The 47,186-nt window shown below is 44.4% G+C and carries 36 protein-coding genes, 1 tRNA gene and 6 pseudogenes; 21 read left to right on the top strand and 22 right to left on the bottom strand.

Features of this window, described 5'->3' with window-relative positions:
- The 8 genes from QZ379_RS03235 to QZ379_RS03200 form a co-directional block, all read left to right on the top strand.
- On the top strand, window positions 1-674 hold a 674-nt coding region (locus tag QZ379_RS03235), incomplete at its 5' end, for a tyrosine-type recombinase/integrase (RefSeq protein ID WP_291558322.1).
- 133 nt (window positions 675-807) lie between these two features.
- Window positions 808-1,878: an HNH endonuclease domain-containing protein gene (locus QZ379_RS03230; protein ID WP_291558320.1), complete on the top strand. Its 1,071-nt coding sequence runs from the start codon at window positions 808-810 to the stop codon at window positions 1,876-1,878.
- A gap of 4 nt (window positions 1,879-1,882) precedes the next feature.
- Entirely contained in the window at window positions 1,883-2,980 is a 1,098-nt protein-coding gene (locus QZ379_RS03225) for a bifunctional class I SAM-dependent methyltransferase/HIT family protein (protein ID WP_291558318.1), read from the top strand.
- 49 nt (window positions 2,981-3,029) lie between these two features.
- The gene (locus tag QZ379_RS03220; protein ID WP_291558317.1) at window positions 3,030-3,833 is read left to right on the top strand and encodes a patatin-like phospholipase family protein; all 804 of its coding nucleotides are present in this window, start codon (window positions 3,030-3,032) and stop codon (window positions 3,831-3,833) included.
- 87 nt (window positions 3,834-3,920) lie between these two features.
- Window positions 3,921-4,793: an aldose 1-epimerase family protein gene (locus QZ379_RS03215; RefSeq protein ID WP_291558315.1), complete on the top strand. Its 873-nt coding sequence runs from the start codon at window positions 3,921-3,923 to the stop codon at window positions 4,791-4,793.
- Between the two features lie 7 nt (window positions 4,794-4,800).
- Window positions 4,801-6,009, top strand: coding sequence for an exonuclease SbcCD subunit D (locus tag QZ379_RS03210; RefSeq protein WP_291558313.1), 1,209 nt, complete (start codon window positions 4,801-4,803; stop codon window positions 6,007-6,009).
- The gene (locus QZ379_RS03205; RefSeq protein ID WP_291558311.1) at window positions 5,996-9,397 is read left to right on the top strand and encodes an AAA family ATPase; all 3,402 of its coding nucleotides are present in this window, start codon (window positions 5,996-5,998) and stop codon (window positions 9,395-9,397) included. The genes QZ379_RS03210 and QZ379_RS03205 overlap by 14 nt, the downstream gene beginning before the upstream one ends.
- 42 nt (window positions 9,398-9,439) lie before the next feature.
- Window positions 9,440-10,474, top strand: a complete 1,035-nt coding sequence (locus QZ379_RS03200; protein ID WP_291558309.1) for an alcohol dehydrogenase — start codon at window positions 9,440-9,442, stop codon at window positions 10,472-10,474.
- A gap of 5 nt (window positions 10,475-10,479) precedes the next feature.
- On the opposite strand, the pseudogene QZ379_RS03195 reads toward QZ379_RS03200, so the two are convergent.
- From QZ379_RS03195 to QZ379_RS03160, 8 genes and pseudogenes are all read right to left on the bottom strand, one after another.
- A pseudogene (locus QZ379_RS03195) lies at window positions 10,480-11,607 on the bottom strand (MFS transporter); the annotation flags it as partial.
- A 1-nt stretch (window position 11,608) separates the two neighbouring features.
- Window positions 11,609-11,917: pseudogene (locus tag QZ379_RS03190) on the bottom strand (biotin/lipoyl-binding protein); the annotation flags it as partial.
- 39 nt (window positions 11,918-11,956) lie between these two features.
- A pseudogene (locus QZ379_RS03185) lies at window positions 11,957-12,508 on the bottom strand (TolC family protein); the annotation flags it as partial.
- Window positions 12,501-12,665 (bottom strand): annotated as a pseudogene (locus QZ379_RS03180) (MarR family transcriptional regulator); the annotation flags it as partial. The pseudogenes QZ379_RS03185 and QZ379_RS03180, both read right to left, overlap by 8 nt.
- A gap of 132 nt (window positions 12,666-12,797) precedes the next feature.
- A complete protein-coding gene (locus QZ379_RS03175) occupies window positions 12,798-13,445 on the bottom strand; it encodes a DUF1847 domain-containing protein (RefSeq protein ID WP_291558306.1) in 648 nt (215 codons plus the stop codon).
- A gap of 218 nt (window positions 13,446-13,663) precedes the next feature.
- Window positions 13,664-15,805 carry a Tex family protein gene (locus QZ379_RS03170; RefSeq protein WP_291558304.1) on the bottom strand — a complete coding sequence of 714 codons (2,142 nt, stop codon included), beginning with the start codon at window positions 15,803-15,805 and terminating at the stop codon, window positions 13,664-13,666.
- 25 nt (window positions 15,806-15,830) lie between these two features.
- Window positions 15,831-17,072 (bottom strand): GTP-binding protein, encoded by a 1,242-nt coding sequence (locus tag QZ379_RS03165; RefSeq protein ID WP_291558302.1) that lies wholly within the window; start codon window positions 17,070-17,072, stop codon window positions 15,831-15,833.
- On the bottom strand, window positions 17,065-18,729 hold the full coding sequence (locus QZ379_RS03160; RefSeq protein ID WP_291558300.1) for an AMP-binding protein: 1,665 nt from the start codon (window positions 18,727-18,729) through the stop codon (window positions 17,065-17,067). The genes QZ379_RS03165 and QZ379_RS03160 overlap by 8 nt, the downstream gene beginning before the upstream one ends.
- A 225-nt stretch (window positions 18,730-18,954) precedes the next feature.
- Between QZ379_RS03160 and QZ379_RS03155 the strand changes: the two genes are divergently transcribed.
- From QZ379_RS03155 to QZ379_RS03145, 3 genes are read left to right on the top strand one after another with little or no spacing between them, the layout of a single operon-like run.
- Window positions 18,955-19,260, top strand: a complete 306-nt coding sequence (locus QZ379_RS03155; RefSeq protein WP_291558298.1) for a DUF4286 family protein — start codon at window positions 18,955-18,957, stop codon at window positions 19,258-19,260.
- Entirely contained in the window at window positions 19,257-19,832 is a 576-nt protein-coding gene (gene ruvC, locus QZ379_RS03150; protein ID WP_291558296.1) for a crossover junction endodeoxyribonuclease RuvC, read from the top strand. Before QZ379_RS03155 ends, ruvC begins: the two co-directional genes overlap by 4 nt.
- A 21-nt stretch (window positions 19,833-19,853) precedes the next feature.
- Entirely contained in the window at window positions 19,854-21,299 is a 1,446-nt protein-coding gene (locus QZ379_RS03145) for an ATP-binding cassette domain-containing protein (protein WP_291558294.1), read from the top strand.
- Here the strand turns inward: QZ379_RS03145 and QZ379_RS03140 are convergent.
- Window positions 21,296-22,459, bottom strand: a complete 1,164-nt coding sequence (locus QZ379_RS03140) for a dicarboxylate/amino acid:cation symporter (RefSeq protein WP_291558324.1) — start codon at window positions 22,457-22,459, stop codon at window positions 21,296-21,298. The genes QZ379_RS03145 and QZ379_RS03140 overlap by 4 nt on opposite strands.
- A gap of 121 nt (window positions 22,460-22,580) precedes the next feature.
- Here QZ379_RS03140 and QZ379_RS03135 point away from each other — a divergent pair, with 121 nt between their 5' ends.
- From QZ379_RS03135 to QZ379_RS03105, 7 genes and pseudogenes are all read left to right on the top strand, one after another.
- A complete protein-coding gene (locus QZ379_RS03135; RefSeq protein WP_291558292.1) occupies window positions 22,581-24,248 on the top strand; it encodes a formate--tetrahydrofolate ligase in 1,668 nt (555 codons plus the stop codon).
- Window positions 24,249-24,414: 166 nt separating this feature from the next.
- Complete coding sequence (locus QZ379_RS03130) at window positions 24,415-25,695, top strand: TolC family protein (RefSeq protein ID WP_291558290.1); 1,281 nt, start codon at window positions 24,415-24,417, stop codon at window positions 25,693-25,695.
- 87 nt (window positions 25,696-25,782) lie between these two features.
- Complete coding sequence (locus tag QZ379_RS03125) at window positions 25,783-26,673, top strand: HlyD family efflux transporter periplasmic adaptor subunit (protein WP_291558287.1); 891 nt, start codon at window positions 25,783-25,785, stop codon at window positions 26,671-26,673.
- Between the two features lie 29 nt (window positions 26,674-26,702).
- A complete protein-coding gene (locus tag QZ379_RS03120; protein WP_291558284.1) occupies window positions 26,703-27,617 on the top strand; it encodes an ABC transporter ATP-binding protein in 915 nt (304 codons plus the stop codon).
- Between the two features lie 5 nt (window positions 27,618-27,622).
- Window positions 27,623-28,360 (top strand): annotated as a pseudogene (locus QZ379_RS03115) (ABC transporter ATP-binding protein); the annotation flags it as partial.
- A gap of 5 nt (window positions 28,361-28,365) precedes the next feature.
- Window positions 28,366-29,472 carry an ABC transporter permease gene (locus tag QZ379_RS03110; RefSeq protein ID WP_291558281.1) on the top strand — a complete coding sequence of 369 codons (1,107 nt, stop codon included), beginning with the start codon at window positions 28,366-28,368 and terminating at the stop codon, window positions 29,470-29,472.
- A gap of 7 nt (window positions 29,473-29,479) precedes the next feature.
- Complete coding sequence (locus tag QZ379_RS03105; protein WP_291558278.1) at window positions 29,480-30,601, top strand: ABC transporter permease; 1,122 nt, start codon at window positions 29,480-29,482, stop codon at window positions 30,599-30,601.
- A 25-nt stretch (window positions 30,602-30,626) separates the two neighbouring features.
- On the opposite strand, the pseudogene QZ379_RS03100 reads toward QZ379_RS03105, so the two are convergent.
- From QZ379_RS03100 to QZ379_RS03080, 5 genes and pseudogenes are all read right to left on the bottom strand, one after another.
- Window positions 30,627-30,803 (bottom strand): annotated as a pseudogene (locus QZ379_RS03100) (transcriptional regulator); the annotation flags it as partial.
- A 132-nt stretch (window positions 30,804-30,935) separates the two neighbouring features.
- On the bottom strand, window positions 30,936-33,785 hold the full coding sequence (gcvP, locus tag QZ379_RS03095; protein ID WP_291558272.1) for an aminomethyl-transferring glycine dehydrogenase: 2,850 nt from the start codon (window positions 33,783-33,785) through the stop codon (window positions 30,936-30,938).
- Window positions 33,786-33,812: 27 nt separating this feature from the next.
- Complete coding sequence (locus QZ379_RS03090; protein ID WP_291558270.1) at window positions 33,813-34,451, bottom strand: MBL fold metallo-hydrolase; 639 nt, start codon at window positions 34,449-34,451, stop codon at window positions 33,813-33,815.
- Window positions 34,452-34,455: 4 nt separating this feature from the next.
- Window positions 34,456-35,082: a 16S rRNA (guanine(527)-N(7))-methyltransferase RsmG gene (gene rsmG, locus QZ379_RS03085; protein WP_291558267.1), complete on the bottom strand. Its 627-nt coding sequence runs from the start codon at window positions 35,080-35,082 to the stop codon at window positions 34,456-34,458.
- Window positions 35,083-35,118: 36 nt separating this feature from the next.
- Entirely contained in the window at window positions 35,119-35,973 is an 855-nt protein-coding gene (locus QZ379_RS03080) for a DUF3298 and DUF4163 domain-containing protein (RefSeq protein WP_291558264.1), read from the bottom strand.
- 172 nt (window positions 35,974-36,145) lie between these two features.
- On the opposite strand from QZ379_RS03080, the gene lipB reads away from it, so the two are divergent.
- Window positions 36,146-36,796: a lipoyl(octanoyl) transferase LipB gene (gene lipB, locus QZ379_RS03075; RefSeq protein WP_291558259.1), complete on the top strand. Its 651-nt coding sequence runs from the start codon at window positions 36,146-36,148 to the stop codon at window positions 36,794-36,796.
- Between the two features lie 199 nt (window positions 36,797-36,995).
- Window positions 36,996-37,068, top strand: a tRNA-Lys gene (locus QZ379_RS03070).
- Between the two features lie 158 nt (window positions 37,069-37,226).
- On the opposite strand, the gene ric is transcribed toward QZ379_RS03070, so the two are convergent.
- Entirely contained in the window at window positions 37,227-37,946 is a 720-nt protein-coding gene (gene ric, locus QZ379_RS03065; RefSeq protein ID WP_291558256.1) for an iron-sulfur cluster repair di-iron protein, read from the bottom strand.
- A 688-nt stretch (window positions 37,947-38,634) separates the two neighbouring features.
- On the opposite strand from ric, the gene QZ379_RS03060 reads away from it, so the two are divergent.
- Window positions 38,635-39,891: an ATP-binding protein gene (locus QZ379_RS03060; protein ID WP_291558253.1), complete on the top strand. Its 1,257-nt coding sequence runs from the start codon at window positions 38,635-38,637 to the stop codon at window positions 39,889-39,891.
- A gap of 211 nt (window positions 39,892-40,102) precedes the next feature.
- Here the strand turns inward: QZ379_RS03060 and QZ379_RS03055 are convergent, their stop codons facing one another.
- The 7 genes from QZ379_RS03055 to QZ379_RS03025 all read right to left on the bottom strand — a co-directional run bounded on the left by QZ379_RS03055 (window position 40,103) and on the right by QZ379_RS03025 (window position 46,821).
- A complete protein-coding gene (locus QZ379_RS03055) occupies window positions 40,103-41,455 on the bottom strand; it encodes a leucine-rich repeat protein (RefSeq protein WP_291558250.1) in 1,353 nt (450 codons plus the stop codon).
- A 14-nt stretch (window positions 41,456-41,469) separates the two neighbouring features.
- Window positions 41,470-42,366, bottom strand: coding sequence for a fimbrillin family protein (locus tag QZ379_RS03050; RefSeq protein ID WP_291558247.1), 897 nt, complete (start codon window positions 42,364-42,366; stop codon window positions 41,470-41,472).
- Between the two features lie 88 nt (window positions 42,367-42,454).
- Window positions 42,455-43,393 (bottom strand): fimbrillin family protein, encoded by a 939-nt coding sequence (locus QZ379_RS03045; RefSeq protein ID WP_291558245.1) that lies wholly within the window; start codon window positions 43,391-43,393, stop codon window positions 42,455-42,457.
- A gap of 22 nt (window positions 43,394-43,415) precedes the next feature.
- Window positions 43,416-44,309, bottom strand: coding sequence for a fimbrillin family protein (locus QZ379_RS03040; RefSeq protein ID WP_291558242.1), 894 nt, complete (start codon window positions 44,307-44,309; stop codon window positions 43,416-43,418).
- 25 nt (window positions 44,310-44,334) lie between these two features.
- Entirely contained in the window at window positions 44,335-45,228 is an 894-nt protein-coding gene (locus QZ379_RS03035) for a FimB/Mfa2 family fimbrial subunit (RefSeq protein WP_291558240.1), read from the bottom strand.
- Between the two features lie 21 nt (window positions 45,229-45,249).
- Window positions 45,250-46,479 carry an OmpA family protein gene (locus tag QZ379_RS03030; protein WP_291558238.1) on the bottom strand — a complete coding sequence of 410 codons (1,230 nt, stop codon included), beginning with the start codon at window positions 46,477-46,479 and terminating at the stop codon, window positions 45,250-45,252.
- A 96-nt stretch (window positions 46,480-46,575) separates the two neighbouring features.
- On the bottom strand, window positions 46,576-46,821 hold the full coding sequence (locus QZ379_RS03025; protein WP_291558236.1) for a hypothetical protein: 246 nt from the start codon (window positions 46,819-46,821) through the stop codon (window positions 46,576-46,578).
- Window positions 46,822-47,186 lie beyond the last annotated feature (365 nt).

Here is a 47,186-nt window from a genome sequence, read left to right as displayed (position 1 = left end):
AGGCAAACGCCCAACTTCTTGATTTTCAATCAAAGTCCAATTTAGAGCGAGTTAAAGCTATTAACAAATATCTTGAATATATGGGTAAGCAAAAACTTCGCCTTAAATCTATTAAGGTGCAACAACGTTCTTATTTGGAAAATGTAATTACTAATGCAGATTATCAGTTCTTAAAGAAAAAACTGAAAATGGAAGATAATCTAACATGGTATTTTGTTGTTCGTTTTTTGGCTGCTACCGGTGCAAGAGTGAGTGAACTCATTCAATTGAAGGTAGAGCATATTTATTTGGGGTATTATGATATTTATACTAAAGGTGGTAAGATTAGGAGGATATATATTCCTAAATTACTTAAACAAGAAGCCGTAGTTTGGTTGGAGGAACAAAAAAGAAGTTCTGGTTATATTTTTTTGAATAGATTTGGAGAAAGAATAACTACCCGTGGTATATCTCAGCAGCTTAAGAATTATGCCAATAAATATGGTATGAATGAAAAAGTTGTTTATCCTCATTCTTTCAGACATCGGTTCGCAAAAAACTTTTTGGAGAAGTTTAATGATATATCTTTACTTGCCGACCTAATGGGGCATGAGAGTATTGAGACAACTCGTATTTACTTGAGGAGAAGTAGCAGTGAACAACAGGCTATAATTGATAAGATTATTACTTGGTAAGGTATTGATAGCAGATTAGACCTGAAATGATTATAGGTCTGGTCTGCTATTGATTTAATAACATACGGATTATAGTTTAAAATAATAACATTTTTTTATAAGTTTGCATTTGTAATATTATTAATAAAAAATCATGTACATCAAAGAACATAACATACTATCCACCAACCGAATAGGAAAAATATTCGATAGTACATCAGCCACATACAAATATTTCTGGTTTCTGTCAATTATGCAGATTCATGCAAAGACAGAGAACTTAAATATAAACGTATGGGATATTGTTACGCGAATGGTTGCCAATGCATGGTATCCGATACATTATTTCAAATTGTCATTTGGAAAATCAGATTCATTATATGGGATTGTAAATCAACTTCATAAGGAAATTAATATTCCTATTGATGCAGGAGTGGAATCAGTTGTAGAAAGTATAAACTCGTATAATGAGAGTCCTTTTGTTAAGAAACTGTTACGCACGCTTACATCGTATGTGCCTTACAAATTCTTGAGTCCATGGCTTGGTTCATCAACTGATAGAGAAATAGTGAGACGTTCACAGATGTTAGAGAATGATTGTCTGTATTCCATTCATAAAGAAGGGACAGATTTTTATATCAATATCAATCCAAAATGGAATGATTTCCTGCACAGGCATTACAATGTGCTGATGGATTTTGCTTACTGGAATCTTACTTTATTTCTTCAGGCAAGAAATCCGAATGTTCCTGCTATACCAAATAAGTTGATTAGACCTGAGATTAGAAATAGTCTGACTGCACAACATCATTATTGGAATGATATAATAAGGCTTTCGGGGCCTGTGAGCTGTATTTATACAGGACGGGAGTTGTATATAAATGAATATGAACTTGACCATTTTATACCGTGGAGCTTTGTTTCGCATGATTTGCTTTGGAATCTGATTCCTGCTGATGGGAGTATTAATTCATCGAAAAGCAACCGGTTGCCGGATTTGAATATATATCTTCCTAAATTGGCTTCAATGCAATTACACGGACTTAAAACCTTTATAAAATTAGATAAGAAATCGAAAATACTTGAAGATTTTATCTCGTTGGGTTATACTGCAAATGAATTGGTAAATATGAGTGACGTGGAATTTCTTAATATCTTTGAGCGTACGTTTACTCCTATGAATCAGATAGCTTTAAATATGGGATTTGAAACCTGGAAATACTGATATTATGGAAAAAATAAATCATCCTTATTTGACGGCAATCAGACGAACAAGTTTGTCTGTGCCGACTCGTTTTCTGAAGGAACATAACTTGCTGAACGGAAGAATTTTAGACTTCGGTTGTGGCTACGGTTTTGATACAGATGAGTTACATAAACAGGGATATGATATCACTGGATATGATTATTATTACAGGCCAGACTATCCAGAGGGGAAGTTTGATACCATAATCTGTAATTATGTGCTCAATGTGCTTGAACCGTATGCGCAGGCAGAGGTGATGATGAATGTAACAAATTTGCTTGAACCTAACGGGACTGCTTATTTTGCAGTGAGAAGGGATATTAAGGAAGAGGGATTCAGACTGCATGCTATCCATAGGCAATATACTTATCAGTGTAACGTAAGGTTGCCGTTCAAGAGTCTGGAATGTAATTCAAGTTATGAATTATATCAGTATAATCATTTTAATAAGTTGCCAAGAACGGTAGAAAATGGATGTCCGTTCTGTAGGCTGTCAAGGCGTGTTGAAATAATATGCGAAACAGCTACTTGTGTGGCATTTTATGATGGCTATCCTGTATCTCCGGGGCATGCTCTTATTATCCCTAAAAGACATGTTGCTTCATATTTCGATTTGACTAACCATGAAAGGGAAGCAATGAATGTTATGCTTCAGTATGTCAGACAGAAAATAGATGAAAGGTTTCATCCTGACGGCTACAATATAGGAATAAATGTGAATGAGGCTGCCGGTCAGTCTGTATTTCATGTGCATATGCACGTTATTCCAAGATATAAGGGGGATGTGCCTAACCCTAAAGGTGGGGTAAGGGGTGTTATACCGAACAAGCAGAATTATAATGCTGCTCCATTGAAAAATGAAACTATAGAAGTGCCGAAGCCTGAAAAGAAGAAAGCCTATACTGTGGAACAGAAAAGAAGCGAACACGGAAATGCTTATGTTCCATGGGATGATGAAGCAGACAGACTGCTTTGCCGTATGTATGACGAGGGTAAAAGCATCAGTCTGCTTTCTGATATATTTGAACGTACACAGGGCGCAATAAGAAGTCGCCTCAAGAAATTGGGAAAAATAGAATAATCTTCCAACGATTTTTTTACCTTTGTAGAATCTAATAACACCGAACAACATGGAAAATCAAATAATCAAGAAAGAGAAAAACGATATAGAGAAACACTATCCTTATGACATAGGGTTGGCATTCAGCGGTGGTGGAGCAAAGGGATTTGCCCATCTCGGAGCTTTGCAGGCACTGGAAGAGAAGGGTATAAGGCCGGATATAATAGCCGGAACGAGTGCGGGAGCCATAGTAGGGGCTTTCTATGCTTGCGGATTTAAGCCTAAGGAGATTCTGGAGATGTTTATGAAGCATGACGTAAAGGATTTTCTAAGCTTTACTTTGCCTAAAGAGTCTTTCCTTAAGTATGACGGATTCAGGAAATTTATGGAGAAAACATTCCCGGTAAAGAGACTTGAGGAATTGAAAATACCGCTATATACAGTGGCTGCTGATTTTGATAATGGACTGTGTAAGGTATTTACCGAGGGTGAACTTGTTCCAAGGGTGTTGGCTTCGTGTACAATACCTATTGTGTTCAAACCTATAAAGATAGACGGGGTGAGATATGTGGACGGAGGACTGTTTAAGAATTTCCCGGTCTCTCCGATACGTGGCTTGTGTCGTAAGGTTATAGGGGTGAATGTTTCTCCAAAAATGGTGGAGGAATATGAGGACAACGTCCTGCATGTGGCTGTACGTTCTTATCAGTTTATGTTCAAGCAGAATGCTGTTGAGGATTCAAAATTGTGTGACTTGCTGCTGGAGGTGGACTCGATAGATGAAGTCAGTACCTTTGACCTGAAAAATGCTTACAAGATATATGAACAGGGCTATGTACAGATGGTAGAACTGCTGGAGAAGAATAATAATTAAAAATTAAGAATTAATGGTTCTTGGTTGTTGGAAACTTTATGAATGGAACTAAAAACCAATAACTCAAAAACTTAAAAACTCATACACATGGAAAAATTATCGAACAGCGAACTGCAGATAATGGTGTCGGCCGATGGTGCCGAACTTTGCAGCTTACAGTGTAACGGAAAGGAGTATTTGTGGCAGGCTGACCCTGCTTACTGGAACAGACATTCGCCGGTACTTTTCCCTATTGTGGGAAGGGTGTGGGACAATACATACAGATGCTGCGGTGAGACTTATCTGCTCGGACAGCATGGTTTCGCACGCGATATGAAGTTTCAGCTTGTGAGTCTGAAGGATGACGAGGTGTGGTACAGGCTGACGGACAATGAGGAAACTCACAAGAAATATCCTTACAGTTTCTGTCTTGAGATAGGCTACAGAATTGAACAGAAGAAGATTCATGTGAGGTGGAGGGTGAAGAACACCGGCAAGGGGGATATGTATTTCCAGATTGGAGCGCATCCGGCTTTCTATTTTCCGGGATATGATGCTGACACTAAGGAACGCGGTTTCTTCGGATTCGACAGAAAAGAGGGGCTGGAATATATCCTGATTGGCGACAAGGGGTGTGCGAATACTGACGTGCGCTATCCTCTGGAATTGAAGGACGGACTTTTGCCTATGGATACTTCTACTTTCGATGGTGATGCATTGATATTGGAAAACGGACAGGTGGGTGAGGTGGCTCTCTATGACAACTCGCGCAAGGCTGTGCTCCGTCTGCTGTTCGATGCGCCTGTGGTGGGACTGTGGTCGCCTCCGGGAAAGAATGCTCCGTTTGTATGCATTGAGCCGTGGTACGGACGTTGCGACAGAATGAATTTTGAAGGAGAATATAAGGATAAGGACTGGATTCAGTATCTGCCGGAGAATGGTACGTTCGATGGCGGATATGTGATTGAAATAATGGAATAGGGATTTTATGAAGATTATACACACCAGCGACTGGCATTTGGGACATACTTTATATGAACATGACAGGACGGTGGAGCATGAGGCTTTCCTGAAGCAGCTCAGGGATATTGTGGAGGAGGAAAGGCCGGATGCTCTTCTTGTCTGTGGGGATATCTATGACCGTACGAATCCTTCTACTTCGGTGCAGAAGATGTATTACAAGGCTCTGTTAGGTATGCATTCGGTATGCGCGGAGATGGCTGTTGTGGTGACAGCCGGAAACCATGACAGCAAGGCGATGTTGGAGCTGGGACGCGAACTGTGGCTCATGGCAGGGGTGAGGGTTATCGGTCAGTTGGAGAAGAAGGACGGAACGGTAGACCTGGACAGGCATATCATCGGTATAAAGGATGACGGTGGGGTGACTAAGGGGTATGTGGTGGCTGTGCCTCACATATTCGACCAGAATTATCCGCTGATGGACGAGGACTGTCCGAAAGACAAGCGCAGGTGTGAGTTCTTCAAGGCCTTGCAGGAGAGGGTGAAGGATATAAATACGGACGGACTGCCGGTGGTGATGATGGCGCATATGACGGTGGCGAACTGCAACTTTGAGGGGCAGGAGGCGGACACTGTGGGAGGTATAGGCGAGGTGTCGCAGGAGGAGCTTGGAACGGGATATGACTATATCGCATTGGGGCACATACATTATCCGCAGACTCTGAAAGGGAGAGATGGTGTGGCAAGATATTCGGGCTCGCCTGTTCCTGTCAGCTTTGACGAGAATTATCCGCACTCGGTTTCTGTCGTGACTGTGGAGAGGGGACGCGAACCGGAAATAAGGGAAATCAGAATAAAGAATGTGCGTCCTATGCTGACTGTACCTGCTGTGCCTTCCGCGTTTCAGGAGGCTCTGGACGGGCTTTCGGCTATTGGGGATGAAGAGGAGTGTTATGTAAGGCTTAATATTCTTCTTCGGGAACCTATGCCGGCCGATTATATGGAGAAGATAGCCGGGGCACTGGAAGGGAAGCGTGCGGCGTACTGCTACTGCAAGATTACCAGGCCGGAGGTGGAGGCTGTGGCGGATGCTACGGCTGTGACTTATGACGAGTTCAGGGAGCTTACACCTATTGATGTGGCACAGAGATTCTATAGGGCGAGATTCGGCGAGGATATGCCGGAACGTATGTCGGAAATGATTGGGGAGGCTGTGAAGAGGTATGAAACTTATTAAACTTATAATAGAGAATATCGCGTCGATAGAGTCGGCAGAGATTGATTTTGACAGGGGATCGTTAGGCGATGCCTCTGTCTTTCTTATCACGGGTGATACGGGGGCGGGAAAGTCTACGATTTTAGACTCTATCTGCCTTGCTTTGTATAACACTACTCCGAGGCTGAATATGGCTTCTGGTACGAAATCGAACTTCGGAACGGATAATATAACTGCCCGAAATACTTCCAACCTGCTCAGGCATGGGGCACGTCAGGCTTCGGCTGTGCTCCGGTTTACGGGTACGGACGGATTGGAGTATGAGGCGGTATGGCAGGTGAGGAGGAACAGGAACAATAAGCTTACCTCGCCGGAACAGACTCTGACATGGGGCGATGTGACACTCCGGAATGCTGATGCGGTGAAGAGGATTACTGAAGTAGCTGTAGGGCTGGACTTTGAGCAGTTCTGCCGTACTACGATGTTGGCGCAGGGACAGTTCACTCAGTTTCTGAAAAGTAAGGATGACGAGAAATCGGAAATCTTAGAGAAACTGACAGGTACGGGTATCTACTCTGAGATAGGAAAGAAGATAGAGGAGATAAAGAAGGAGAAAGAGGCGGAATATGTGGCTCAGAAGAGTCTGACGGCAGGAATTGTTCTTCTGAAACAGGAGGAAAGGGACGCTCTCAGAGAGAAATTGGAGGCTTCGGCAGAGAAGAAAAAGGCTCTGGATGCGGAGGCTGTGCGTCTGGATTCTTGCATCAGATGGATTGAAGGAAAGACGAGGATAGACAAGGAACTGTCTGTGGCGGAAAGTGCTGTAAGGGACTGTGAGGCGGTAATAAATTCTGACAGCTTCAGGGATGAGGCAAGGCTTATATCTGAAATGGACAGGACTGAACCGGCAAGAAACAGCGTAAGGATGCTGAAGGATGCGGAACGAAGGATTTCTGAACTTGACAATGAGACGGAAGGACTGAAGCTAAGATATATAGATTTATGTAAAGGCAGAAACGGCCTGAAGGACTGGATAGACAGGAAGAATGAGTATATAGTTTCCTTAAACAGGAATATGGAGTCGGAAGCGGCGAACGTGTCTATGTATGCCAATGCGCAGAAGATTGAGGCTTTGCTGAACTCGGCTTCGGAGGCTTCGCAAAGGATTCTCGGTAACAGGAAGGAAGCGAAAGGGATTGCCGACAGGATGCCTGCCTTGGAGAAAGCTTGTACGGAAGCGGCCGGAACTTTAGAGGTGGCTGTAAGGGCTGTAGGCCTTAAAGAGGAGGAATATGAGAAGGCGGACTCTGCACTGAAGATGCTTAAACCGGATGAGGTGAGTGGCGAGGTGCACAGACTGAATGCGGAGAAGGACGCTCTGAATGTTCTTTCGGGCTACATCGCTGAACTGAAGAACGGGAATGCATCATTGCAGCGTATAGACAGGGAGATTGATGTTCTGAAAGTGGAGCATAGGAAGCGTGAGGAGGAATATTCGGCGTTTACGGCAAAACAGGAGGAAATAGCAAGGAGATATAATGATGCCAAAAGGGCTTATGACAGTGTGGAACTGTCGATGAAGGAATGGACCGTGAATCTGAGGGCAAAACTTTCAGTGGGTGATGTGTGTCCGGTGTGCGGACAGAGGATTGAGAGTCTTGTGTCCGACGAGGAGTGCAGCGAAAGGCTGAAACCGCTTGAACAGATGGTGACGGCACTGGATAAGGAGCTGCGGGAAACGGTATCGCTGTGCAATGGAACGGCAATGATAGTTGAGAAACTGAAGAAGGATTTGGCTGTAAGAGAGGTCGAGAGGACTGCAGCGGGTGATGGAGTGAGGATGATGGCAGACAGGGTGAGGAACGAGTGCGGACGTATGGCTGTGGCTTATGGTGATGGTGATGCGGTGGAAACGGAACTTGTGGAAACCGGGGTGGAGAAGAGGAAGGAACAGATGTCTGCAAGGATGGGCGAACTGCAGGAAATCCAGAAAAAGATAAATGAAGGTAATAGGGCTTTGTCCGAACTGGCGCGTAATCTCTCTCTGCTGAGAAAGGAGCAGGACAGGGCCGGAAAGGTATCGGAAAAGGCTAAGGAAGAGCTTTCGTCTGCACGGAAGGAGATGGAGAGGATAAACTCTATTGTGGATATGGACGGAAAGACTATGGAGAAGGCTTTGGACGATGCAGGAACGATGATTAACATTGAGGGATGGAGGAAGAAATGGGAGGATGATGCAGGGGTATTGGTAGCAGCGGTAACCGAAGGGGCTGCAAGTTATTATGCCTGGGAAAAGGAATTGGCACTGACGGAAAAGCATCTTTCGAAGGCTATGCCGGCATTGGAGAATGTGGAAAAAATACTTACAGCGGTATCGGCGCAGTGGCCTGAATGGGGTGCAGTGAAGGTAACGGAGGCTGTTCCTACAGAGGGGCTTAAAGATATGTGCGACTCTTTTGACAGGACTGTAAGGGCTTTGGGTGCATCGCTGTCTGCCGAACGCGAAAAGGCAGGAAAGGCTAAGGCGGATATCGAATCGTTTCTTTCTGCCGAGAAGGATATCGATATGCAGCGTCTGGAGTATCTGACATCCGTGACGGGGCTGAAGGATATCAGGGAAATGCACGAGAAGAAGATATCGGATGCGAAGAGTGCGGCCGGTATATTGGATGCGAAAAAGAAGGAACTGGAGGGGCATATGGCTGCTCGTCCGGCATCGCTTGCTGATGGTGATGAGGCTGAGAGTCTGAAGATTTCCCTTGATGAGCAGCGAAAGGCTACCGATGAACTGTTGGCAGAGATGGGACGCATAGACCAGCAGCTCAGGACTGATGCCGCGAATGCGGAGCGTTTCAAGGCTGAGAAAAACAGGGAAGAGGAACTGATGAAAACGTTTACTGAATGCGAAACACTGAACAAACTTTTCGGTGGGGGCGACGGAAAGATTTTCAGAAGGATAGCCCAGAGCTTCATCCTGAGTGACTTGCTGCACAGGGCAAACGGATATCTCGGACGACTGAACAAAAGATACAGGTTGGACTGTGAGCCGGGAACGCTGACCATACGCATGATGGATATGTATCAGAATGATGCGCATGGGCCGGTGGATATTCTGTCGGGCGGTGAGGGCTTCCTGGTTTCGCTGTCGTTGGCGCTGGCTCTGTCGTCGCTGAACAGGAGGAACCTTTCTGTAGATACGCTGTTTATAGACGAGGGGTTCGGTACACTGAGCAGCGAGGTTCTGAATACGGTGATGGATATGCTGGAGAAGCTGCAGAGCATGAACGGCAAGCGTGTGGGTATAATAAGTCACGTGGAAGGACTGAAGGAGAGAATAGCCGTACAGGTGAAAGTCAGACGTATAGACCAGACACGCAGTACGGTGGAGGTAGTGGATAGCAGGATTTAAAATGTGTTACTGTCAATAATTATTACTGAAAGGAGAATAAACATGAAAGCATATACTTATATATCAAAAGGCAGGTTTGAAATGTGGGAAAAACCTGTGCCGCAAATTGTCAGTCCGAAGGATGCCATAGTACGTGTGACACTGGGCAGTATCTGTACGAGCGATCTGCATATAAAGCATGGCAGTGTGCCGCGTGCTGTTCCGGGTATAACTGTAGGGCACGAGATGGTGGGAGTGGTAGAGAAAACCGGAAGTGCCATTACGAATGTGAAACCGGGCGACCGTGTGACGGTAAATGTGGAGACTTATTGCGGAGAATGTTTCTTCTGTAAAAACGGGTATGTAAATAACTGTGAGAACCCTGACGGAGGCTGGGCTTTGGGATGCCGCATAGACGGCGGACAGGCTGAGTATGTGCGTGTGCCTCATGCCGATATGGGGCTGAACAGGATACCGGACAATGTTACCGACGAGCAGGCCCTTTTCGTGGGCGACATACTTGCCACGGGGTATTGGGCAGCACGTATCTCGGAAATAAAGAGTGACGACACTGTGCTTATAATAGGTGCAGGACCTACGGGTATATGTACGCTGATATGCACGATGCTTAAAAATCCGAAGAGAATAATAGTGTGTGAGAAATCGGACGAGAGGATAGCTTTCGTAAAGAGGCATTATCCGGGTGTATTGGTGGTAAAGCCGGAAGACTGTATGAAATTTGTAAAGGATAATTCCGCTCATGGAGGTGCCGACGTGGTACTGGAAGTGGCGGGAGCGGAAGATACCTTCCGACTGGCATGGGAATGTGCCCGTCCAAATGCGATAGTTACTGTAGTGGCTCTTTATGACAAGCCGCAGGTGCTTCCTCTGCCTGACATGTACGGAAAAAACCTTACATTCAAGACCGGAGGAGTGGACGGATGCGACTGTGAGGAGATACTCCGCCTTATTTCGGAAGGGAAGATTGATACTACACCTCTCATTACGCATCGTTTCTCTCTGAGCGAGATAGAAGAGGCTTACCGTATCTTCGAAAACCGTCTGGACGGAGTGATAAAAGTGGCGGTGACTGAATAGCCTTTTTATACCATATCCTCGCCTGTATGGATTACAGGTACACGTACTGTCTTATGGAAAGGAATAAAGCGTGAGACTATGGCTATTACGAGCGTTATGAAGAACAGCCATCCGAGCATATGTTTCAGTGCCAAAAGTGTGGCCTGCTGTTGCAATATGCTGTTCATGGTGTTTGTCGCCAGTTGTGTAGCCTCGTTTATGCCATATCCGTGTTGCAGGTTTTCAGTGAGTGCAGAGGTATATCGTGATGCCGACAGAGGGTCGGTAAGGGTGATATTCTCCGACAGCTGCACCATGTATTCCTGTTGCAGGCGGTAGAGTACATTGCTGTAGAATGCGGATGCCATGACCGGAGTCAGTGCCGAACGGAACGTAATCAGGAAGAAGGCGTTCGACAGCAGATATTTAGGCGGCAAGTCCTCTACGGCAAAGAGGGCGAATGCTATTATAAGTGTAAGCATCCCCAGCCCGCGCATGAACAGTGGGAAGAACAGCATTTCGCATGTGCTGTCTGGCGAGACGGTGAAATACATGGAACCGAAGAAAAAGGCAAAACATGCCATTCCTCCGGCTATGAGGAACCTGAAACGCCATCTCTGCCAGCGGAACCACCAGAAACATATTATGGCGCCTACTATGTATCCCGGCAGAAGCCATATGTAAAGCGTATAACTGTGGGTATTGTCCACCTTAAGTATGGTGGTGAGATAGCTCGTGAGGAGGGTGGTGGATGTACTGAAAAACATTATCAGCATCATGTAGAAATATCCCAGTATGGCTTTCCACTGGAACAGCGGTTTCAGACTTACATACGGCTTTGAGGAATGAAACTGCTCCCAGATGAAAAGTGCCAGCAGCAGCGGACCGATGACGATATAGGTACATATCCGTGAAGATGCCATCCAGTCCAGAGTCTTTCCGTAGGTGATGACGTATATCAGCATAAGGATGCTGGTAGCTATAATCATCATCTCACGCAGATGAAGCTCGCTCAGATGTACCGGTTTTGAGGGACGGTCATGGCGCAGGAAGATTATCACGGAAAGAATATCCACAAGCAGCAGAATCATCATGAAATAATACATATACTTCCAGTCATAATGGTATGCCAGCAGTGCGGTGACTACCATTGACGGCACGTGCCTCTTCCTGTCGGATTAGGTATTCGTTGTTGTCGAGTATCACGAGAGTGTCACCCTCCTTGACGTACTGGTGTTCCTTGAAACGTATTTCGCTTATATAGCCCGATACACGCACGTTTACCGGTGCGATATACTGGTCAACGAATGCATCGTTCGTTATCTCGTAGTTTATGTATCTCCAGAAATAGTTTATTGTCCACAGAAGTCCTGATGCCGCTATCATGAGGCATACGGTATTGAGTATTATGTTGCGGCGTTTCTGCCTTCTCAGACGCTGGTATTTTTTATAAAGTGCAGACATGATTCAATGTATGATTGTTGTATTGTTCGTATTCGTATCTTATAGGTTTCCTATGCTTCTTTGCAGTTCGTAGTAGGTGTAAATCACCCGTGTACGTGCCGTAGTGAGCTGCAGCTCGGCGTTCAGACGCAGGTTGTCGGCATCGAGCAGGTCGGTAAGTATGGCAAGCTGGTTGAGATAGTGGTTGTTCATTACCCTGTAGTTCTCCTCTGCCTGCCTTACTGACAGTTTCAGTGCCTCCACACGGTCTATAGCCTCGTGATGTTTCAGCAGTGCGGCTTTTACGCTTGTTCGTATGTTCTGTTTCTGCTGTTCTTCGGCATTCCGGCTAAGTATTATGCCCTGTTTAGCCTCGTTCATGCGGTGACGGTATTTGTATAGCGACGACAGCGAGTAGCTCAATGACAGCCCGATGTTCCGGTTGTTGTTATACATGTCGGCCATTGTCCTTAAGACTGGTCTTGCCAGTGTGTTCGACGCTGTGAGTGATAATTGCGGCATTTTCTCGGCTTTCACCATCCTGACATTGTTCTGTGCCAGTTCAGTCTGTTTTTGCAGCATAAGCATGTAAGGTTCCGACATGAATGCCCTGTTCGCTCCAGAGGCAACTCATTATCTGCAGCATCTCGAATGTTATTCCCGCATTTGATTCTCTCAGAAGTTTCTGCATGGCCTGGCGCGATGCCATACGTGTGCGGATTAACTGCAGGATGCATGCCCTTGACGTAATCTTTTCGTCTTGATTCATCGGACTAAGTTTTTGCATTTGCGCCGCAAAATTAATTCTTTTTCCCGGATTAGTCAAATGTTTGACTAATTTTACATCACTATGCGTTTCGGGACATTCTGTTTCGTGTATCGTTTTCCGGCGGAAAGAAGGTTATTCCTTCTTCCCGTTCTGGAAAAACTTTTTCTTGTAGTATGAGTTTGCCGTGTATAGAGCTGCCGCAGGATTGTTACCTGTCACACGGTCTTTTGTTACGAGTGTAGTGACGTAAGCGTCGGAGTATTTGTAGAACAGGCTGTCGTGTCCCACACACAGACCTATCACTACGTTAAGGTCTGTTTGAGCCTTGTTCAGCAGGCGTGCCTGCATTATTGGGTTACACATTGCCGGACCTATGTTTTCACATTCTGCCGGTATTCCCATCGATGATTTGGCCTTTCCTTCCACCTTACATATAACGGAATAGACTTCAAAATCGTTTGCACGCAGGATTTTGGCGAATATACGTGCCTCGTTTATCAGTCCTATGCAATTGGCTATACCTATCCGCTTTGCGTTTATTTTACGTGCGAACTCCATTATTTCCTGTACTCTGGTCCACTGGCAGTAACCCTCGTATTCCACTTCGGCACTGGCAATCATTATCTGCCTGTTGTTGACTTCGTCATATCTTTCGAGTGCCCACTGACGGTCTTCGTCAGTCAGTGCCGTAGTAAGGCAGAAATCCGGGTATGTACGGTCTTTGAATTTGCAGTTCTGCGTTCCGCAGTCCACGCATGTGTGTATTGTTTCGTTTTCCATACTGTAAAGTCTGTTTTTGTCAAGTCGGATGCAAAGATACTATTTTATATATTTCGTTCGTCCAGGCGGCTTTTTTAAAATGCTTCGTCGTTTGGATTAAAGAAACGAAGAATTTTAAATTAAATGACGAAGCGTTCAGAAATAACTGTTTCCGGATATAAAAATTCCCCCCGTGTATCTATTGCAATGTACACGGGGGAATTTCTGTATATAAATGTTTATGCTTTACTGAGTCCTTTCATCGTAAGCTGTACACGCTTCCTCTCATGGTCTATACCCATTACTTTTACGCGTACGTGCTGGTGTATGCTGACCACTGTGGTAGGGTCGCTCACGAACTTGTCGGCAAGCTGGGAGATGTGTACAAGGCCGTTCTCCTTTATACCTATATCCACGAAACAGCCAAAGTTAGTAATGTTCGTCACTATGCCCGGCAGTTCCATTCCTTCGCGGAGGTCGTCAAGTGTTTTTACATCCTTGTCGAACTCGAACACCTGGATTTGCTGTCGAGGGTCTCTTCCCGGTTTGTCCAGTTCCTTCATGATGTCGTTCAGGGTAGGGAGGCCTACGGTATCTGTAACGTATTTCTTTATGTCGATTTTAGCTCTCAGCTCCTTGTCCTTTATCAGGTCGGCAACGGTGCATTTCATGTCCTTTGCCATCTTCTCCACTATGGCGTAGCTTTCAGGATGCACGGCAGAATTGTCAAGCGGATTGTCTGCTCCCGGTATTCTAAGGAATCCGGCGCACTGCTCAAATGCTTTGGCACCCATACGGGGAACTTTCAGAAGCTCTTTTCGTGATGCGAAAGGTCCGTTCTCTGTTCTGTAGTCCACAATATTCTGAGCCAGTGAAGGACCAAGTCCGGACACGTATGTAAGCAGATGCTTGCTCGCCGTATTCAGGTTTACTCCGACAAGGTTTACGCAACTCTCTACTGTACGGTCGAGCGACTCCTTTAGCTTAGTCTGGTCAACGTCGTGCTGATACTGTCCTACACCGATTGATTTGGCGTCAATCTTTACAAGCTCTGCCAACGGGTCCATCAGACGGCGGCCTATAGATACAGCTCCACGCACAGTTACGTCGTAATCGGGGAATTCTTCGCGTGCGGTTTTCGATGCCGAATAGATGGAAGCACCGTCTTCGCTCACCACGAACACCTGTACTTCACGGTCGTATCTTTGTGACGTTACGAAACGTTCTGTCTCACGGCTTGCTGTTCCGTTCCCTATGGCGATTGCCTCTATCTTATATTGTTCAACGAGTTTCACAATCTTTCTTGCTGCCAGTGCCTCTTCCGATTTAGGCGGATGAGGATATATTGCTTCGTTATGGAGCAATGTTCCCTGAGCATCCAGACATACCACCTTACAGCCGGTTCTGAATCCCGGGTCGATACCCATCACACGTTTCTGTCCCAATGGTGGAGCCAGAAGCAACTGGCGCAGGTTCTCCGCAAATACACGGATGGCCTCTTCATCTGCTTTCTCTTTGCTGATGGCTGAGAACTCAGTTTCTATAGCCGGTTTAAGCAGACGTTTGTAAGCATCCTTTACCGCTTCGGCCACTTGCGCAGAACATTCTCCGTTGCCTCTTACGAACTGACGTTCGAGTCTGTCGGTACATTCATCGTCTTCCTCCGGTGAGATTGTTACCTTAAGGATTCCTTCGGCTTCGCCACGGCGGATTGCCAGCAGACGGTGTGACGTGCAGCGTTTCAGCGGCTCGCTGAAATCGAAATAGTCGCGATACTTTGCAGCATCCTCTTCTTTCTCTTTGCCTTTCACCACTTTGGCTGTGATGATGGCCTGACGTGTAAATATATTTCTTATCTGGTTTCTTGCTCTTTCGTCTTCGTTCACCTGTTCGGCGATGATGTCGCGTGCACCTTTCAGTGCGTCTTCCTCGTCCTTTACCTCACCCTTTACGAACTGAGCAGCCTTTGCCATAAGGTTGTTTTCGCGCTGCATCATCAGGATGATTGCAAGCGGTTCAAGTCCTTTCTGACGTGCAGCCTCGGCTCTCGTCTTTCTCTTTGGCTTGAAAGGGAGATAGATGTCCTCCAGTTCTGTAGAGCCCCAGCAGTTGTCAATCCTGTTCTTCAGTTCGGCAGTCATCTTGCCCTGTTCCTCTATGGTGGAAATGATGGTTTCCTTGCGTTTTGCAAGTTCGCACAGTTTCTCGTATCTGTCGTTTATTTCGCTTATCTGCACCTCGTTCATACCTCCTGTAGCCTCTTTTCTGTATCGGCTGATGAACGGTATGGTTGCTCCGCCCTGAAGAAGTTTCAGAGTGTTTTCCACCCTGTGCTCCTGTAGTTTCATGGCAGAGGCTATCATCTTGCTGAATTGTTCCATGTGATGTGTGGATATTAGTTTAAGTTTATTCTTTCACAAGGCATGCGTCAAGCTCTTTGATGAGCTGTTCCTTGTCCATATTTTTCCCTATGAATACTATTTTCTGCATTCTGTCGCCGTACTTTTCGTCCCAGTCCCTCATCAGTCCGGGTTCCTGTTCCATCAGTCTTTTGATGTCGGCTTCCGGCAGAGTGGCATACCACAGTCCGGCTTCGGAAATCTGTTTCTGCTTGCCTGCCTGTTCAAAGAGGTACGACATTTCCGGCTGGTCGCTGAAGTAGCATACACCTTTGGCACGTATCACGTTCTTAGGCCATCTTGACGAAATGAAGTAGTCGAAACGGTTCATGTCGAATGCGGCACGTCTGAAGTACAGAAGTGTGCTTATGCCGTATTCCTCTGTTTCGCCCCCTTCGTGGTGATGGTGGTGCCCACATGAACATTCTCCGTCATGGTGGTGATGATGACCGCAGTGGCATTCCTCATCGTGATGGTGGTGATGGCAATGACTGTCTGTATCTTCTTCCGTTACATGCTTGCCAAGCTCCTGTACCCATCCTGCTGATGCTGCTACATGTTCGTATCTGAACATCGAAGTTGAAATTATTCTGTCGAGGTCGATATCTGCATAGTCGCATTCTATAATCTCTGCCGTCGGCTGAAGTGTCTTTACAATACGATGTATGGTTTCAAGCTCCTCAGGGCTTACTTCAGAGGCTTTATTCAGTAAAACTATATTACAGAATTCTATCTGATGTATAAGAAGATTCTCTATGTCGTCCTCAGCGAGATTCTTGTCTGTAAGACTTTCGGCACAGCAGAACTCGTCCTTCATGCGGAGTGCGTCAACCACTGTTACCACAGAGTCAAGGCGTGTGATGCCATACTTGGTGTATGCTCCGCCTAACTGTGGGATAGAACATATGGTATTTGCAATGGATTCCGGCTCGCAGATACCGCTTGCCTCTATAACAATATAGTCGAATTTCTCTGTTTTGAGGATTCCGAGAATCTGTTCTATCAGGTCAGTTCTCAGAGTGCAGCAGATACATCCGTTCTGCAGGGCCACAAGGCTGTCGTCGTTCATATCTACAACTCCCTGACGCTGTATGAGTTCGGCATCTATGTTTACTTCGCCTATATCGTTTACTATGACAGCAAACCTGATACCTTTTTTATTTGAAAGAATTCTGTTGACTAATGTGGTCTTGCCGCTTCCCAGATATCCTGTAAGCAGCAGTACAGGTATTTCTTTAATTTTATCCATCTATATTCTGATATAAGAATCTCTTGATGCTTTTCTTGGCAGTCTTTTCAAATTCTTCAGGATATAGCTTGACTTTTGAAATCTGCGAGAATGCAGGAAGAGTTTTGTTAAGTTCTATTCTGTTTTGCTCTATGGCTTCTTCCAGTTGTGATAACGACAGTCCGTGTGCAAAAGCGTCATCGCTGTCAGGATATACCAGTGCGACAAGTTTCTCACCTTTCAGTATGATAAGCGATTCATTGACGTATGCCATATTGTTCAGCTTGGCCTCTATCTCCTCTGGGTAAATGTTCTGTCCGGTAGACGTAAGGAGCATATTCTTGCATCTTCCTTTTATATATATGTTGCCTTTTGCATCCTTGATAGCCATGTCACCTGTATGCAGCCATCCGTTGTGGTCGATTGTCTGCGAAGTAGCTTCTTCGTTTTTGTAATATCCCAACATAACATTTGCTCCACGGCAAACAAGCTCACCGGGAATGGCTCCAGGATTGTCGGACAGCACTTTTGTTTCCATATTGGCCACAGTCTTTCCGCATGACTGGTACTCAATTTCATCCCATCTGCTATGACAGATGAGGGGTGCGCATTCTGTCATACCGTATGCTATCGTGTAAGGAAAATTTATCTTTCTTAGGAATGCTTCTACATCGGCGTTGAACGGTGCTCCACCAATGACTATTTCGATGAAGTTGCCTCCAAATACTTCCATAGCCTGATGTCGTATCTGTTCCTTTATCTTGTCGCTTATGATAGGAAGGTCCAGAAGAATCTTGCCGAGAGTATTGTCTACCTTCGGAAGTATATTCTTTTTGATAATTTTTTCTACGATTAGAGGTACACATGCTATTATCCTCGGACGAATCTCTGCAAACGATTCTGCTATGATTTTCGGACTCGGCATACGTGTGAGGGACCAGATATGTGCTCCTACGGTGATACCATAAAGGAAGTCGAACACAAGACCGAATATGTGTCCCAGTGGAAGCATTGAAACTATTCTGTCGCCCGATTTCAGTCCAACCTTATTATGGATATGATAAATGTTTGAGGTGATGGCTCTGTATGGCAACATAACTCCCTTAGAATAGCCTGTTGTACCGGATGTGTAGTTTATGATTGCCAGTTCTTCGGGATTTTCTCTCCTGTATGACACCTGTTCTGCTCTGAAACGGCATGGATATTTCTTTCCGAATTCTTCATTAAGATGTTCTCTTGCGTAGGTAAGTTTCTCTGAGCGTGAAACGACAAGGTCGAAGTTTTTAAGTTCGATTATACCTTCTATGTCAGGCATGGATGCTTCGTTCAGGTTCTCCCATATCTGGTCGCCGGCGAACAGCATTCTTGATTCAGAGTGATTTACTATATGGTGAATGTTGTCCGGCTTGAATTCATGAAGTATAGGTACGGCTACTCCGCCATATGTAATAATGGCTAAGAAAACTGCCGTCCAGTTGGCACTGTTACGTCCGCAGATAGCTATTTTATCTCCAGACTTGATTCCTGCATGCTGGAGCAGAATGTGCATTTTCTCGATTTTTCTTGCTACATCCTTGTATTGGAGCGTCACTCCCTTGTAGTCTGTCAGTGCGTTCCCGTCCCAGTTTTGTTTTATGCTTTTCTCTATTAATTCTATAAAGCTGTTGTCTAATTCCATATCAAATATGTACGCATTTCGCGATAATGTGTGCAAAAATAGTTAAAGTTGATTTAACGTCAGCATAGTATGTTTATTTATTTTTAATGTTTCCGTAAATTCTGTATAAATTCTTATCTTTCTCCTAAGATAGGCTGCACCTCTGAATTAAAAGTTGAAAACCATGTTTTCACTTTGTACTTCTCTCGGTTTGCACTATATTTGCACCAATAAATATTACATATTATGCTTATTTACAATACTACTTTTCATGTTGAGATGAATGATGCCAGAAATTTCGTTATCTGGCTGAACGAGTGTTATATTCCTGAAGCTGAGAAGACAGGGGAGTTACGCAATCCGCGTATCCTGCGTATTCTGAGTCATAAAGAGCAGGACAGTGAGTGTTTCTCGCTCCAGTGGGAGGTTGAAGACAGTGCTACGCTTCACAGCTGGCATACCAAGTGCGGTGCCCGTCTGAATGAGGAGATGACAAAGATTTTCAAGGATAAGATAATAGGTTTTCCTACTTTGATGGAGGTAATAAAGTGATTCAGCCTGTTAAGGAAAAGATAATTCTTGGTATTGACCCCGGAACAAACATTATGGGATATGGTGTCATAAAGGTTGTGGGCACCAAAGCCGAGGTTGTTACTCTTGGCGTGATAGACATGCGTAAGTTTACCGACCCGTATCTGAAACTCAAGCATATCTACGAGCGTGTGCAGGGAGTGATAAACTCATATCTGCCGGACGAGCTTGCCATTGAGGCTCCGTTTTTCGGAAAGAACGTACAGTCCATGCTGAAGTTAGGCAGGGCGCAGGGTGTGGCTATCGTGGCGGCTCTGTGCCGCGACATACCTGTTACTGAATATGCTCCGCTGAAGATTAAGATGGCCATTACCGGTAACGGTCAGGCAAGCAAGGAACAGGTAGCGGATATGCTGCGACGTATGCTTAAAATCAGAAAAGAAGATATCGGACCGTTTATGGATGCCACAGACGCCTTGGGAGCTGCATATTGTCATTATCTGCAGATGGGACGTCCGGAAACCCATAAGGCTTATTCGGGGTGGAAAGATTTTATTGCCAAGAATCCTGATAAGGTGGTGAAGAAAATCTAACAACCAACAACTATAATTACAATGCAACAACGAGTTATTTCAGTATCAAATGGCGTTACCCGTCATCCTCTGTACAGGATGGGTAAGCCGGTGGATTTCTGCCTGAATGCCGGTGAGCAATTAGCTGTGGTAGGTCCAAACGGTGGAGGTAAAAGTATTCTTATAGATATTATAACAGGTAAATATCCTCTGCTGATGAATGAGGTGGAATACGATTTCTCACCTTCAAGTTCAAATCTTGTATCGGACAATCTCAGATACATCACTTTCCGCGATTCGTATGGTGATGCTGATGGCAGCTATTACTATCAGCAGAGATGGAACTCTCAGGATATGGAGAATATTCCTGTGGTGGGCGATCTTCTTCCACAGTGTAAGGACGAACACCTGAAAGAAAGTCTTTATACTCTGTTCAGAATAGAAGAAATGCTGCAGAAACCAATCATACTTCTTTCCAGCGGTGAGTTGAGGAAATTCCAGCTTACAAAGACTTTACTCTCAGGACCGAGAGTCCTCATCATGGACAATCCTTTTATCGGACTTGATGCCGGTACGCGCGATTTGCTGAAGTCGCTTTTGGCTGAGCTTATCAAGGTGATAGGGCTTCAGGTTATCCTTGTACTTTCCAAATCGGACGATATTCCGGACTTCATCACTCATGTGATAACGGTTGAGAATATGATATGTGGTGAGAAACTTCCACGTTCCGAGTATCAGGGTGTCTGTGTTCCGGAAAAGATGCTTTCCGACGAAAAGCGTCAGGCCATAATCGATATGCCTTACAAGGACAATTTGTATAAGGCAGCCAATGTAGTTAAACTGAATAAGGTAAGTATCCGCTATGGCGAAAGAACTATTCTCCGTGAACTTGACTGGACAGTGAAGTGTGGGGAGAAATGGGCCTTGAGCGGTGAAAACGGTGCCGGTAAATCAACACTTCTGAGTCTGGTTTGTGCAGACAATCCACAGAGCTATGCCTGCGACATCACTCTGTTCGACCGCAAGCGAGGCAGTGGCGAGAGTATTTGGGAAATCAAGAAACATATCGGCTACGTCAGCCCTGAGATGCATAGAGCCTATCTGAAGAATATTCCTGCCATAGACATTGTGGCAAGCGGACTGCACGATTCCATAGGACTCTATAAGCGTCCGAAGGAAGAGGATAGGGAAGTGTGTCTGTTCTGGATGGATATATTCGGAGTGAAGCAGTTGGCAGACAGGAGTTTCCTTCAGTTGTCAAGCGGTGAGCAGCGACTTGTACTTCTGGCACGTGCTTTCGTGAAAGACCCTGAGCTTCTGATACTCGATGAGCCGCTTCACGGACTTGACCTGTACAACCGTCGTCTGGTGAAGGATGTGATAGAAACATTCTGCCACCGAAACGACAAAACCATGATTATGGTTACCCATTATAAGGAAGAACTTCCTGCCTGCATCACCGATTCATTGTATCTGGTCAGGAATTAAGCTTTCTTCCTGAACCAGCGGTCTATAATAACTGCCAGCGCACCGTCGCCTGTAACATTGCATGCCGTGCCGAAGCTGTCCATGGCGATATAAAGTGCTATCATCAGTGCTTGGGCGTTATCATCGAATCCGAGCATTGATGACAGTATTCCCAAAGATGCCATAATAGCTCCGCCGGGCACTCCCGGAGCGGCAACCATGGTTATTCCCAACATAAAGATAAATCCCGACATCATTCTGAAATCGTATGGTATGCCTTGCATCATCATCAGTGCGAGGGCACATGCCACAATCTTCATCGTACTTCCCGAAAGGTGTATCGTAGCGCATAGAGGAATGACGAATCCTGCGGTATCTTCATTCACTCCATTCTTTACAGTCTGTTTCAGTGTGACAGGAATAGTGGCTGCCGATGATTGTGTACCAAGGGCTGTGAAATATGCCGGCATCATATTCGCAAGCATTCTGAACGGATTCTTTCCTGCAATAACTCCTGCTATTACATACTGGAAAATCAGCAGAAGAATGTGAAGGATGAAGATTATTCCTATAATCTTGATGAATACACTCAGCACATGGAAAACCTGGCCTGAATGCGTCATATTGAAGAATATACCGAAGATATATATAGGCAGCAGTGGGAGGATAACCTTCTGGATGGTCTTTACGATAATCTCCTTGAAATCCACAAAAGCATTTTTCAGATAGCTGGTATTAAGGTTTGCCATTCCTAATCCAAGGGTGAAAGCCATAATCAGTGCGGTCATCACGTTAAGCGGTTCGGGAATGTCTATCGTAAAGAAGGGTATCACTCCGTTTGCCTCACTGATTTCCGAGAGCGGAATATCCCTTGTTATCAGCATCGGGAAGAAAGTCTCACCCACAGCGTATGAAATAAACCCGGAGAAAAGTGTTGCTCCGTAAGCCAACAGGGCTGTCACGGCAAGCATCTTTCCTGCTCCCTTGCCGATATCCGCAATGGCGGGAGCCACGAGTCCCACTATTATGAGAGGTATGATAAATGCTAAGAATTCGCTGAACAGTCCGTTGAACGTAACGAATATTCTTACAGGCAGGGCAGGTGATATGATACCAGCTCCGATACCTAACACTATGGCTATTATAATCTGAGTAAGTAGTCCTGGTCTTTTCAGTTTCATTTTCTCTGTGCGGCGTACATCTTTATTGCTAAATTCCATAAATAGTGTATATTACTTTGTTGTTTCATTCACAAATATATAGTTTTTTTTCTTACCTTTGCAAACATATAAAAATAAGAATATGAAATCAGATATAGAAATCGCACGCAGTATTGAGTTAACCAAAATCAAACAGGTTGCAGCAAATTTCGGTATGCCATTGGAACACGTCACACATTACGGACGTTATATGGCTAAAGTATCAGAAGAAATCATCGACGAAGAGAAAGTAAAGAACAGTAATCTTATTCTTGTAACCGCCATTACTCCTACAAAGGCAGGTATCGGTAAGACTACAGTATCTATCGGTCTTGCATTGGGACTTAACAAAATAGGCAAGAAAGCTGTCTGTGCCTTGCGTGAGCCGTCGCTCGGACCATGTTTCGGCATGAAGGGTGGTGCAGCCGGAGGTGGTTATGCACAGGTTCTTCCTATGGAGAAAATCAATCTTCATTTCACTGGCGACTTCCACGCCATCACTTCTGCACATAACATGATAGCAGCACTCCTCGACAACTATATGTATCAGAACCAGGACAACGGTTTTGCCATGAAGGAAGTGTTGTGGAACAGAGTACTCGACGTAAACGACCGCGGATTGAGATATATCATTACAGGACTTGGCGGTAAGTCGAACGGTATCACACGCGAATCAAGTTTCGATATCACTCCTGCATCGGAAATCATGGCTATCCTCTGTCTTGCGAAGGATGAGGCTGACCTTCGCCGCAGAATAGAGAATATTCTCCTTGGCTTTACTATCGACAACAAGCCTTTCACAGTGAAAGATCTTGGAGTGGCAGGTGCCATAACAGTATTGCTGAAGGATGCTCTTTCTCCAAACCTCGTTCAGACTACAGAGGCTACTCCGGCATTCGTACACGGAGGTCCGTTCGCCAATATCGCACATGGATGCAACTCTGTTCTTGCTACCAAGCTTGCAATGACTTTCGGTGACTATGTAATCACAGAAGCCGGATTCGGTGCCGACCTCGGAGCAGAGAAATTCTATGACATCAAGTGCCGCAAGGCAGGTCTGCAGCCTAAGCTTACAGTTATTGTTGCTACAGCTCGGGGACTGAAGATGCACGGTGGAGTGGAACTTGAGAAAATCAAGGAACCTAATATGGAAGGTTTGCGCGAAGGCGTTAAGAACCTCGACAAGCATATCGAAAACCTCCAGTCATTCGGACAGACTGTAGTTGTTGCTTTCAACCGCTATGCTAATGATACAGACGAAGAAATCGCTTTCGTTCGTCAGCACTGCGAGGAAATGGGAGTAGGATTTGCTGTTAACAATGCATTTACAGAAGGTGGTGCAGGTGCTGTTGAACTTGCAAATCTTGTGGTAGATACGATAGAGAAGAAACCGTCTGCTCCTCTTTCATTTGCTTACGATGAGGAAGACTCAGTAGAGATGAAAGTTACTAAAGTGGCATGCGAACTTTACGGCGCAAAACAGGTATTGTTCGGACCTGCTGCAAGAAAGAAACTCAAGATGATAGAAAAACTCGGATTCAGTCATTTCCCAATCTGTATCGCCAAGACACAGTATTCGTTCTCTACAGACCCGAAACTGTATGGAGTAGCATCAGGATTCAACTTTACAGTACGCGATATAGTAATCAATGCCGGAGCTGAGATGTTGGTAATCGTAGCCGGCGAAATGATGCGTATGCCTGGATTGCCTAAGGAACCACAGGCTCTGCATATTGATATCGTGAACGGTGAAATAGAAGGATTGTCATAATTTTGAAGTTAAAGAAGTTAAAGAATTTATAGAAGTTAAGTAGTCTGCCATGGATGTTATGTCTGTGGCAGATTTTTTTTTGTATCCGAAAAAATAAGGTTGCATATCTTGTTAAACTTAAAATAAAGTGATAATTTTAAGACACTAATTAATATTATGTTATAGAATGAAAAGACTATGTACTACCGCCATTGCAGTTGCCATATCTGCATTGTGCTTCGGACAGACGAGTATAACCATTGAGGAGTGCTACAGCAAGGCCAGGGAGAATTATCCTTTAATCAGAAAGCTTGGTCTGGTAGAGAAGACAAAAGAATATAACATCGACAATCTCAACAAGGGCTATCTTCCACAATTGATGTTCTCCTCAAAGGCCACATATCAGTCCGATGTAACGAAGATTCCTATCGACCTTGAGGCTATGGGTTTTAAGGGAGTTGAGATTCCGCATCTCAGCCGGGACCAGTACGGCATATCGCTTGACCTTAATCAGACTATCTGGGACGGTGGGGCAATAAAATCGTCGAAAGAGACGGTGAAATCATCTTCCGAAGTGGAAAAGAGGAATATTGAGGTCAGCCTCTATGCTGTGAATGAAAGGATTAACCAGATATATTTCGGTATTCTGCTTGCTGATGCCCAGATAGAGCAGAACAGGCTGCTGAAAAAAATCCTTACAGACAACTATGCTCAGGTGGAGTCGTATGTGAAAAACGGAATTGCCAATCAGTCCGACTTGGATGCCATCAGGGTGGACATGATTAAGGCGGAACAGAACGAAATAGATTTTGTGACAGCAAGGAAGACCTATATCGCTATCCTTGCCAGACTGACTGGTATGGAGATAGATGGGGAAACAAAATTGGTGAAACCTTTGCCGGAAAGTCCAACGCAGAGCGATGCTTTAGGACGACCGGAAATGAGCCTGTTCGATGCGCAGGTGATGAAGTACAGAAGCGATTATAACCGTATCAATTCAGGGCTGTATCCGTGTTTGAGCCTTTTCGCCACAGGAGGATATGGCAAGCCGGGATTTGATATGTTCGAAAATAAGTTTGCGCCATACTACATGGCCGGAATAAAGCTGAACTGGAATATAGGCAATTTCTATTCTCTGAAAGGCCGGAGAAAACTGATACGAAACAATATTGATATGGTGGAAAATCAGCGTGAACTCTTTCTTTTCAATACGGATATAGACAAGACTCAGAAAGAACTTGCCATAGACAAATACATGAATCAGATAAAGTATGATGACGAGATTATCCGCCTGAAGACTTCCATCAGAAAAGCGTCCGAGGCAAAGATTGCCAATGGAACCATATCCGGCACCGACCTTATGCGTGATATCAATTCTGAACATTCAGCCGTACAGACTAAGATTCTGCACGAGATACAGCTTCTGCTTGCCATATATGATTTCAAGTATGTGATGAACGACTTTTAAATACCATTTAAACACCATTTAAATACCGTTTAAAAGCCTTTTAAAACACCTTGCAAAAACTTTTCAAAACATAAAAAACAGGGAAATATGAGAAACTTTCTTTCTATTATATCAGCAATGACTCTACTGACAGCATGTTCGGGTAGCGACAGTAAGTACGATGCTTCAGGAGTATTCGAAGTTACAGAAGTAATGGTATCGGCAAGAGTAGCCGGTGAGATTATGGACCTTGACATAGACGAGGGTGCAGAAGTTACAGTGGGGAAGCCTGTGGGATATATCGATACCGTACAGCTTTATCTTCAGAGGCTCCAGCTTGAGGCTAACGTGAAGGCGGCAGAAAGCCGTATATGCGATGTGGATAAGCAGACAGCGGCCATACGCCAGCAGTTAGACACACAGAAAAAGGAGCAGACCCGATTCGAAAATCTTGTAAAAGCCAATGCCGGAAACCGCAAGCAGTTGGACGATATCACTGCTGCCATCAATCTCTTGGAGAAGCAGTTAGATGCACAAACAGAAACATTGCGAAACGGTAATGCCAATGCCAAGGCTCAGGCAGAAGCCTTAAAGGCTCAGATAGCACTTACGAACGATATGATAAGCAAAAGCACTATCGCATCACCTGTGGACGGAACTGTTATGGCCAAATATGTAGAAAAAGGAGAACTTGCCGTGCAGGGACGTACTTTGTTCAAGGTGGCAAATATCAACGATATATATCTGAAAGCCTATATCACTTCCGGACAGATTACGGGTCTTAAAATAGGTCAGGAAGTAAAGGTTTTTGCCGACAGCGGAGACTCTGGCAGAAAGGAATATCGCGGAGTAATCTCATGGATTTCAGACAAGGCAGAGTTTACTCCGAAGACCATTCAGACACGCGATGAACGTGCCAACCTTGTATATGCCGTAAAGATTAAGGTACAGAACGACGGATATATTAAACGCGGAATGTATGGCGAGGTGAGTTTTTAATTCTTAATTATTAATTTTTAATTCAACAAATGCCCTCAGTATCAGTATCCCGATTATCAAAATCATATACCTCAATCAAGGCTCTTGACAATGTCAGCTTTGAAGTTCAGAAAGGCGAACTGTTCGGTATCATAGGTCCGGACGGAGCAGGGAAGACTACACTCTTCCGACTCCTCACCACACTGATATTGCCGGATGGCGGCAGTGCAGTGGTGGAAGACTTTGATGTAGTGAAAGACTATGCGTCCGTGCGGCGTATAATAGGGTATATGCCCGGAAAATTCTCGCTGTATCAGGACTTGACCGTAGAGGAAAACCTGAACTTTTTTGCTACGGTATTCAATACAACTGTAAAGGAAAATTACCATCTGATAGAAGATATATATAAGCATATCGAACCGTTCAAGACTCGCCGTGCCGGAAAATTATCGGGAGGTATGAAGCAAAAACTGGCACTTAGCTGTGCCCTTATTCATAAACCGAAAGTTCTTTTCCTTGACGAGCCTACTACCGGGGTGGATCCCGTATCAAGAAAGGAGTTTTGGGAAATGCTTCTGAGACTGAAAAGCCAGGGGATAACCATCATAGTGTCCACTCCGTATATGGATGAAGCCGGGCTTTGCGACAGGATAGCACTGATGCAGAACGGAAAGTTCCTCCGTATAGACTCACCTGAGAATATCATAGCATCCTATCCGCAAAAGCTATGGTCTGTCACAGCCGACAATATGCACGGACTGCTGAACGACCTGCGTTCCTGTCCGTATGTAAAATCATCATTCTCATTCGGAGCAAGCTGTCATGTCACTATGGTTGAAAGTGCTACTGCCGCTATGCCTGACGAATATCTGATTAATAAGGGATACGGAAATATTGATATTACAGAGATTAAGCCTACAGTGGAAGACTGTTTCATGTTGATGTTAAAGGAGGATGAGCAATGAAAGAAGAATACGTTATACAGGCCGAGAACCTGACCAAGAGGTTTGGCGATTTTACGGCTGTTGATCATATTACATTCAACGTAAGGAAAGGAGAAATCTTCGGTTTCCTTGGTGCCAACGGAGCCGGAAAGACTACAGCCATGCGAATGCTTTGCGGACTGAGCCGTCCGACGGAGGGTAAAGGAACAGTGGCAGGTTTCGATATAGAGCGTGAACCCGAAAAGGTAAAGCGCAATATCGGCTATATGAGTCAGAAATTCTCTTTGTACGAAGACTTGAAAGTGTGGGAAAATCTACGCCTATACGGAGGCATCTATGGAATGAATGACAGAGAAATAGCCGAAAAGACTGATGCAGTTCTCCGCAGTATAGATATGGAATCAGAGCGCGACACGATGGTGTGCGACCTTCCTTTGGGCTGGAAACAGAAACTTGCATTTGCCGTATCCACTTTCCATAATCCCAAGATAGTATTTCTTGACGAGCCGACAGGTGGGGTAGATCCTATCACCCGCCGCCGTTTCTGGGAACAGATATACGGTGCGGCGTCAAGCGGTATCACGGTGTTTGTCACCACTCACTATATGGATGAGGCTGAATACTGCGACCGCGTCTCCATTATGGTGGACGGCAGGATAAAGGCGCTGGACAGTCCTATGGTGCTGCGTAACAAATTTGGCGTGTCGGATATGGACGAAGTATTCCGCATGTTGGCACGCGAAGCTACACGAAAAGGAGATTGACAGTTATGAAACAGTATATTACATTTGTCCGAAAGGAGTTCCTTCATATATTCCGCGATTCCAGAACCATGCTCATCCTCTTAGGTATGCCCATGGTGCAGATGCTTCTGTTTGGTTTTGCCATTACCACCGAAGTGAGAAACACCAAGGTTGCAGTGTTCGACCCTTCGCAAAGCATGGAAACCAGAGCCATAAAGGAGCGTTTCGATGCCGGCGAGTATTTCACTATAGCCGAAGAAATCCGCGATGTATCGCGTATAAACGATGTATTCAAGTATGGTGAGATAGGCCTCGTCATGGTGTTCAGCGATGACTTTGAGAATGAACTCCATCAGGGAGGCGATGCCGCCGTGCAGCTTATTACCGACGGTACGGAGCCGAATCAGGCGTCAATGATAACAGGTTATGCATCAAATATCCTCGCACAGAGCATGCAGGAACTGTCCGAAGGTAGCAGTGCCCCGTGCCGTATAATACCCGAAATAAGGATGCTGTACAACCCACAGGCAGAGAGCGCATACAACTTCGTTCCCGGAGTAATGGGAATGATACTTATGCTTATTTGTGCCATGATGACCTCAATAGCCATAGTGCGCGAAAAGGAGAACGGCACAATGGAGATTCTCCTTGTCTCACCTATGAAACCGATATATATCATTCTTTCGAAAGTAACACCATATTTCACATTGTCTATGGTAAACCTTATAACCATACTACTGCTTTCGGTATATGTGCTCGGAGTACCTATTGCCGGCAGTCTGTCTCTACTGTTTTTCGTATCGGTGATATTCATCTTCCTTGCATTGTCGCTCGGACTGCTTATCTCCAACGTGGTTAATACCCAGGTGGCAGCCATGCTCGTATCAGGAATGGGACTTATGATGCCCGTCATGCTCCTTTCCGGTCTGATATTCCCGGTAGAAAGTATGCCACTTCCGCTACAGTGTCTTTCCGCCATAGTTCCCGCAAGATGGTATGTCGATGCCATCAGAAAGATAATGATTCAGGGAGCAGAGATACAGTTTGTCATGAAAGAGATAGGAATACTGCTTTTTGTCACAGTGGCCTTAGTGGCACTGAGTCTGAAAACATTCAAGAACCGCTTAAACTGAAACGTCTATGCTGAAATATTTGTTGGAAAAAGAATTCAAGCAGATAATGAGGAACAAATTCATTCCCAAGATGATAATAGCCATGCCTCTTTTCATGATGCTTATCATGCCCTGGGCTGCAAATCAGGAAGTGACTAATATCCGCCTGACTGTGGTTGATAACGACCATAGCGTGACATCAGACGAACTGGTGCGCAAGGTAGTTTCGTCAGGATATTTTATCTTCCAGTCAGTGGCGGACGGTAGCGAAAAAGCACTGAAGGATGTTGATGCAGGAAAGGCAGATATAATACTCGACATTCCGGACGGGTTCGAGAAAAATCTACAGACAGAGAGAGTTTCCGGTGTTATGATTTCGTCCAATTCCGTAAACGGAACTAAAGGAATTCTGGGCAGCAGCTATCTTTCTACTATAGTCAATGATTTTGCAGCATCGCTGTCTGAGGAAATGATGATGTCGCAACCTACAGCACTAAGTTCCGTGGGAAAGTCATTCAGGATTATGCCCCAATACAAGTTCAATCCGCATCTTGACTATAAGGTATTCATGGTTCCTGCCATAATGGTGATGCTCCTTACCATGATAACCGGATTTCTCCCTGCATTCAATATTGTGGGCGAGAAGGAGGCCGGTACAATAGAGCAGATAAACGTGACTCCTACGAGCCGTATGCAGTTCATACTTGCCAAGCTGATACCTTACTGGTGCATAGGTCTTATAGTCTTTACCCTCTGTATGCTGTTGGCTGTGTTTGTGTATTCGCTTATACCTGTTGGCAGTCTTCTGACGATATATCTCTTTGCTGTGGTATATATCGTTGCCGTATCAGGTATGGGACTTGTAGTGTCCAATTATTCGGACACCATGCAGCAGGCCATGTTCGTGATGTTCTTCTTCATAATGATATTCCTGCTTATGAGCGGACTTCTCACACCTGTTGCCAGTATGCCGGACTGGGCACAGTATATAACAATATTCAATCCGTTGAAATATTTTATCAGCGTCATGCGTATGGTATATCTCAAAGGCAGCGGTTTTGCCGAACTTGTTCCGTATTTCCTATCCCTGTGTGTCTTTGCTTTGGTGTTTAATGCATGGGCTATATTGGGGTATAGGAAGAGGAGTTGAATGGTGTAACAGTATCAAATACCTATGTTGGTGTTCCCAGTGCAAAATGCTCTTCCGAATAGTCTGCGACAAGGTTGGAAAGCAATTCCAATTCTATACTGTTAGGATCATCCAGAGGGGTTTCATCTGTGACCAGCGGAAGTAATTCCTCAACTCTTTTTATAGCCCAGTCGTATTGAGCTTTTGTCTCTATCTTTGTCATTGCTTTTGATTAATCGGTAACCGCCGATTCGGTTTAATTCTAATATTCAAAATTTAATTCTACAATACGGAATTATAATAAAAACCACCACGCGTGGGATACCAAGTGTGGTGGTTTTTAAGGTCTTTTTATTTATTCAAATGTTCCATACCGTGTTGGCAACAGCTTGCGGTCACCTAATGTATTGTCAATTCTTGCCACATTAATCCAGAACTTGTTCTGTCTTACGCTTTCCAGCGGATAAACAGCCTTGGCGCGTGTGTAAGGATGATCCCATTCTCCCTCTACCACCTCGTATTCCGGATGAGGTGCGTTCTTCAGAACATTGTCTTCGGCAGATGCGGTTCCGTTCTTCACTTCCTCTATCTCGTTCCAGATACTCAGCATGGTGTTTACAAAGTTGTTCAGCTCGGCAAGGCTTTCACTTTCTGTCGGCTCAATCATCAGAGTGCCGTGAACAGGGAATGAAAGGGTAGGAGCATGATAACCGTAGTCCATCAGACGCTTGGAGATATCATTCTCGTCGATACCGCTTTCCTCATGCAGCCTTCTGCAATCGAGAATCATTTCGTGTCCCACAAAACCGTTCTTTCCTCTATATACTATTCCGTATGTGTCGTTCAGACACGCAGCCAGATAGTTGGCATTAAGTATGGCAGCCTTTGTTGCGTTTTCCAGACCTTCGGCACCCATCATGCAGATATATGCATATGTGATAGGCAGTATTCCGGCACTGCCATACGGAGCTGCCGAAACCTCGTTCAGAGCATTATCGGTTGATGCATGTCCCGGAAGGAAAGGCACAAGATGTGATTTCACGCATACAGGACCAACACCAGGACCGCCACCACCGTGAGGGCTGGCAAATGTCTTGTGCAGATTCAGATGACATACGTCCGCACCTATAGTTCCCGGATTGGTAAGTCCCACCTGGGCATTCATATTCGCACCGTCCATGTAAACCTGTGCACCGCAGTTATGTATGATGTTGCAGATTTCCACTATATCTGTTTCAAAGATTCCGTGAGTGGAAGGATAAGTAATCATCAGTGCAGCCAGACGGTCCTTGTTTTCCTCTGCCTTGCGTTTCAGGTCGTCCACATCCACATTGCCATGCTCGTCGCACGCACAAGTCACAGTGGTAAATCCGGCCTGAACAGCCGATGCCGGGTTAGTTCCGTGAGCCGATGCAGGAATGAGAATGATGTCCCTGTTTCCTTCACCGATGCTGTTCAGATAGGCGGCAATTATGCGCAGACCGGTATATTCACCTGCAGCACCTGAGTTAGGTTGCAGAGTCACACCGTCCATACCAGTAATAAGAGCCAACTGTTCCGACAGATTTGTTATCAGCTCCATGTAACCTTCAGTCTGGTCAGCCGGAGCAAGAGGATGCATGTTCATCCATCCGGCGTTGCTTAGAGGCAACATTTCGGAAGCCGCATTCAGTTTCATTGTACAGGAGCCGAGTGAAATCATGGAATGAGCCAGAGAAATATCCTTACGTTCAAGACGCTTGATATACCTCATCATCTCCGTTTCTGTATGATACTTGCAGAACACCTCATGAGTGAGATACGCACTCTGGCGCTTCATATCCTTTTTGATAACCGAGCCTTCAGGAATTTCAGCCGTTTCAGTGAAAGGCTTTTCGGCAGCGATGGTAAATATGCTTAACAGAAGATTAGCTTCGGCCACAGATGTAGTTTCGTCTACACTCAGTCCGACATCGCCATTGTCAAAATATCTCAGATTGACACCCTTGCCGACAGATATAGTCTTTATTTCGTCAGTCTTCACATGCTCAGGCATCTGTAGTCTGAGAGTGTCGAAATATACCGCATTCTTCTGTACATAACCTAATTTTGACAACTGTTTAGCCAGCCAAGCCGTAGTGCTGTGAATGCCGGAAGCAATACTCTTGATACCTTCCTGACCGTGATAAACGGCATAGAATCCGGCCATGGTAGCCAACAGAGCCTGAGCGGTACAGATGTTCGATGTAGCCTTTTCGCGCTTGATATGCTGTTCGCGAGTCTGCAATGCCATACGGTAGCACAGATGACCGTATTTGTCTTTCGACAGTCCTATGATACGTCCCGGCATATTTCTCTTATATTCGTCCCTTGTGGCAAAATAGGCAGCCGACGGACCTCCGTAGAACATAGGAATACCCAGCCTCTGAGTACTGCCGAACACTATGTCGGCGCCCCATTCTCCCGGCGGAACCAGCAGAGCCAGCGACATGATGTCAGCATCCACAGCCACCTTGCATTCGGCCTGATGAGCCTTCTCGGTGAACTCCCTGTAATCCTCCGCGCTACCGCTGTTGTTAGGATATTGCAGGATGTAGCCGAATACATCCGGAGTAAACTCAAACTCCTTGTATGAGCCTGTCTTTACGTTGATACCCTGAGGAATAGCCCTTGTCATGATAACAGCAAGGTTCTGAGGGAAAATCTCCTCATCCACGAACAGGGTACAAGCCCCTTCCTTCTGCTGCTTGCGGCTTCTCAGTGCAAACATCATTGTGGCAGCCTCGGCAGCGGCAGTAGCCTCGTCCAATAGAGAACAGTTGGATATCGGCATGGCCGTGAGGTCGCATACGGCAGTCTGGAAGTTGATAAGAGCCTCAAGTCGTCCCTGGGATATTTCAGCCTGATAAGGTGTGTACGAAGTGTACCACACCGGATTTTCGAATACATTTCTCTGTATTACGGCAGGAGTGGCAGTGTCGTACCATCCCTGACCGATATACGATTTGAATCTTGTGTTTTTCGCTGCCATCCGGCTTATATGTTCGGCAAAATCGTGTTCGCTCATAGCCGGTTTCAGCGGCAGTCTCTCCTTAAGTCTTATTTCAGACGGGATGGTCTTTTCTATCAGCTCATCCAAAGACTTTACTCCAATTTTCTTGAGCATTACAGGAATATCCTGTTCCGAGATACCGATATGACGGTCGGAAAATGAGAAACTTTTCATGGTTATATTAGTTTAAGTTTGTGAGTTTTATCTGAAAAACGGATTATTCATCTTTTCGTTCCCTATCGTAGTAGGCTCACTGTGTCCTGTATAGACTTTTGTTTCGTCAGGCAGGGTGAACAGGCGGTTGCTTATGCTGTCTATCAACTGTCGGTAATTGCCTCCGTCAAGGTCTGTTCTTCCTATACTGCCTCTGAACAGAACGTCACCACAGAACAGACAGCCGTCCTTTTCGTTATAGTAGACAAGGCTTCCCGGCGAGTGTCCCGGAGCCTGTATCACCTTCAGTACTGTGTTTCCGAAGCGGACTTCGTCACCGTCTGCCAATTTCTTTCCGAGGGCAGGAACATCCTCGTTCATCGCAATTCCGAACATACGGCAGTAGTCCTTAATCTTAGGAATAAGGAATTCATCGTCGGCCGAAGCCTCAGATACCACGCCGTAAGTCCTGCATACGAAAGCATTGCCGAACACGTGATCCGGATGCAGATGAGTGTTGAGCAGATGCTTCACGGTAAGTCCGTTTCTTTCGATATATTGTTTCAGCATCTCCTGTTCATCCTCGTAATAACATCCGGCATCTATGATAACCGCCTCGTTGGTTTCGTCCGAAAGCACATAAGTGTTTACCGGGAACATATTGAATTCAAAGCACTTGATAGTCATAAAATCATTTGTTTATAGTTACATAAACCACCTTCTTGGTCTCAAAGAATTCCTCTTCGAAATAATCTTTCAGGTCATACATCACAGTCTGGTGTTTCACCGGCATAACCTCGTTCTGAAGTTCGCCGCCCTTCAGGCAGATAAGTCCGTTAGGCAAAGCATTGTGCTGCTCCTTCTTGATATTCTTTCTGATGATTTTCAGAAGGTCTGTAAGAGGCATAACGGCACGGCTCACGACGAAGTCGAACAACTGTTTCTCTTCCTCAGCCCTGCAGTGGCGCGTAGTAACGTTCTTCAGTCCTATGGCTGAGGCAATTTCAGTAGCCACCTTGACTTTCTTTCCGATGCTGTCCACCAGGTGGAAATGAGTGTCCGGAAACATGATAGCCAAAGGAATGCCCGGGAAACCGCCACCCGTTCCGAGGTCCATAATCTCAGTACCCGGCCGGAAATTAATCACCTTGGCGATACCCAAAGAATGAAGCACATGGTGTTCGTACAGGTTTGTAATGTCTTTTCTGGAAATCACGTTGATTTTGCTGTTCCAGTCAGTGTATAAATCGTATAAAGCCATGAACTGCTCTTTCTGCGTGTCTGTCAGTTCCGGAAAGTATTTCTGTATAATCTCCATTTATTGAGTTAATAATTAAGAATTAAAAAATAAGAGCTATTCCCTGTTCAGCATCGTTTCAATCTCGGCGTAAGGTACGTCGATGATGAATTCACCCATTGAGTACGGAGCAATGTCATATCTGTTGTACAGGAACGAAACCCTGTCCTCGAGCAGCAGGAAGTTGTCCGGTATATAAAGGTCCACATCAAGCAGAGCGCCGTTCTCTTTCAGTCCCTCTATCGAGGTGATGGTGTCTGTTTCCAGTCTTTGGTTCACCTCGTCTATCAGATGTTTCATTATCAGACCGACAATCTCTTTCTCCTTGTCCTTTCTGAATACCACGTCCTTGGTCAGCACCTTGCCCGATTTAGCCAGCAGGTTGGCCCATTTGATGGTAGTGTTAGGATGAGCCCCTCCCGTATCCTTGAAAGTAGACACAGAGAAGTTCCAGATGCTGTCATTGTTGAGCGACAGTTCCGAAGTAATCTCATACTCATAGTTATACCATGCCGGTATGTCTTCCGGCTTTATACCGTTATGGAGGTCGGCCTCATAGAATTTTATCAGCTTCTCCCTGTATTCTTTGGTATATTTGTTCACTACGGCAGGGATAGCCTCCTGCGGACCCATGTTGCTGTATGTATCACCGAATGCGATGCTCTGAATCCTTGAGTTGATGATGGCGGAAATAGAATCCTTTTCGTCGCCGGCTTCGAGGTACATGTAATCTACAGAAACCTTGCATTTGGGCGAAGCTTCATCTCCTGCCTTCAGGGCAACCAATGTATCTGCCTGTATGCTTGACACCTTGGCCGGTTTTACAGACTGTGTCTCCCGGCAGGACTGCAGCGAAAAACACGCTACGGCTCCACATGCCAAGGCTGTATTAAGAATCGTCTTTTTATTCATAATCTGTTTTTGTGATAGTTCTTATTATCACAAATATAATGAAAGTTCTTGAAAGAGTTAATCTGATGTTTACATTTTAATAGTTTTTTACTGTATCAGCTATGCTTTGCACCATACTTCTTGCAATATTAAGATAAAACCCATATTTTTGTTATGAGTAAAATCTAAAATCATGAAAATAGAAGACTGGAAATACATACCATATTCCGAAGCCTGGAGCAGGCAGACGGAAATATTCAACTCTGTAATAGAAGCACGCAAAGAGGGGCAGCCGTACGAAAACCGTATAATCTTCTGCACCCATCCTCACGTATATACCATAGGAAAGCACGGCAATCAGGAAAACATGCTGATAAGCGGTGAGATGCTTTCGCGCATAGGAGCAGAAGTGTTCCGTATCGACCGTGGAGGCGACATCACCTACCATGGCCCCGGACAGTTAGTCTGTTATCCTATAATCTGTCTGGAAGATTTCAAGCTCGGACTGAAAAGCTATCTCCACCTGTTGGAAGAGGCAGTGATACGCACCTGTTCGCATTACGGAATAAAGTCCGGCAGGGTGGACGGAGCTACAGGAGTATGGATAGACATAGGCACACCGCGCGAGAGGAAGATATGTGCAATGGGAGTACGGAGCAGCCATTTCGTGACAATGCACGGTCTGGCGCTGAACGTGAATACCGACCTGAAATACTTCGGCTGTATCAATCCGTGCGGCTTTACCGACAAGGGAGTGACCTCGATAGAGAATGAAACAGGAACACAGGTTCCGATGGACGAAGTGCGCCGTATATTGACCGATGAACTTCTGAAACTGCTCTGAAAAGCATATAAGCCGTTAATTTTTTGTTAAAACGACAACATCCCTTTTATGTATGTTTATCTGCTGATAATGTGCACGTTGTACGCCCTGCAAGTATATGTCGCGGGAATAAAAGGATAAAAAACGGATAAAATTGTGCATAAAAAGTTTTGTAAATTCAAATAAAAGTTCTACATTTGCACCCGCAATCGAAAATGATGCACTCTTAGCTCAGTTGGTAGAGCAACTGACTCTTAATCAGTGGGTCCAGGGTTCGAATCCCTGAGAGTGTACTTGCACTGACGGTTTTTTGGATTGGGGAATCCATTGGCCGGAAAAAACGAATAAAGAGTCCTTTAAATCGTGAAGATTTGAGGGACTTTTTTTGTTTGTGTATCTGCAAAAAAAATAAGGGATGCCGAAACACCCCTTTCTGAAAATCCATTCCGGATTATCCGAACATTCTTTGTTCAAGTTCCAGGCTTTTCGGGAACATGATATTATTCTCGATATGTATATGCTCGAACAGCGCATTTACGAACTTCTCCAGTTCCGCCATCATGAGTCGGTAGGTATTACATCCGTCCTGCGGCACCTCAAAACCGTTGGTAATCTCCTTGATATGCAGATATCTGTTACCTTCAGCCTCGTGCTCCATGTTCATTACCCTTATAGGGTTTGCTATCGACCCGCAGTGCATAGGCTCGATGCTTACGCTCCTTTCCGAAGCGTCGAAAAGTTCAAGCAGATACGGGAACAGTACGTTTTCCTCTTTCTGCAGATGGTTCTCCAAGTCTTCAAGCGAAACACTGACCAAATCGTACAGCTCGTTCAGTTCAGGATGTCTTTCTCCGTGAGCGTTTCTCACCTTTTCTATCAGTCCCAGAAGTACCGGACCATTGTTTCTGATGCCTCTGTGATGAATCTTTAGTACATAGTCGATAAGCAGGTCGATAGGCCGGGAGGCAAACGGAATACCGCCCTCCGAAGCTGTATTGTTGCTGTTTATAGCGTTTATAACAGTGTCCACGTCTACATTCGCACTCTTGCAAGCCTCGTCCAATGCAACCTGCCCGTGGCAGCAGAAATCTATTCCAAACTTATAGAACACACTTGCCGTAGAAAATCTTTCGGCTACGATATCTCCAACATTTCTCTTTCTTAAATCCATATTACTTAATGTTTAATTGTTCGCTGCAAAGGTAATGGTAATAAACCTGGCAGACCGTAACATTTGTTACGTGGCGGCATAATATAGGTTAATTCGTATTCGCCGGGCGACAGTTGTCATTTTGACATAATGTAAATCCCGTCTTCCGAGAATGGCTGTTTTGCGTGCTATGATGCAGCCGGAGCCGAAAATCTGATTTATGGGGATTTGTGTATTGATAAAATGATATTGATGGGCGGTTGGACTGTCTTATGCGTAAGCTGAATAAATGGATACTGTAAACATATTTGTGATTATGCGTTCTTTTGATGCCTTTATGATAGTTGTAAGTGCTTCCGCTCTGTAGGCGAAATAGAATGAAATCTGCCTGTTTTGTAATGAATTTTCAACGGATTTGCAATCCGTTTGAAAACGCTTCGACGTTTCACTAAAAACGTCGAAGCGTTTTGGTTGAAATTCCTTGTCGTTTTCTTCCGGCTGTCTTGAAGATTCGGTAAAGATGCGTGCGGCAAGAGAATCCACACTCGGCTGAAGACTGTTGATAAGAGAAAGGTAGTTCTGTTTGTTGATTTTATTCGGTAACAGCGAATAGAATTATGACATTTTATTCGCTGCTACCGAATAAAAAGAGCCTTTAAATTTTGTAGTATCAAATAAAATTCGTACTTTTATCCCCAAAGGTAAGTATATGGAAAAGGAATTGTTTCGAACGATAATAGCTGAGAGCCAAGAATATATAGGTCGTATTCATTTGGTACAGCGTCCTCTATATTTAGAGGAATATGGCAATTATGTGTTTGTAGGAGTAAGACAAGCAGGAAAATCCTATTTGCTATACCAGAGAATACAGCAATTGCTGACAAATGGAGTTGATATAGAAGACATCGTGTATGTCAACTTTGACGATGAACGTTTGCAAGGAATGTCGGTTGCAGACTTCGATTTCATATTGCAAGCCTATCATAGCATGTATGAAGGTCAGCCCATCTTCTTCTTTGATGAGATACAGAATGTTGAAGGGTGGGCGAACTTTGCACGCCGTCTAGCCAACCAAAAATATCGTGTCTATATAACTGGCAGTAATGCCAAAATGCTGAGTCGTGACATAGAGACTGTGTTGGGAGGAAGATACCTGGGCATCAGCGTGTTTCCATATAGCTTTTCTGAATATCTGAAAGCTGTTGGAGTCTTGCTTTCAAAGAATTGGCAATATGGCCGAAAAGCAAATGAACTGCAGCGCCATTTCCGAACTTACTTTGATTGGGGTGGTTTCCCTGAGCTTGTACATTTTCAAGAAAAGAGAATATGGCTCAACAGCTTATATAATCGTATTTTCTTTAATGACCTGGTGGTTCGGCACAAAATAAAGAACGAGGATGCCTTACGCCTTTGTGTAAGAAGATTGGCAGAAAGCGTGAAACAGCCATGCTCCTTGAATCGTTTGAGCAATCTGATAAAAGCAACCGGTACTCCATGTAGCCCATCAACAGTAATGGAGTATGTTCGCTATCTGCAAGAATCATGCTTGTTGATTTCTATTGACAATTATGTTTCCAAGTTCGTGGAGAAAGAAACAATTAAAAAACATTATTTTGTAGATAATGGGCTGCTGCATCTCTTCATCAACAATCCGAACACCTCTCTGCTGGAGAACCTTTGCGCAATTACATTATACAAGAAATACGCCAAGGGCTTATACTATTATAATAAAAACATAGAGGTTGATTTCTATGTGCCGGATGAGGGGCTGGCTGTTCAGGCGAGCTATCAGATGAGCGATGGGGAAACCATAGAGCGAGAAGTGAAAGCATTAGTAGCCTTGCATGGTTTGCATCCTCTGAAGAGAGCTATGATAATCACCTATGAGGATGAAGGGGAGATTGTGCGTGATGGACTCAGAATAGAAATAAAACCTGCATGGAAATGGGTATTGGAAGGTTTGTAGAATATAAAGAAACAAGACACGATGAAGGGTCTATACGCCCACCTATCATCGTGGCATATAGACCCTTGTCGTTTCCCGTGAAGTGCGGGTGAATATGTTTGCTGGACACCTTATACTCCTGCCCAGCTTAGGAGTTTAATAATCGTTTGCACAAGTGATTAAGGATAAAGAAAAACTATACTGTAACAGTATTTACTAATGTATATTATCATCACCAACTCTTTACTGAGTTAAATTGATAGCCGAGGAATATACCATTATCAAAGTCTGGGGCAAAGTAATTTTCACCCGTAGGCTTCCAAATATATTGATTGCTATTCTCGTCAAACTCACCTTTCATGACTTCCTGATTTTTGGGCAAATACAAATCTATATATTGGGCCCAATTGTCATCATCAAAAATACCACCTCCGGAATTTGCTTCTCCTCGCACATCCGTGAGTTCTCCCAAAGTTACTTTTTCCAACATGATAAATCCTGCAAATGCACGTTCATCTATAGTAGAAACATTCGGAGCACAAATTTCTTCCAAATACACACAGCGGGATAAGGCATTCATTCCAATTTTTGTCACATCAGGCAAAAAAATAGACTTTAAAGCCTTTAATTCTTTCAAACCATCTGCAGGAATTTCCTTGCATCCTATTAGAGTGAGGTCTATAGTGGCATCTTGCACATTCTTAAAAGCTTCACGGATAGCCTTAAACTCATTAGCGCCAGCATCAGAAGCGAGGTTTAGTCTTATAGCAGTCTTGCTATTTGCTACTTCTTGCTTGATAGCTGACTTTATTTCTTCTGCACTATTTGCCGAAATGACAGTAGCATCCAGTGCATAACTCTTAGCATTTTCTGTTTCTTTCGAGAATTTATAAGTTTTCAAAGTTGCTTCTCTATATTTCACTGTTACTTCGGAATTATTTTCAAAAGTACCATATAAACAGGCATTGCCCTTTCCATCAGATGTAAGTGTATAATTTCCTTCCTGTTCCATATCGCTGCTGCCCGCAGGAGTGAAATATTCGGTATCAACTGTTATTTGCTTATTTGGCATAGTTGCGATGCGCAAGCGGGAATAGTTGCGTGTTGCCTCGGCAAATTTTACGGTTATAGCCTGACCATTAGGGGTGATATTGGCTTTTCCCTCGATATATTCATCCGTTCCTGCAACCTTGCCTTCTTTCAAAACTAATTTGCCGGCTTCCCATTTGTAATTAGGGGCATAATATACATGAGGAAAGGTTGGCACTTCGTCTTCTTTATAAGACAACTCGCCACTTGTCAATTCCCAGCTACTGCCATTATATGTAAAAGCAGCATACTTAGTCCCTAAAGTCTTACTGGTCATCTCCAGAAGCAACTCATCTCCTTCTGCCCATGAAGTCTTGCCTTCATCAGGTGTACCAATAGCACGAGTCTGTGAATCTCCGAATGCCGGAAATTCACCAACAACCAACTGTACGTTGCTTTTGCCTGTTGTTGCGGTTGTTTCTTCTATATCACTTGTGCATGACGCCATTACTATAGTAACGACTGCCAGCATGATGTATTGAAATATCTTTTTCATATTTTTTCCTCCAATTATTTGAGTTCATCTTCGTTTGTCCAACCAGTCATATTATCTATGCTGATTCTGGTCAGTTCCACTTTGTCTTTTCCTACATCGAGTTTGTAGGTGTAGCGATGGCCCTCTTGAAACTCCGTATTTGACTTCATTTTTGCATGGAAGTTTTGGTCGCCTATCTTGAATTTCACGAAAATCTCGCCAGCTTTGTAGGAACCAGGGATAACGATTGCAGAAAACATACCATCGTCATGCTTACAGGCTTGTACCCAATCAGGATTACCTGAAGGTGTATTCATTACAAATTTTCCCTGGTCTTGGTCTCTAAAAAATCTAACACTGTTGTTTTTTGAATACACTTGTGGTTCACTAATATCCATATTAGGATAATCCGCAGTACCAACATGATATACTATCGTGACCAGCGACATGCGATGCTTCATAGGAATGTCTACATAATAGGACAAAGGAATATCGTACCAATATCCAGTTATGAGATCAGCGTTTTTCAATTTACCTTCGCTGCTTTGGTCTGTTTGTAAATCATACTGTAGATTATTTATCCCAAAATCCATGTCAGATGGATATACAGCCAAAATTGTATGTTGTTCGTATTCATTTAACCAACGAAAACTTCCTGTACGAGACCATTCTGCTCCATTATAAGAAAGAACAGCCGTACTACCAGGATCATAATCAGTAAATATACTTACTTTCAGCTTATCTTTATCCTCCCAATTGTTATCGTCTCCCAATGTATTGACACGAGTCTGCATACCTCCAACAGAGAAAGTGGCATTGATTTCCTGCCCTTTCAGCGTAGGAGCCATATCTTCATTTTGCGTACAAGCAGTAAAGCCCATAGCCATAAGGCCCATTACTGCATAGGAAATTCTTTGTTTTATCGTCTTCATAATCTTCAGTTTTTTATTGTTAGTGAGTTAGTGAGCGGTCAAGCTCACTAACCCTGTATTCCCTATTTCAGTACCTTATTTATCAGAATTATTCTATTTCTGCATCTAAATCACCTAAATCACCATTTTCCCAAGGATATATATTAGCATCTTCTATAGTAATCCCCGTATTTTTAACAGTTATGTTGTATGTATATTTTTTGCCACCTTCAAATTGTCCATTGGTGGATGGTGTTATAGGGGTTGTGTATTTTACTTCGCTATCATTCAACAACAAGTAAATCTCTACATCCATCTTATTGCTTTCAAGGCTTTGCGGCAACATGATATAAGCAAAACTTTCTTCGCTTTCAAAAGGTACATCATAAAAAGGACGAGTAAGAGTAGCTCTGTCACCAATAGTTTCAACCGAACCTGTTCTTGTGTCAAATTTACCGCTTGTAAATATTCCTTTCAACTCTAAGCGATTGAATTTATAATTGTTATATTTGACACCCTGCCCTGGTTTAATTTTGAATTCAACCAAACTCATACAATGCTTAAAGCGATGTTCGATATCTGTAAAATTCACAATTGGAGATGCTTTGCTTGCAGTAGCTCCTGAGGCAAAAAGTACATCAGCCATACAAGGTTGGTTTTCTTCTACCTCAGCCATATTCCAATCCATTTTACCATCAGTTAAGGATTCGCTATAAGGATAGTATGCACTAAATGTTGTCTCTTTGTTGTCCTTGAAATAGATGATGTTGTTATTGTCAGCAGCTTCAAAAGTACCATCCCCATTTGTTGTTACATACTTTTTGTTGTCTCCAGTTGTATAGCCAGATGATGTGACATATACGCCAATGGCATCGCCTGCTGTCCAGCTGTTGTTGTCTGCAGTTCCACGGGTTTTGATATTGTTGGAAATGTCCGCCTGTACGGTAGCAGCAACAGGACCATTGTTGCCGATACCGTCTTCTTCGTTAGCGCAAGCTGCAAACAGCAATGCTGCGGCTGCGATGTATAAGAATTTAAATTTTTTCATATATCTTGTTATTTAAGAGTTGTTATTGTGCTATATGTTCATTATTGTCTCCTGCCTCTGTCCAAGGCTTAATGGTTCCAGAAATATCTACGGCAGAACGACTCAATTTTACTACTGTATAGTGGTATCTTTTGCCACCCTCAAGTTTTACAGGCATTGTCCATACAAAAGGAGCGTCGTAACCATTCTTGAGGTCAAACTCTATCACTCGGCTTGCTTCTTCTGTAGGGAGCAGGATTGCCTCATACAGCTTGCCAGCTTCGGTAGTTTTCATCGTGATGTCCGCAGGAGTTTCTTCACCAGAGATAGTTCCATCCACAAGATTGAAAGTGGCTTTGGTATTCTGGCCTTTCACTGTCACAGTCATTTTCTTAAGGTCTTCTTGCGTGAGACCGTTACCTGGTTGAACATCCAAAATAAGATTGCTTAACTTATGGAAGAACTTCAAGTCAACCTGTGGCGTAGCTTTGTTGCAGCCTTCTGTCTTGGCATACATGAAGTCGATAGTTTCTTGTTTCGTTTGGTCTGTTACATCAAGTGCTACCTTGTAGTCATTGACAGTGGTCTGTGGATAGTAAGAATAGAAGTCCACATCTCCATCTATCGGGAAGAAAATAGTCTTACCTCCAGAAATAGGTGAAAAGGCTATACTTCCATTTGACTGATAGCAAACATTGTCAACACCCTCTTTGATTACATCCGCAGAGAGTGTCTTGCCTGCTTCTATCATGAAGATACCAATCTTGTCACCATCAGCCCAAGCTACACCGGCAGCACGGGTGTTTACGCTGATACCACCAGTAAATTGCACGGCTACCTTATCGTTCTGGGTAGAAGGTACGGTGTCTTCTGTACTGCATGAAACCATTGCACCTGCCAAGAGTGCAAGGGCGAAAAACTTAGTCATCTTTTTCATCTTATAAATATTTTAAAAGTTATTATTATTTTATTTCTACTTCATTGTTGAGGTTCGTCCAACCGTTGATGGTAGCTTCCAGATTCATCTTTGGCTGCATTTGGTTGTAGTTGAGTCGCAACTCATACTTTCCTCCAACCTTCATCGCAGGAGCGGTGATGTCATACTCCTGCAAGGTCTCGTCAGGGAGCAAGAGGCGGAGATAAACATGAGAGGCGGAACTTCCCTGTATGGTCGGCATCAGCCGAATGACTTCCGATTTCAGGGTTGATTCCGTAGCCAGGATAGTAGGTATTTCCACTTCCGTTGGCTTTATGCTCGGCAAACCGTAGTCTCCATCACTGTTCTTCTGTGTAGGGAACAGACACCAGGCTGCATCTAATGCCTTACCACTCATCTCTGTGCCTTTCGGCACATTCTCAATGATGACGGTCAGTTCCGGAAGCACGCTCTTCATAGGGTTTTGCACCACATAGTTGCCTTCCTTGTTGTCTATCCTCACGTCGGCAACTCCGAAATAAGCATTATGCTTCACATCTTTAGGATTGGTCAAACCTATCTGGATATTGTTCCAATTAGTCAAAGCCCTGGTCTGGTCAGTGGTGAAGAATGGCTCTATGAGATTGGTAATAGCCAATATCTGATAATGCCCTTCAGGAAGAGCGAAGCGTTGGCTTGCCACCTCCTGCGCACTGCCATAATGTTTTTCCTCTACAAGCGAGCCGTCATCGGCATTGAATATCCAGAGCTTCACATCATTCACTTCCGTACCTTGGTCGGCTTCATCTGCCCAAGTGAGCGATACTGACAAACCACCCTCATCCTCACCATCATGAACATCATGGTCGCAACTTACCAACAGGCATGGGACGCATAACAGCACCCATAACCAAATATTAAATCTTCTTTTTGCTTTCATTTTCTATCCGTGTTTTATGGGTTACTGATGATTGTCTGTTGTCTCTACTCGGCGAGCTTTCTGGGCTTCGCGAGATCCGTCGCTTCCCTTACCTGCAGCCGAAATGCGGCTTGCCGCTATGCCTTTCTTTACCAGCCAGGCCTTCAGGGTTTCTGCTCGCTGGCGAGAAATGCGCTTGTTCACCGCCACGCTGCCCCTGGTGTCGCACCAGCCTGTCACCGTCACCTTCATATCCGGATTCTCCTTTAATATATGGAGGATTTCGTTCAGCTTGGATTCCTCGTCAGGGTTGATGGCGATACTGTTGAAATCGAAGTAGATAACAGGGAATTTCACCTCTGAGGTTTCAGCAATGTCTTGTTCTGCAACCTTGGTTTCTGCCTTATCCGCCTTGGCAACCGTCTCTTGCTGTTGGGTGTTCTCCTCTGGGGTAGTCAGCTGTTGCTGGACTTCCGGCTGATGAATGGTTGAGGTTTCCATCATTTTCCTTTTCTTTGCCTTGGTGAAGCTGATGCCCAGTCTGATGCCACTTTCCCAAACAAAGTTGTTCTTATGCAGATGCTCCGGCATTCCATCCATACGTTCGCCGGTAAGACGAGTCAAACCGGAATAGATGCCCAATTTCAGGCATGAAGTCAGTTGGTAGCCAACCTGCAAGTCTGCACCATAACCCAAATGCCAGTTGGTTGAACCTTTCATCACCTTGGCATCATCGGCTATAGTCTGAATGTCAGCCTTGGTAGTTACTGCATATATATGAGGTGAAACTGCCAAATCCCATCGGCTGTTAGCTGTCTTATGGAACAGCCCAAGGAGATTAACGTTCACTCTTGCCCCATACCTGCCCATCCTGACATGGCTTTTCAGATTGGCATATTCCCAACTGTCCATGCCTAAGACACCTGCGTTGTAAAGCATACCATCGCTACCCAACCAATAGTTACGTTCTACGCAACAGTCTTGTGCAAACAAGTTCATTTCTCCATACTTGGCAGATAACTCAGCCGAGAAGATGGAGTTGAAACGATAGCCACCATATAAGCCGGCAGCCCAACCGAGATGTGTTTTGTCGTGTCCGAAACTTGAGAAAGTAGAGAAACCGAAAGGCATTCCACCCTCAATACCGACATACCAGCCTTGCGAAATAGTCTTTCCATCTTCTTTTACTTCTGCTTTCGCAAAAGAAAAAGGAAGAATAAATGCAAGCATTGCAATCAGCAGTCGATTCTTTGTTGTCAAATAATTTACCATATCATTCATTTGTTTTTTATCGTAAAGGTAAGGATCTGTCTCCAATTACAAGACAGGTATCCACCATAAAGCTAATTCATCCATTATAGCCGAAACTCACTCCAGAAAATACAAGAGGTTTGTCAGGAAGATAAATATTGATGCCAACAGCAAATAGATATAAAAGCGTTCTCTCTTGATGAAGTCACGAAAGCTATAGCGAGCCTTCCAATGATTCTCAAGATACATCCTGTACTCATGTATCATGGCATATCCGAAGATAATACATGATATGAGTACAAACACCCCGATGATGATCAGGGCTAATTCAATCCTTGGCATTGTTTCTATTATTTCTTTCATGGCACAAAGATAGTGTTTTTCATCAAAAAAAGGTGGCGCATTCCCCTGTCAAAGTGTCTACTTCCTATGTTTTAGGTGTCTACTTCGTAGGAAGTAGACACCCATTTTAACGATTTATTCCCTTTTATTATGCGTTTTTCTGATATTTATTGAAAATGGTTATTTTGGAGATTTTCGAGTTACTACTAACACAGAGATGACATAAATATCATTTAATCCACCCAACGGTTATATTGCAATAAAGGGTCTATACACCCTTTTGTCGAGGTGTATAGACCCTTGGAACAACTGCGAAGTATGGGTTGATAATTAGGGTGTTCAGTTTTATGTTCTAAAATCAGCTCGCTTTTCTGAGTGTTTTAGAC

The sequence above is a fragment of the Bacteroides sp. genome, from assembly GCF_019417265.1.
In the GTDB taxonomy this organism is placed as follows: domain Bacteria; phylum Bacteroidota; class Bacteroidia; order Bacteroidales; family Bacteroidaceae; genus Phocaeicola.
This window is presented reverse-complemented; position numbering and strand designations above follow the sequence as displayed.

What these genes read in the sequence shown, in the direction of transcription:
- QZ379_RS03140 (WP_291558324.1), bottom strand. Translation starts at nt 22,459, where the DNA reads ATGAAACTGAAAAGACCAGGACTACTTACTCAGATTATAATAGCCATA.
- QZ379_RS03165 (WP_291558302.1), bottom strand. Translation starts at nt 17,072, where the DNA reads ATGGATAAAATTAAAGAAATACCTGTACTGCTGCTTACAGGATATCTG.
- QZ379_RS03040 (WP_291558242.1), bottom strand. Translation starts at nt 44,309, where the DNA reads ATGAAAAAGATGACTAAGTTTTTCGCCCTTGCACTCTTGGCAGGTGCA.
- QZ379_RS03105 (WP_291558278.1), top strand. Translation starts at nt 29,480, where the DNA reads ATGCTGAAATATTTGTTGGAAAAAGAATTCAAGCAGATAATGAGGAAC.
- QZ379_RS03225 (WP_291558318.1), top strand. Translation starts at nt 1,883, where the DNA reads ATGGAAAAAATAAATCATCCTTATTTGACGGCAATCAGACGAACAAGT.
- QZ379_RS03055 (WP_291558250.1), bottom strand. Translation starts at nt 41,455, where the DNA reads ATGAAAAAGATATTTCAATACATCATGCTGGCAGTCGTTACTATAGTA.
- QZ379_RS03030 (WP_291558238.1), bottom strand. Translation starts at nt 46,479, where the DNA reads ATGGTAAATTATTTGACAACAAAGAATCGACTGCTGATTGCAATGCTT.
- QZ379_RS03090 (WP_291558270.1), bottom strand. Translation starts at nt 34,451, where the DNA reads ATGACTATCAAGTGCTTTGAATTCAATATGTTCCCGGTAAACACTTAT.
- QZ379_RS03160 (WP_291558300.1), bottom strand. Translation starts at nt 18,729, where the DNA reads ATGGAATTAGACAACAGCTTTATAGAATTAATAGAGAAAAGCATAAAA.
- QZ379_RS03120 (WP_291558284.1), top strand. Translation starts at nt 26,703, where the DNA reads ATGCCCTCAGTATCAGTATCCCGATTATCAAAATCATATACCTCAATC.
- QZ379_RS03025 (WP_291558236.1), bottom strand. Translation starts at nt 46,821, where the DNA reads ATGAAAGAAATAATAGAAACAATGCCAAGGATTGAATTAGCCCTGATC.
- QZ379_RS03215 (WP_291558315.1), top strand. Translation starts at nt 3,921, where the DNA reads ATGGAAAAATTATCGAACAGCGAACTGCAGATAATGGTGTCGGCCGAT.
- rsmG (WP_291558267.1), bottom strand. Translation starts at nt 35,082, where the DNA reads ATGGAGATTATACAGAAATACTTTCCGGAACTGACAGACACGCAGAAA.
- QZ379_RS03130 (WP_291558290.1), top strand. Translation starts at nt 24,415, where the DNA reads ATGAAAAGACTATGTACTACCGCCATTGCAGTTGCCATATCTGCATTG.
- QZ379_RS03110 (WP_291558281.1), top strand. Translation starts at nt 28,366, where the DNA reads ATGAAACAGTATATTACATTTGTCCGAAAGGAGTTCCTTCATATATTC.
- QZ379_RS03210 (WP_291558313.1), top strand. Translation starts at nt 4,801, where the DNA reads ATGAAGATTATACACACCAGCGACTGGCATTTGGGACATACTTTATAT.
- QZ379_RS03200 (WP_291558309.1), top strand. Translation starts at nt 9,440, where the DNA reads ATGAAAGCATATACTTATATATCAAAAGGCAGGTTTGAAATGTGGGAA.
- QZ379_RS03135 (WP_291558292.1), top strand. Translation starts at nt 22,581, where the DNA reads ATGAAATCAGATATAGAAATCGCACGCAGTATTGAGTTAACCAAAATC.
- QZ379_RS03170 (WP_291558304.1), bottom strand. Translation starts at nt 15,805, where the DNA reads ATGGAACAATTCAGCAAGATGATAGCCTCTGCCATGAAACTACAGGAG.
- QZ379_RS03035 (WP_291558240.1), bottom strand. Translation starts at nt 45,228, where the DNA reads ATGAAAGCAAAAAGAAGATTTAATATTTGGTTATGGGTGCTGTTATGC.
- QZ379_RS03045 (WP_291558245.1), bottom strand. Translation starts at nt 43,393, where the DNA reads ATGAAAAAATTTAAATTCTTATACATCGCAGCCGCAGCATTGCTGTTT.
- QZ379_RS03080 (WP_291558264.1), bottom strand. Translation starts at nt 35,973, where the DNA reads ATGAATAAAAAGACGATTCTTAATACAGCCTTGGCATGTGGAGCCGTA.
- QZ379_RS03125 (WP_291558287.1), top strand. Translation starts at nt 25,783, where the DNA reads ATGAGAAACTTTCTTTCTATTATATCAGCAATGACTCTACTGACAGCA.
- QZ379_RS03050 (WP_291558247.1), bottom strand. Translation starts at nt 42,366, where the DNA reads ATGAAGACGATAAAACAAAGAATTTCCTATGCAGTAATGGGCCTTATG.
- lipB (WP_291558259.1), top strand. Translation starts at nt 36,146, where the DNA reads ATGAAAATAGAAGACTGGAAATACATACCATATTCCGAAGCCTGGAGC.
- ric (WP_291558256.1), bottom strand. Translation starts at nt 37,946, where the DNA reads ATGGATTTAAGAAAGAGAAATGTTGGAGATATCGTAGCCGAAAGATTT.
- QZ379_RS03220 (WP_291558317.1), top strand. Translation starts at nt 3,030, where the DNA reads ATGGAAAATCAAATAATCAAGAAAGAGAAAAACGATATAGAGAAACAC.
- QZ379_RS03175 (WP_291558306.1), bottom strand. Translation starts at nt 13,445, where the DNA reads ATGGAAAACGAAACAATACACACATGCGTGGACTGCGGAACGCAGAAC.
- QZ379_RS03145 (WP_291558294.1), top strand. Translation starts at nt 19,854, where the DNA reads ATGCAACAACGAGTTATTTCAGTATCAAATGGCGTTACCCGTCATCCT.
- QZ379_RS03205 (WP_291558311.1), top strand. Translation starts at nt 5,996, where the DNA reads ATGAAACTTATTAAACTTATAATAGAGAATATCGCGTCGATAGAGTCG.
- QZ379_RS03060 (WP_291558253.1), top strand. Translation starts at nt 38,635, where the DNA reads ATGGAAAAGGAATTGTTTCGAACGATAATAGCTGAGAGCCAAGAATAT.
- gcvP (WP_291558272.1), bottom strand. Translation starts at nt 33,785, where the DNA reads ATGAAAAGTTTCTCATTTTCCGACCGTCATATCGGTATCTCGGAACAG.
- QZ379_RS03230 (WP_291558320.1), top strand. Translation starts at nt 808, where the DNA reads ATGTACATCAAAGAACATAACATACTATCCACCAACCGAATAGGAAAA.
- QZ379_RS03155 (WP_291558298.1), top strand. Translation starts at nt 18,955, where the DNA reads ATGCTTATTTACAATACTACTTTTCATGTTGAGATGAATGATGCCAGA.